Here is a 45,818-nt window from a genome sequence, read left to right as displayed (position 1 = left end):
CTAAACGAGACGCGGCGCCGGGTTCGCGCACCCGGCGCCGCACTCGATCAGTTCTGCGCGAGCATCCCGCGCATCGTGGCGATCTCGGCTTCCTGATCGGCCGCGATCTTTGTCGCGAGCTGCCGTGACGGCGGGTTCACGCCGCTGCTCAGCTCGGTCTGCGCCATGCCGACCGCGCCCTGGTGATGGGCGATCATCATCTCCAACCACTGCTTGTCGAAATCGGCGCCGTTGGCCGCCTGCAGACTGCTCATCTGCTGCTGCGTCATCATGCCGGGCATGTCGTGTCCGGCATGGCCCTCGCTCGCGCTGGGCGCGGGCTTGCCGAAGCTGGTGAGCAGGTCGGTGATCTGCTGCATCTCCGGCGCCTGCGCCTTCTCCACCTGCGCGGCCAGCGTGATCAGCTGCTGATTCTGCGTGTGGCTGGGCACCATCTTCGCCATCTCCACGGCCTGCGCGTGATGCGGGTACATCATCTGCAGGAAGGTGACGTCGGCGTCGTTGAACTCAGGCCTCGCGGCTGCGGTTGTTGTCGTAGTCGAGTGCTCGGTGGTGTGTGCGGGGGTGCTGCTGTCGTCGCTGCAGCCCGCCGCGAACAACACGGTGGCGGTAGCGGCGATGACGATGTGGGTACGGCTGATGAACATGGTGATCCTCCTGAGGATTGTGGGTCGATACGGGTGAGGCAGGTGAACTGCCGCACCTGTCAGATCCGCAGAATCGCCAGTTGGGAAAGGGTCAGGACGGTCCACGGGGGTGGGCGTTCGCGGCGGCCGCGCCAGAGTCTCGGGGCGCGGTGGGTGGATTCGGCGGTGGTGCCGAGGCGGTAGAGCAGGACCAGGGTCAGTGCGATGGACAGGGCTGCGAGCACGAAAACGCAGGGGTGGACGGCGGCGTGTTCCTCGCAACCTGATGCGCCGCAGCCGGTGTCGAGGTCGGGTGTGGCCATGACGGGGTTGTCATGAGGTGCGGGATGGTCTGCGGGCGGTGTCGCGGGTTGCTGGTGCGCTCCCACGGCTTCCGGGTGGGCAGACGACCCCGTGGCGACGGCTTCGTGGGCGTGCGCGGTTCCGAAAACCGCAGAATGCATGGCGACGATTCCGGCCAGCAGCATCAACACCGCCAGCGCCCGGGCGATCCCCGAGGCGCGCGGCGGCTGATGCTGGTCCATCACGTCAGCCAGTGTAGGCAATACCGGGTAGGGGTAATCATCACTGGGTCGCGATGTCGACGACCAGGCGCGGGGGATCGGTCAGCGCGGTCACCGCGAATGGCGGCTGAGCTGCGTCGATGCCGATGAACGACTGGGTGACACCCTCGTAGACCAGCTTCTTGTAGACGCCGGTGATGCCCGGCACGCCGGGGTCGGTGACGGGATCGGGCCCGGCGAACGGCGGCACCACCGAGTCGAACGGATACGCCGACCCGAGGATCCGCACCTCGAGAATCGACCGTCCCGCCACGTCGACGGGCCTACCGCTGCCGTCCTGCACCGCGCTCTCGGTATAGGCCACCTGCCACCCGGGCGTTCCCGTGCCGCCCAGCGCGAACACCACCCGGTCGAAGCCGGCCTGTCGGCCGACCCGAATATCGCTCACCGTCAATGCCGCGCCCGCGGATGCCTGGCCGGACTTCGGACCCGCGTCGGTGGGCACCTCGCCCGTGGCATCGGCGAAGGTACTGGCGGTGCTCGTGGTGGTGGGTGGCGCCGTGACCGGGGCGCTGTCGGTGCCGCAGCCGGACACTGCCACCGCGGCCGCGGCGATCAGCACGAACACGAGGGCGTTGCGCATGCCGCCGATGCTACGCACGTCGACCGCGGCCGTGGGCGAAGGAACGCGGGGTGTGTTCGGCAACGGAAAGTTTGCTGAGAGCGTGTCCGAAGCCGGTGATCCGCGACGATGCGCGCAGGTCGCAGGCACGAATTTCGGTGAACGCGTACCAGATCAGGCGTTAGCGCCGGCCACGCGAATCGACCGACGGGACGACATCCCAGTCGACGGATTGGAGAACAACACAATTCATGAGATCCATCGATTCGGCAGCATTCGCAAGGCCGTCGCAAATCCATGGGACCCGTTCTCCCTCATCGAAATACATCCCATGAGGTCCCCTCGAGAGCCACCGCACGCACCGATCGCGGGCCCGGATGTGACGCGAGGGCAACGATCTAGCACACTTGCCGGGTGGACAGTGTTGAGGACGTATTCGACCGACTACGGCGGTTTCCGGATGTGGAAGCGCCGAACCTCTATGCCGTCGACGCCGCCGACAGGCTGATCCTCGACACCGCCGCGGACGCCCTGGCCGCGGCGGGTAGCGGCGAGGTTGCGGTGATCGGCGATGCCTACGGCGCGCTCACCCTCGGCGTCGCCGCGCAGCACGGACTGTCCGGCATTCGCGTGCACCAGGACCTGATCACCGGCGAATCGGCGCTGGCAGGCAACGCCAAAACCCTCGGACTCACCGACCGCTTCACCACCCACGCGCTCGACGCCGACCTGCTCACCGGCGCGCGCGTGGTGCTGATGCGGTTGCCGCGGATGCTGGCCGGCGTGGCCGAGATCGCCGAGACCATCGCCCGCTACGCCGCCGACGACGTGGTGGTGTTCGCGGGCGGGCGCGACAAATACCTGACCCCCGCCATGAACGAGGTGCTCGCCGAATCCTTCGCGCAGGTACGCGCGGGCCGCGGCAGACAGAAGTCGCGGGTGCTCATGGTCAGCGAGCCGCTGCCCGTGGGCGAATCGCGATTCCCGGTGCGGGAGAACATCATCGAGATCGACGGTGACGTGGTCGCCTACGGTTCGGCCTTCTCAGGACCGCGCTTGGACATCGGCACCCGCTTCCTGCTCGAACACCTCGACCGGATGAAGCCCGACGCGCGCGACGCCGTCGATTTGGGTTGCGGCACCGGCATTCTCGCGGTCGCACTCGCCAAATCCCGCCCGCACATCCGCGTGGTCGGCACCGACCAATCCGCTGCCGCCGTGGCTTCCGCGCGCGCCACCGCCGAAGCGAACGGCGTCGCCGACCGGGTGACCGTGGTGCGCGACGACGCCATGACTTCGGCCGCCGACAACAGTGCCGACCTGGTGCTGTGCAATCCGCCGTTCCATGTCGGGGCGGCCGTGCACACCGGCTCGGCGATCAAGATGTTCGTCGAAACCGGGCGCGTGCTTCGCCCCGGCGGCGAACTGTGGACCGTCTACAACTCGCACCTGAACTACCGCGGCGTGGTCGAACGGATGGTCGGCCGCACCGACGTGATCGCCCGGAACCAGAAGTTCACGGTGACGCGGTCCGTTCGTGGTCTGCGCGACGTACAACGATAGGGCGACCCGAAAGCGGTAGAGTCCGATTTGTCCGAACGGGCGGGTGGTGCGGTCCTCGACCGAACCGCCGGGAACTTTGTCCGATCACGGCGCGTTGAACTCAGCAGTTGGAGCTTCACAGCTACTCGTAACTCCAAGAAAGGCGCACGGTGCGTACCTCATCGAATCCGGTGTTCAAGAACCTTCCTCGCCAGGAGGGTGTCGGCGGTTACGCGAACTTCGGTTCGGGCGTAGCCGGCGCAGGCCAGCTCGGTAACCAGCAATACGGCGAATACGGGCAGCAGTACGGCCAGCAATTCCAGCAGGCCCCTGCCACCCGCGCGATGACCATCGACGACGTGGTCACCAAGACCGGTATCACCCTCGCGGTGCTCACCGTCTCGGCGATCGTGTCCTTCGCGCTGTCCACCGCGAACCCGTCGCTGGCCCCGATCTTCGCCATCGGCGGCGCCATCATCGGCCTGGTGCTGGTCCTGATCGCGACCTTCGGGCGCAAGATGGACAACCCGGCCATCGTGCTGTCCTACGCGGTCTTCGAAGGCCTGTTCCTCGGCGCGCTGTCGCTGATGTTCACCGACGTCACCTTCGGCGGTGTGGGCGGCAGCGCCCTGATCGGCCAAGCGGTCCTGGGCACCTTCGGCGTGTTCTTCGGCATGCTCGTGGTCTACAAGACCGGCGCCATCCGCGTCACCCCCCGCTTCACCCGCATGCTCATCGGCGCCATGGTCGGCGTGCTGGTGCTCATGGTCGGCAACCTGATCGCGAGCTTCTTCACCGACGGCGGCTTCGGCCTGCGCGACGGCGGCCCCCTGGCCATCGTGTTCAGCCTGGTCTGCATCGCCATCGCCGCCTTCAGCTTCCTGCTGGACTTCGACTCCGCCGACCAACTGATCCGCGCCCAGGCCCCCGAAAAGGCCGCATGGGGCGTGGCCCTGGGCCTCACCATCACCCTGGTCTGGCTCTACGTCGAAATCCTCCGCCTGCTGAGCTACTTCCAGCGCGACTGAGTTAGTCGATCACCAACAAAGCGGCTCTCCACCACGGTGGGGAGCCGCTTTCTGTCATCATCAAGAGATGGGCATCCAGCTTTCACGCCAACAAGCCGCAGAGCGAGACCGCCTGCGCAGGTCCGCTGAACGCGACGCCGAAACCCTCGCGACATCGCCCGCCGACGACGACCTGGAAGCACTGGCCCAGTACGCGGCGACCGTGCCGATGGGCGACATTGCGTGAGAGGCTGGCACGCATGCTCAGTGCTCGAACTGATTTCGCGTTAGGCCCTGTAATTCAGTAGCGGTTAGTCTGCCCAGCCCCCGGCGGTTGGGATCCATGTGGCGGAGCGGTCGGCGGCAGGCAAGGAAGTAAGCACGCGGTCGTAGCAGCGTCCAGCCGCGGCGAGCGCCGCCTCCAGGCGGTGGTGGTCATCGCTGAGTGGACTCTTCTTTGCTTCCCGTGCCCAGCTATCGACCCACTCCGGGCCCGGAGCCGCAAGGGCAGTTGGCAACTCAGCGATACCCCGAAATGTCCGTTCCTGTTCGAGGGCATCGACGACGGTGCGAAGGTCGATCGGCAGATAGTGGGCAATGAGCAGCAGGTCGACCAAATCACGGAATCGTCCCGATGGGTGTGAGCGGTGAAGTTCGTACATCGCGCAAATCTTGTCGGCTATTTGATCTGCGATCGGGTAGAGCTGCACTTCGGGGTCCGCTGGGAAGTCCGCAGAATCGACCAGTCGGGGAACCCGCTTGCGCTCGATCTCGCCGACAAGTTCGCGGCGGGGGTGCACAACATCGATTTTGAAGGTGTCGAACACGGTGGGGCCGAGTCGTGCCTCAACGGTGATTCTGATTCCCTTGCCATCTGCCAGGGCGGTTCGCTTCTTCACCTGGAACCGGAACGAATCGACGTTGTTGTCCCGAACGATGTGTTCCAGTTCGGCGGCCGGGTCATCAGTGACACTGGCCGATTGGAGATCGATGTCGGTGCTGTGGCGTGCTCGGGGTAGACGCACCATCATGCTGACACCGCCTTTGAGGATCCATCCCTCAGGATCTGCAGTGAAGACTCGGGCGAGGAACTGCGACATGACGAATCGGCGCTGGACCTCGCTGAACTGTTGCCCATGCTCTGCGGCATGCCGCTTGAGGTGTGCGGTGACACTTGTGCGGGTGGCACCCGGAGTCCGTTGCGACGTCACCGTTCCTGCTCCTGATCGGTGGCTTCGGTCATCGCAGCAAGTTCATCGCCGAGGCGGGTAATCGCCGACTCCAGTCTCTCGAAGGCTTTGATCGTTTCCGGCGTGGTGTCGAGGACCTGGTGCATTCGTTCCAGGGACTCGACCGTCGCGTCGAACGCTGACATGGCATCGGCACGCTGCCATCCTGGGCCTGGCGTTGCTGCCTTTCGCTGTTGCGCGGCAAGCGAATTCGAGGCGATCTCGGCCAGCGCGATAGCGTTCGCGGGGACACCGGCCTGGTCGATCAGTGCGTCACGAAACCCCGCTCCGTCGAATTGCTGATATCCGTATCGAAAGACGTGGGGTGACAGTGCCTCGGCAACCTTTTCGAAGGTCAGCCGGTCGTCGGCAACCGCATCACGAACGATCGATGCCAGGTGTCCGGCGTCGATGGACGCGGCCGCTAGATCGCTGATCGTGCGTGCGGGGGTCGTCACGGGCAGGCCGTCGATGACCTCCCAATCGTCGCGGGTGAGATCGCCGCGGTGAACGACTGCGTCGGGAATCCCGAGGCGAATCCGGCGGATCGCGGTCAGTTCGACGGTGTCGGCCGCCATGTCGCCGAGGTTCTGCATCTGCGCCGCGGTGGCATGCGACAGCACACCGACGGGCACGTCCTGGTCCAGACGTTCCCACGACACAATGCCTGGGTCCAGCGCGAGCCAGGCCGCCCGCTGGGCCTGGTGCTTGTCGTGGGGGAAGCGAGTCACTCGATAGATGCCGTGGTGCAGTCGCTCCAGCTGACCCGAATCGGCCATGCGCTTGAGTTGGTGAGCGGTGACGCCGACGACGCGCGCCTGCCGACTGGTGACCAGACCGCCCTGCTCGGCCGCTAGTTCCACCACCCCCGCAGCGCGACTATCAGCTCTCATGGCATAAAAATATACGTTATAGCCACATTTTGTGCCATGGTTGCAGCTTTAGCGGGCACAAGAAAATCGAGCGGCTCCCCGCAAAGGCAGGGAGCCGCTCGACTGGGTCGGGTGGTTGAGGGTCAGATCGAGCCGGTGCTCAGGAAGCCGAGGAGGTCGTGGCGGGTGATGACGCCGACTGGCTTGCCGTCTTCGACGACCATGAGGGCGTCGGAGTCGGACAGGGCCTTGGTGGCGGTGGAGAGGGGTTCGCCGGAGCCGATGAGGGGGAACGACGGGCTCATGTGTTGGGCCACGGAGTCGGTGAGGTTGGCGCGGCCTTCGAAGACGGCGGACAGCAGGTCGCGTTCGGTGACGCTGCCTGCTACCTCACCGGCCATGACGGGCGGTTCGGCGCCGACGACGGGCATCTGGGAGACGCCGTATTCGCGCAGGATCTCGATGGCGTCGCGCAGGGTTTCCGACGGGTGGGTGTGGACCAGGTCGGGCAGTTCGCCGGACTTGCCGCGCAGCACGTCGCCGACCAGCGGTTCGGGGCCGGCTTCCAGGGGGGTGCGGAGGAAGCCGTAGGAGCTCATCCACTTGTCGTTGAAGATCTTCGACAGGTAGCCACGGCCACCGTCGGGCAGCAGCACGACCACCACGGCGTCGGGATCGCGGCGGGCGACCTCGATCGCGGCGACCACGGCCATGCCGCAGGAGCCGCCGACCAGCAGCCCTTCCTCGCGGGCCAGGCGCCGGGTCATCTCGAAGGAGTCGGCGTCGGAGACGGCGATGATCTCGTCGGGGATCGACGCGTCGTAGGCGGTGGGCCAGAAGTCCTCACCCACGCCCTCGACCAGGTAAGGGCGCCCGGTGCCGCCGGAGTACACCGAGCCTTCGGGATCGGCGCCGATGATCTTGACCTTGCCGCCGGACACTTCCTTGAGGTAGCGGCCGGTGCCGGAGATCGTGCCACCGGTGCCCACACCCGCGACGAAGTGCGTGATCTTGCCGTCGGTGTCGGCCCAGATTTCGGGACCTGTTGTCTCGTAATGGCTTTCGGGGCCGCCCGGGTTGGAGTACTGGTTGGGCTTCCAGGCGCCTTCGATCTCGCGGACCAGGCGATCGGAGACGTTGTAGTAGCTGTCGGGGTGCTCCGGCGCGACGGCGGTCGGGCAGACCACGACCTCGGCGCCGTAGGCACGCAGCACGTTGCGCTTGTCCTCGCTGACCTTGTCCGGGCACACGAACACGCACTTGTACCCGCGCTGCTGCGCGACCAACGCCAGCCCCACACCGGTGTTACCCGAGGTCGGCTCCACGATCGTCCCGCCCGGCTTCAGCAGCCCGTCCTGCTCGGCGGCGTCGATCATCTTGACCGCGATCCGATCCTTCGAGCTGCCGCCGGGGTTCAGGTACTCGACCTTCGCGGCCACCAGGCCGGCGTCGGGGCCGACCACCGAGTTCAGACGAACAAGGGGCGTGTTGCCGATGAGGTCAACGACATGATCCGCGATGCGCATAACCCCATCGTTGCAGAACCCCCGATTTCGCGAGTACATGGGTAACTCAGGGGGTACGGGCGGACCCTCACACCGCCTGAACCGCCGCCCGCGTCCGATGTCCCTCCGACACCTGAGTCCGGCTAGAGACTCGGGGAGGCGGACCGCGCCGTAGAATTTTCGGATGTGAGCGCACCTCGGATCAGCTGGCGTACCGCGGTAGTGACCGGCGCGACCACGGTGCTCGCCGGATCCAGCGCCGGAACGGTCTCCTGGGCGACGTATCGGTTGCTGATGACCCAGGCGGGCGCCGCACGCGCGGTAATCGGCCGCGACACTTCCAAGCCCCCCGAGGCCGACGGCGTGTACGCACCGGGCGCGATCCTCCCCGAGCCATGGCGCAAAACCACCCCCACCAACCTGCACCTGATGGTCTTCGGTGACTCCACCGCCGCAGGCCTGGGCTGCCTCAGCGCCGCGGAAGTCCCCGGCGTGCGCCTGGCACGCGGCCTGGCCGACGCGACCGGCCTCCGAATCCGCTTGAGCACCAAGGCAATATCGGGCGCCACTTCGAAGGGCCTGGCCGGTCAGGTCGACGCGATGTTCATCGCCGGACCCCCACCCGACGCCGCGGTGATCTTGGTCGGCGCCAACGACATCACCAAGAAACACTCCATCCGAGCCTCCGCCCGCCGACTGGCCGCGGCGGTGTCCCGACTGCGCGCCGCCGACGCCCTGGTCGTGGTCGGCACCTGCCCGAACCTGGGCACCGTCGTGGCGATCCAACAACCGTTGCGCACGATCGTGGCGAACTGGAGCGTGCGCCTGGCCAAGGCGCAAACCGTGGCCACGACCATCGCGGGCGGCGTCGCGGTGCCGATGGGTTCACCGCTGGTCGCCTCCGAATTCCGTGCCGCGCCCGAGATTCTGTTCGCGACAGACGGATTCCACCCGTCGGCCGCCGGCTACGAATTGGCCGCTGCGCAGCTGCTTCCGGTCCTGATCGAGCAGGTGCGCCACCGCCCTGCCCTTCCCGTGGCGCACCAGGAGACGTAGATTCGAATCAGACCGGCAAGTAAACAGCCGTTCACATCACAACACCGCGAATAAGGAGTCCTCATGCCCGAGGCCGTCATCGTCTCCACCGCCCGTTCCCCGATCGGCCGTGCCGTGAAGGGCTCACTGGCGGGAATGCGCCCGGACGACCTGACCGCGCAGATGGTTCGCGCCGCGCTGGCCAAGGTGCCCTCGCTGGACCCCACGCAGATCGACGACATCATCCTTGGCACCGGCTCGCCCGCCGGTGAGGGTGGCTTCGGCATGGGCCGCAACGTGGCGATCCAGCTCGGCCTCGACGTCGTGCCCGGCACCACCGTGCAGCGTTACTGTGCGTCGTCGCTGCAGACCACCCGCATGGCCTTCCACGCGATCAAGGCCGGCGAGGGTGACGTGTTCATCTCCGCCGGTGTGGAGACCGTCTCGCGCTACGCCAAGGGTTCGGCCGACAGCTGGCCCGACACCAAGAACCCCGAGTTCGCCGAGGCCGAGGCCCGCACCGCCGAGACCGCCAAGGGCGGCAAGGGCGCATGGCACGACCCGCGCGAAGACGGCCTGCTGCCCGACGCCTACATCGCGATGGGCCAGACCGCGGAGAACGTCGCGTCGCTGACCGGCATCTCCCGCGAGGACCAGGACCGCTGGGGCGTGCGCTCGCAGAACCGTGCCGAAGAGGCCATCAAGGCCGGTTTCTTCGAGCGCGAGATCACCCCGGTGACCCTGCCCGACGGCTCGATCGTCAGCAAGGACGACGGCCCGCGCGCCGGCGTCACCTACGAGGCGGTCAGCGGCCTGAAGCCGGTCTTCCGTCCCGACGGCACCGTCACCGCCGGCAACTGCTGCGCGCTCAACGACGGCGCCGCCGCGCTGGTCATCATGAGCGACACCAAGGCCAAGGAACTGGGCCTGACCCCGCTGGCCCGCATCGTGTCCACCGGCGTCTCCGGCCTGTCGCCGGAGATCATGGGCCTGGGCCCGGTCGAGGCCGTGCAGCGCGCGCTGGCACTGGCGGGCAAGTCGGTCTCCGACATCGACCTGTTCGAGATCAACGAAGCCTTCGCCGTGCAGGTGCTGGGTTCGGCGCGTGAGCTGAAGATCGACGAGGACAAGCTCAACGTCTCCGGTGGCGCGATCGCGCTGGGCCACCCCTTCGGCATGACCGGTGCCCGCATCACCACCACCCTGCTGAACAACCTGCAGACCTACGACAAGCAGTTCGGCGTGGAAACCATGTGCGTCGGCGGCGGCCAGGGCATGGCCCTGATCATCGAACGGCTGAGCTGATCCGCCTCCCCGCGTCTTTTGGCCGGACTTGGGTGCCGTGAGGTATTCGACGCGGCCAGACTTCGCGGGTGGTTGAGTCAGCCCGTCCCCGGTGAGTTACCCATGTGCTCGCCGGGGACTGTTCGTCTGCCTTGCGGCTGAGGGCAGTGATGAATCCGAGCGCCGCTCGAGAAGTTTGAAAATGCCAGCGGGACTTGCGATCTCATCGGCCGTCTCATGGAGAACCAATGCCATCTGAGGTTCGGTGTTCCCCAGGTGCGGTGCGGATTTCGGTGCCGAGGCCCTTTTCCGCCGCGGCGGTTCGGATCGCGTCGACCACTAGAAGAAGTGCGGCTCGGCCCGCGGAGTTGGTGCGGTAGGCCAGCGACACTGTGCGGGTGAAGTGGTCGGTGAGGGTGATGATGTCCACGCCGGGTGGGCGTAAGGCCAGGCCCAGATCCGATACCAGCGTGACGCCGAGGCCGGCCGCGACCATGGCCATCGCGGTCGACTGTTCTTCGACTTCGTGATCGATGCGCGGCCGCAGACCCGCGGATTGGAATGCCAGCCGAGCCGCGTGTCCGAAGTGGGAGCGGGCGGGCGCGATGATCCACGGGTGTTCGGACAGCTCGGCCAGGCTCACGCCGGCGGCGGGCACCGCACCGGCGGGCACGGCCGCGTGGATCCGCTCGACGGCGATGATCGCCCGCTCGAGGCCGCGGTCCCAGGTCATCGAATAGTTCGAGTAGTCGAGCACGAACGACAGGTCCAGCGTGCCGTCACGCACCGCGGCGGCGGTCGACTCCGGTGCGAGTTCGGTGGTGCGCACCAGAATGCCCGGGTGTGAGGCGGCGAGGGTGGTCAGCGCGGAGGGGAGCAGGCCCGCGGCCACCGACGCCCACACCCCGGCGGTGATCGTCGCGGTCACCGACCCGCCCGCTTCCTCCAACGCCTGCGTCGCGCGTTCGACCGCGGCCAATATCTCCTCGGCGTGCTCGGCGAGCACGATCCCCAGGTCGGTGAGTTGCACACGGCGCCCGCGTCTTTCGAACAGTCGGGTGCCGACATCACGTTCGAGTTGCGCCAGCTGTTGGGAAACCGCCGACGCGGTGTAGTGCAGTGCCGCCGCGGCAGCCGTGATCGTGCCGCGGCGGTGTAGTTCGCGCAGCATTCGCAGGCGGGCCAGTGACAGGTCCATAGTCCCGAGGGTAGGCAGCGGGGTGACACTGTGCAGCAACGGTGAACGGTGGCGTGAACGAACAGTAAATAGACGCGCGCGCACCGGTGACGCACGCTGATGTCTACCGGGACGACGAGGTCCACACGCCACGCACGAGGAGGTGGGCACCATGACGATGCTGGACCCGGGCGCAGGCCCGCCGCAGGTGACCGATACGGCAGTAATACCCACGACCCGCCGCAGCGAACCATATATGCGCCTGCACTGGACGGATTCGCACACCGACGCCGTCGGCTACCTCGTCGTCCACACCCTGCGCGGCGGCCTCGCCACCGGCGGCACCCGTATGCGACCCGGTTGCACCCTGAGCGAGGTCGAGGATCTCGCCCGCGGTATGGCCAACAAGACCACCACCTTCGACCTGCCGATCGGCGGCGCCAAGGGCGGTATCGACTTCGACCCCAAAGACCCACGCGCCGTGGAAGTTCTGGAACGCTTCTGCGAAGCGATGCGCCCCTGGCTGGACGCGCACTGGGTGACCGCCGAGGACCTGGGCGTCCCCCAACACCTGATCGACGCGGTCTTCGAAAAGCTCCATCTCGGCCAGAGCTTCCACGCCGCGATCCGCCGATCCGCTGACCCCGCAGCAACTTTGACGCGAGTTCGCAACGGACTCAACGCCGCGGTCGACGGCGGTTTCCTGCTCGGCGACGTCATCGGCGGCTACGGCGTCGCCCACGCCTGCCTCGCCACGGCCGTGCAATGGGGCCAAGCCCCCGCCGAGACCACCGCCGCGATCCAAGGCATCGGCACCATGGGCGGCGCAGCGGCCTACTACCTGCACGAAGCCGGCATGAAGATCACCGCGATCGCCGACGCCGCAGGCACCCTCTACTGCGCCGCCGGCCTCGACATCCCCACCCTGCTGGACCTGCGCGACGGCTACGGCGAAATCGACCGCACCCGCCTGCCCGCGGGCATCGACCAACTCCCACGCAACGCCATCATCGCCGCCGACGTGGACATCCTTGTCCCAGCAGCGATCTCGTACGCGATCACCCCCGACAACTCGTACGACATCACAGCCCGCGTGATCGTAGAAGCCGCCAACGCCGCCACCACCCCCGAAGCCGAAGCCATGCTCGCCGCCCGCGACATCCCGGTCCTGCCCGACTTCGTAGCCAACGCAGGCGCGGTCGCCTGGGCCTGGTGGCTCCTACTCGGCGAGGTAGACCACACCCCCGCCACCTCCTTCGACCGCCTCCGCACCACCATGCACACCAAAGTCGCCCAACTCCTCACCCCCTGGACCGACAACCACACCACCCCCCGAGAAACAGCCCACCACTGGTCCACCACCCCCACCCCACCCCCCACCCCGGTCGTCATCCCCTGAGAATGCACCGCCGCGGGGACGTGGGTGCTGCCGTTGCAAACAGCAGGCAGCACCGACCTCCGCGTCACTGGGTGAGTATCGAGTGCAACTTCACCCATTGATCCGGGTGGACGTAGGCGACGACGGTGTTGTGGTCGATGGCGGCGGCGGTCATTGCCGCGTCGACTCCGTGGTAGCGGGTGTGTAGGGACGCGCGGACTGTGCCGCCTATTCCGGAGAAGGCGGTTCGTACCAGGTGTGTGTAGGAATCATGGTGGTGGACAAGGGGTTCCGGTCGGCGGGTGATTTGTAGGATCGCGGAATCCACCGAGGGGATGGGGCGGAAGCTGGTGCGGGGGATATGGCCGCGGAGGTTCCAGGTGAACCAGGGCCAGGTGGTTGCGGTCAGCAGGCTCCAGCGGCCGTAGTCGCCGGTGCGTTTGCGGGCGTATTCGCGTTGGGTGAGCAGGGCGGCCGAGGTCAGGGTGGGGGCGGTCAGGCACCAGTCGACGATGTCGGCGGTGGCGGAGAACGGGATATTGCCTACGACGGCGAAAGGTTCGCGAGGAGCCTTGGCCTTGGTGAAATCACCACGGACAACACGGATTCCGTCGTCGGAACGTGTCTGCGCCGAGAGCTTGGCCGCCAGTAGCGGATCGATCTCGTACGCGGTGACCTGCGCACTCCGTCGAGCCAGGGCCCGCGTCAGAATGCCTTCGCCCGCACCGGGTTCGAGAATGATCCCCGCCGGATCGGCCGCCGCCACGATCGCGGCGACCGCCGCATGATCGACCAGAAAGTTCTGCGACAGAGCCCTTCTCGCGTGATCACGGGTGGTGCGACCGCCACCGCGACCGGTGACCTTGCGTTGAGTGTGTGAGTAGTTTCGATGTGCGAAATCCTGCGCCACGGCAGTGTGCCCCTTCGGGTCTTCGAGTCGGATGCAAGCTCGAAGGGCCCTGGGCGCGCCGGTGGACGCCGATGAAGTTATCCGCGTCCGCTAGCGGGCCAGAGCCCGGTAGTGGCGGATGCGGATGAAGAAGTGACACGACATGCCATCGACTCTAGGAAGCGCCCCGACGGCGGCACAACCGATTTTCCGGGCCGGTGCGGGCGACAAGTCGGCTTCGGTCGAGCAAATTTCTCGTTATCGGATGGTTTGGCTCACCTTTCCCGGGTATCCCCCGGTAGACATACTCGGTAATCGGGCGGGAAGAGCGAAAGGAAGTGCGCTGTGGAAGCCTCCGTCGTTGCGATTGATTTCCAGCAGGGCTTGACCGACGCGTGGAGTTCGGTCGCGCAGTTCGTCCCGAAAGCGGTGGCGTTCGTCGCCATTCTTCTCGTCGGCTGGATCATCGCGAAAGTAGTCGCCAAGGTCGTCAAGGCGGTGCTGGAACGGGTCGGGTTCGATAAATTGGTCGAACGCGGCGAGCTGCGAAAAATGCTGTCGCGCAGTAAATATGACGCGTCCGGCATTCTGGCCAAGCTCGCCTATTACGCGATCCTGCTGATCGCGCTGCAGGTCGGTTTCGCGGTGTTCGGACCGAACCCGGTCAGCGCACTACTCACCAGCATCGTGGCCTGGCTGCCCAAGGCCGCCGTCGCGATGGTGATCGTGGTGATCGCCGCCGCCATCGCGCGCGCGGTGAGCGAACTGGTCACCAATGTGCTGGGCGGGCTGTCCTACGGGACCATGCTGGGCAAGATCGCGGCGGTGTTCATCTGGGGTATCGGCATCATCGCCGCGCTGAATCAGATCGGCGTCGCGACCTCGGTGACCACCCCGATCCTGATCGCGGTGCTGGCCACCATCGGCGGCATCCTGGTCGTGGGTGTGGGCGGTGGCCTGGTCAGGCCCATGGAACAGCGGTGGAGCAGCTGGTTGGGCAATCTCGAATCGGAGATGCCCGCGATGAAGGGACAGGCGCAGGCCTACCAGCGCGGTCGTGAGGATGTGGCGCGGCAGCAGACCGGCGTGAGCACCGAGCAGACCACCGAATGGGTGACTCCCGCTGGGGGAGCACCCGAGGCCAGGTAAACCAACCGGCGCCGGCGTTCCGTCACGATCACGTGGCGGGGCGCCGATTCCGTGCGCTCGCCGCAGCAGCCGCGTGCTGGCAGACAGCGGCCAATCGCATCGGCAACCACTCGGCGTCGTGCCAGCTTTCCGGTGTGGCCGAACACAATTCGTCGGCCCCGTCGAGCAGCCCGCGAACATAACCGGCGAGCAGAATGGGCAGCGGAATCCGCGCCGAATCCTCGACGCCGAATTCGAGAATGTCACGCACCGCGGCGGCGTGCTGATCCAGCTCGGCCAGCACGGCCGGATACGTGGCCGCGGCGGCGGTCGCGGGAATCCCGTAGTCGATATTCAGTTGTCGAAGATGTCGCAATGCCGATATTTCGAGCAACGCGTGACCGGGCGAAAACACCCTCGGATAGTAGCAATCGGCACCACGATATGAAACTCGACTGTTTCACGATCATGATCATTTCAGCAAACATGCAGCAACATTGAGACTGTCGATCATCCTGGTTGCGAGGTGCGGTCGACGCGTCCGAGAAGTTGCGCGAACCTGCCCGCCGTTGGATTCTGGGCGTGTATAACCATCCGTAGACAACTTTCGGCAAACCAGCTCGGCGAGCGAAAGGATCCGCAGTGCACGCCACCGACTCGGCCGTTCAGCTGCTCGGCATGAACCCGATCATCGCAGCTAGTGCGGGGTATTCGGCCCGCGCGGGCATCGCGGAAATGCTGCACACCCCCTACGCGGCGGTGCTCGGCCGCTTCACCGCCGCCTTGATCTGGGGTTGCGGAGGTGTGGCTACTCTCACCGCCGCGGGCGTCTCCACCGCGATCACCGTGCCGCTGGCGCTGACCGTGCTGACGGTGGTCGTCGCCGCGCTGGCGCTGGCTTTCGCCGGTGGTCTGATCCGGCCCGCGCCGACTACCTGAACGCGTTGGCGTCGGTGAGCGCCTTGCCGATGACCAGCTGGTGCACCTCGGCGGTGCCTTCGTAGGTCAGCACCGACTCGAGATTGTTCGCATGCCGCAGCACCGGGTAATCGAGCGTAATGCCATTGGCGCCCAAGATCGTTCGGCACTCACGCGCGATCTCGAGGGCTTCGCGAGTGCTGTTGAGCTTGCCGGCACTGATCTGCTCACCAGTGATCTCATGGCGATCCTTCAACCGCCCCAGATGCAGCGCCAGCAACTGCCCCTTGCCCAGCTCCAAGGCCATATCCGCCAACTTGGCCTGCGTGAGCTGGTAGCCGGCGAGGGGTTTGTCGAAAACCTCACGCGTGCGGGCATATTCGATCGCCGAGGTCAGGCAATCCCGTGCCGCGCCCAGCGCACCGAAGATGATCCCGAACCGTGCCTCGCTCAAACAGGCCAGCGGCGAACTCAACCCCAGCGACTCCGGCAGCACCGCATCGGCGGGCAACCGCACATCATCGAAATCCAGTGCGGCAGTGATGGATGCGCGCAGCGACAGTTTCCGATGGATCTCGCGCGTGGTGAACCCCGGCGTGCCCGCGGGCACCAGGAACCCACGCACCCGCGGCTTGTCCGAACCCGGCTCGTCGGCATAAGCCCACACCACCGCGATATCGGCCACCGACCCGTTGGTGATCCACATCTTCGACCCGTTGAGCACCCAGTCGTCACCGTCGCGCCGCGCCCGCGTGCGCATCCCCCCGGGATTGGACCCGAAATCCGGTTCGGTCAGCCCGAAGCACCCGATCACCTCACCGGCCGCCATCGCGGGCAGATACTGCTGCTTCTGCTCCTCGGACCCGAAGAAGTGAATAGCCGCCATCGCCAGCGACCCCTGCACCGACACCATGCTGCGCACCCCGGAGTCGATGGCTTCCAATTCCTGACACGCCAGCCCATAAGCGGTAGCCGAAGCCCCCGCGCACCCGTACCCCTCGAGATGCATCCCCAACAACCCGAGCTTCCCCAGCTCCGGCGCGATCTCCCGAGCCGGAAACGTCCCCTGCTCGAACCAGTCACCGATATGCGGCCGCAGCCGACGTTCCCCGAATCGCGCCACCGTGTCCCGGATTTCGCGCTCCTCGGACGACAGCAACGGATCAATGGCGAACAGCTCTTCGACGGTGACCATGGCGTGAGCTTAATCGGCAGGGTTGCGCGGTGTTCGCCGTTCTTCGCACACCGCCGACGCCACTCAGATCGCGGATCCGCCGAAATCGCATTCCCTCGCGCACTCCGCCAGCGATGCCAGCCCGGGATCGTCGTTCACGTGCCCCATGGCGTCCATGGACAACAGGGCATTGAGCAGCATACCGTTGGCGATGAACTCGCGTGCGTGCTGTGGTGTGCAGCCGGTGCGCGTGATCAGTGTGGTGAACAGTGTCGACATGAACTCGCGTGCGGAACGCGAGATCTGGGGATAGGCGGCCCCGGCGCAGAAGCCTTGCGACAGCACCATGAGTACGTCACGGTCGGCGACCAATTCACTGTAGGCCGCACCGAGGTTGTCCCAGACCTGAGCCGATTCCGCTTTTTCTGGATCGTTCAGCTCGACAGCGAACCGTGCCAGTACCGCGGCGGTGGCGCGATCGAACACCTCCTCGAACAGGTCGATCTTCGTGCCGAACTTCTGCACGACATAAGGCTGCGACACCCCGGCCTCGCGCGCGACATCATCGGTGCTCGTCCCGGCCATACCGCCACGTGAGAACGCGCGTGCGGCGGCTTGGAGGATCTGCTCGCGACGGTCCTGAGCGCTCAATCTGGTTGCCACACAACGAATCTACCATCCACCTGATCAGCGACTGGCGTTGACAACCTATCGAACGATAACTACCGTTGCGTAAACGCGTCGGATGCTCGACGAGCAAAGGGGTTCAGGGGAATTTCCACAAATATAGAAATGCCGTGACCGGCGCTTTCGGTGCCGAATCTGTCAGTGGCAGCCTGGCGCGTACATGAATTTCCGCTATTCCCGCCGCGCCCATACAGGGCACGATCGCGGCCCATTTCTCTGTGAAAGAAACACCGTGACAACTACGAAAATTGCCCAACAGGCACAACGATCCGCAAGCGCACCATGGACCCTGATAGTCGTCGCACTCGCGACGTTCATGCTGATGCTGGACCTGACCGTGGTCAATGTCGCTCTTCCGGACATTCGGGCCGACTTCGACGCCAGTTTCACTGCCCTACAGTGGATCCTGGACGGCTACGCGCTGGGCCTGGCCGCCGTTCTGCTGGCGGCAGGCGCGTTGGCTGACCGACTCGGTCGAAAATTGGTCTTCGTCATCGGACTCGTCGTGTTCGTGGTGTCTTCGCTGGCCTGCGGCCTCGCACCGAACGACACCGTCCTGATCGTCGCCCGCCTCGTGCAGGGCCTCGGTGGTGCCATCTTGTTCGCAGTCGGACCTGCTCTGATCGGTCACGAATTTCGCGGCAAGGACCGCGGCATGGCTTTCGGTGTCTTCGGGGCTGTGGCCGGGCTTGCCATCGCGTTCGGCCCGTTGATCGGCGGCGCGCTGACCGAAAGCTTCGGTTGGCGTTGGATTTTCCTGATCAACGTGCCGCTGACCATCGTCACCCTGGCGATCGGCTACTTCACGGTGCGCGAATCCCGCAGCGCCACCGCGGCACCGGTCGACTGGATCGGCATGGTCACCTTCTCCTTCGGCCTGTTCTTCCTCGTCCTCGGCTTCCTGCGTGGCCACGACGACGGCTGGACCAGCGCCGCGATTCTCGGCTACTTCACCGTCGCGGTGGTGCTGCTGGCCGCGTTCACCTGGTCCCAGATCTCGCGCCCCGACCGGGCCATGTTCGACCTGAGCCTGTTTGCCAATCGCACCTTCAACGGACTTTCGGTCGTGACCGCACTGTGCGCGGTTTCGGTGATGCCCGCGCTGTTCCTGCTCATCGCCTATATGCAAAATATGCAGGGATACGGCGCATTTGCGACCGGTGTACGGTTCCTGCCCCTGACGTTGCTTCTGTTCGTTGCCGCGGCGGTCGCCGGCAGACTGGTCGCCACCATCGCACCCGCCGTCATGGTCGGTGCTTCCCAGTTGCTGATCGCTGCCGGGTTGTTCGCGGTCCTGCTCGTGGACGCGGATTCGTCGTGGACCGCACTGATTCCGGCGATGATTCTCATCGGACTCGGCATGGGCGTATTCAACCCGCCACGAGCGGCTTTCTCGATCGCGGTGACCACCCCGGAGAAGGCAGGCATGGCCTCAGGGGTCAACGAAACCTTCCAGCAGGCCGGTCTCGCCATCGGCATCGCCGCGGTCGGCGTGTTCTTCCAGAGTCGAGTCGAGGGCAACTTCGCCGAGTCCGATATCGCGAAGAGCGCACTGGGCGGTCAGGCGTCCCAGATCGCCGACGTCGTCTCGGCCGGCGGGCCGAGCACTGCGGCCGCTCTGGTCCCGGCGCCGATCGCCGAACCAGTCCGTGCTGCCGCTGAAGCGGCCTTCGTCAACGGCATGCACGACGCGATGCTGCTGACCGCAGCGCTGGCGACGCTGTCCGGCCTCATCGCCTTGTTCACTCTGCGTACCCGCGACCTGGACGAAGCAGCTCTCGCGACACCCGGTGTCCCCGGTGGCAACGTCGAACCCGTGTCGGTCGCCTAGTCATGCGCGCATCGTTTCGCGTATTGCAACCCCTGCGCGATAATCCAAATCCGGCCATCTACTCTGGGGCCATGAGTGAGCTGGGATTCTCCACCAGGGCCGTGCATGCCGGATATGAACCCGATCCTCAGACCGGTGCGGTCAACGTGCCCATCTACGCGAGTTCGACCTTCGCTCAGGACGGCGTGGGCGGGATGCGTGGCGGGTATGAGTACGCGCGCACCGGCAACCCGACTCGCACGGCACTGGAAGCCAACCTCGCCGCCCTGGAATCGGGCAGCTTCGGGCGTGCGTTCGCCTCGGGCATGGCGGCCACCGACTGTGCGTTGCGCGCGATGCTGCGCCCCGGCGACCACATCGTGATTCCCGACGACGCGTACGGCGGCACCTTCCGGCTCATCGACAAGGTGTTCAGCCAGTGGGGCATCGAGCACTCGCCCGCCCACATCGCCGACCTGGACGCGGTGCGCGCGGCCATTCGCCCCAACACCAAGCTGGTGTGGATCGAAACCCCGACCAACCCGTTGCTGAGCATCGGCGACATCCCGGCGCTGGCCGATATCGCGCACGCCGCGGACGCGAAGTTGGTCGTGGACAACACTTTTGCCACCCCCTACCTGCAGCAGCCGCTGTCGCTGGGCGCCGACGTGGTGCTGCACTCGACCACCAAGTACCTGGGCGGGCACTCCGATGTGGTCGGTGGCGCGCTGATCACCAACGACGCCGATCTCGACAAGGATTTCGCGTTCCTGCAGAACGGCGCGGGCGCGGTCCCCGGCCCGTTCGACGCGTTCCTGACCATGCGCGGCATCAAGACCCTGGCCGTGCGCATGGAGAAGCACTGCGACAATGCCGAGGTCATCGCGGAATTCCTGTCCAACCACCCGGCCATCTCGCAGGTCATCTACCCGGGCCTGCCCACGCATCCCGGGTACGAGATCGCGCAGAAGCAGATGCGGCGCAGCGGCGGCATGATCTCGGTGCGCCTGGCCGGTGGACGCGAAGCGGCACTGAAGTTCTGCTCGCGCACGGAGATCTTCACATTGGCCGAATCGCTGGGCGGCGTCGAATCGCTGATCGAGCACCCCGGCGCGATGACCCACGCCAGCACCGAGGGCTCGGCGCTGGAAGTGCCCGCCGACCTGGTGCGCCTGTCGGTCGGCATCGAGGACATCAGCGATCTGCTCGCTGACGTCGAGCAGGCACTGAGCTGAGCAGGGCTCGAGCTGAGTAAGGACGCACACATGACGAAGCGGCCGCATCCGGGATCCGGATGCGGCCGCTTGCGTTCGGGTTCAGTTCGTGTGGGTTCGAAGACGAACTCAGCTGTGGTACGGCTCCGCGCTGACCAGCGTGACCTTCATGGTGTTGCCGTTGGGGAGCGTGTACTCGCGGGTCTCGCCCACCTTGGCGTCGATCAGCGCGCCGCCCAGCGGGGAGTTGGGCGAGTAGGCCTCGAGGCCGGTGGCGCCAAGGCCCTCTTCGCGGGTGGCGATCAGGAAGGTCTCGGTATCGCCTTCGTCACCGTCGTAGTAGACCGTGACGACCGAACCCGGAAGTGCCACACCGGATTTGGTGGGGGCGACGCCGACCTTGGCGTTGTTCAGCAGTTCCTGCAGCTGGCGGATACGCGCCTCTTGCTGACCCTGCTCTTCGCGCGCGGCGTGGTAGCCACCGTTCTCCTTGAGGTCGCCTTCTTCGCGACGCTCGTTGATCTCGGCGGCAATGACCGGACGATTGGCAATGAGCGAGTCGAGCTCGCCCTTGAGCCTGTCGTGCGACTCCTGGGTAAGCCAGGTCACATTCTCGGTCATCTCGATCACTCCCTAGTAGTTGTTCCCGGCGAACCGGGATTCCCTGAAACCGGCGCGATGCCCCCTGTGCGAGGACATGCACCAGCCCGACGGCTGGAGCGATCCTGGGGGTGAACCCGTAACCCGCCAACAGCACCGCTGGCCGCCAATGCAGCAAACACGGCTCCGAACCCCGGAACCGTGTATCAGACCATTTTAGCATGTCTCACAAATATGCAGGTCAGGCTAGCCGGGTAGGCGTAAGTAGCCCGGAACGTGGTCGCTGCAGCCATAGATGTCGCCCGCCGAAGCGCGCGCAGATGACCTGACCATAGTGCTCACCTGCACGCTGGTCGAATCCGATCCGGGCACCAGCACTTCGCGTCGTCCGACCTCGGCGCCGTCGCGATCCATGGCCCGCACGAAGCAGACCACGGCCTGCTGTGGGTGGTCGCGCGTGACCTTGATGCGCATCTCGAGGGTGCTGTCGTCGACGACCACGTAACCCAGCTGTTCGGTTTCCACCGCCTTCGGGCCGTATTTCTGGAAACCCAGGTAGGCAACAACGGACCCGGCCACGAGCACGCCGACACCGAGCAAAACCACCAGCCACAGGCGACGCGCAGGAGGTTTTGTGCCGTAGCGATCGGCGTGTCGCGCGGCTGCGGCGGCCGAGGTCGCGGCGGAGTCCGGTGCGGGCTCGGTCATCGGTTCGCGCTCCCGGGGGTGGTCGGAACAAACAGGGGGTCGGATGGAACTATAGGGAACGACATCTGACACCCGGCAGCGAGAGCGACGGTGAACGAGAAGTGAGTGGCCTTCGCCTCATGGCAGTGCACGCCCACCCCGACGACGAATCGAGCAAGGGCGCCGCGACGATGGCGCGCTATGCCGATGAGGGCGCCGAAGTACTGGTGGTGACCCTGACCGGCGGGGAACGCGGCAGCATCCTCAACCCGGCCATGGACACCCCCGGTGTCCTGGACCGCATTCTGGACGTCCGACGCGAGGAGATGGCCGCCGCGGCCGCCGCGCTCGGGGTGAAGCAGCACTGGCTGGGCTTCATCGACTCTGGCCTGCCCGAAGGCGACCCGCTGCCGCCGCTGCCCGAAGGTTGCTTCGCGCTGGTGCCGCTCGAGGAATCCACCGAGGCGCTGGTTCGCGTGATCCGCGAGTTCAAGCCGCAGGTCATGACGACCTACGACGAGAACGGCGGCTACCCGCACCCCGACCACATCCGCTGCCACGAGGTGTCCATGGCCGCCTTCGAAGCCGCGGGCGATCCCGAGGCGTTCCCCGACGCGGGCCCGCCGTGGACGGTGTCGAAGATCTACTACGACCACGGTTTCTCGGTGAAGCGGCTGGCCGCGTTCGCCGCGGAGTACGAGGCCAACGGCGAACCGTTCCCGCTGCAGGAGTGGCTGGACCGGATGCGCGAGTTCGGCCGCGAGGACATGTGGGGCCGGATCACCACCCAGATCGAATGCTCGAAATACTTCCCCCAGCGTGACGACGCCCTGCGCGCGCACGCCACCCAGATCGACCCCAACGGCGCGTTCTTCGCGATCCCGTTGGAAATGCAACAGCGGCTGTGGCCGACCGAGGAGTTCGAATTGGCCAAGACACGCGTGTCCACCGCTATCCCGGAGACGGACCTGTTCGCCGGCATCGAGGACACTGACCGGTGATGTTGATCTACCTCGCGCAGCAACCCACCGGCCCCGAATTCGGCAAGGCCTCCCCGCTCGGCCTGCTGGTCATCCTGATCCTGCTGGCAGGCACGGCCCTGCTGGTCCGCTCGATGAACAAGCACCTCAAGGGCCTGCCCGAATCCTTCGAACCCGAACACCCCGAACCGGACCAGAAGGCCGACGACGGCACCGAACCCGGCGTGATCACTCCAGCACCTCACGATGCTTCCCCCAACGGGGGATAACCACATCGTGCATCCGATCGCTCCAGCGATTACGGCGACGCAGGTAAGGTCCGGAGCGTCCGCAATCGAAAGGTGTTGTCGTGGAGGTCGATCCGTCCAGTCTGCGGGATGCCGCAGTCGAACTGAAGAAAGAGTCCAACAAGGTAGGTGAATGGACCGCGCTCGGGGGCGCGGGGGTCGCCCCTCGGCTGATCGGGCTCGCATCGGCGGCCCTTTTTATCGACGCGGATGCTGCGAGTACCCAGGCGAAGACTGTCCTCAAATCGAGAATTGGACAACTGGGCAATCTGTTGGAAGTATCAGCGGCCGCTTATGTTGACACGGACGCCGATGCGGCTGCTCGATTGTCCAAGTTTGCTGACATGAATTCGGTTGACGGGCCGAAGGCGAGCTATCGATGAGCCCTACTGTTATCCCCACTCGCGATCAGGTCTTGTCATGGGACATCTCGACATTGAAATCGTTCTCGGAGAACGCGGGAAAGATCGGCAATTCGATTCTCCAGTCGTCGAACTACGTCTTCAAGATAATTCATGATGACCTCCAGTGGTCTGGAGCCGCCAGGAATTCGGCCGACGATCGCGCGGAGCATGAGCAGCGTGACATGCGCGAGGTTGCGAGTGCCTATTACAACCTCGAAGATGCGACCTTGAAGTTGTATCAAGCAATTGAATATTCTGTCGAGCAGATCAAGCAAGTAGTTAAACTGCGAGAGGTCGAGCCCGTCGTCATAGGAAATGACCAGGGCTGGACTGTCTACAACATGGAAGACGAGAGTGAAGCGCAGCAGTTGAGCGGCAGTTTGGTTGGATTTGCAACCACTATTGCAGATTCAGATGAGCTGTGGAAGGTAAAAATTCGCGAAGCTATCGATGACATTTTTCGCATGGCTCCGATTTCGAACGGCTCCGTCGTAGGGCCGCAGTCGCTGTCGCCGGAGCGTCAGGCGGCTGTCGACTACGCGAACGAGTGGGCGATGGGCCGGAACCCCGACTACCCTGACTTCGGCGATTCCGACTGCACCAATTTTGTTTCACAGGCACTTCGTGCGGGTGGATTCGATGACGAAGGTGATGGCGGTGCGCCGCGGATGCACCGAGCCGACGATGGGCGCTGGTATTACGACGATGACACGCTGGTTTCGGATCAGTCTCATACGTGGAGTGGCGCTCCGAATATGTATGAATACTTGACTCGCGACGACCCGAAGTCTGGCACGCCGAACGGGAATGACGTTCAAACCGGAACAATCCCATCGACTACTGCAGCTGTGGATCCACTTGCTCTTAGTAATGCGGGCTTGAAGCCGGGCGACATCGTCCAGTATGAGCTGAGCGATGGGGCGAACTCCAGCGCTGGCACTATTAACCACACCGCTATCTATGTTGGGCAGAAGCCCGTTACATTGCCGAATGGGCAGACTGTCATGGCCGATGTGGTCGACTACCACTCGAAAGATAGTAAGCAAGTACCTTGGTCGCTGCAGCAGGGCGGTGAAAGTTCATTTCCCGTGAAATATCATATGATCAAAGTGAACTACCCGGGGGAGCAGTGATTCCGTTGAAGGGGAACAGATCGAGAGTCGTGTTGATCTCGCTCGGGATCGCTGTTCTCGGTTTTGTGCTACTGGTGTTCGTCGTCGATGCATCGATCACTTACGGATCGTGGACCTGGATGCTGACACCACCCCCGATGATCGATGAAGTCATGTACACCCGTGTGGATTCCGCGCCAGAGGGTAGTGCGGAGTACCGACGATTGACCGAGTTGTATGGCGGCCCGGTGTCGGCGGACAGGATGTGGCCCCTGCCGTTCGCTGTGGAGCACTCTGCCAGGGGTTGTGTGAAGAGTCCATGGTTGCTCTACGTCCACGACCACACCGGGACGGTTCATCTCTATCGACTGAACTCTGGTTGTGCTTGACCGCTCCGAAGTCGAGCTAGCGGGCTGCGGCTAGGTCGGCGACGAGTTCGCCGACCAGGTCGCGGGCGGCGGTGGCGTGTTCGGCCACCGATCGTGGCGCGCCGCTGTTGCTGAGTTCGATCATGGTGTTCATCAGGCCGAACAGGGCGATGAGTTGACGCAGCGCCGCACGGCGCTCGGAGGCGGTCATTGCTGCGGTGGTCATCGTCATGTTCACACTGATGGAATCGCCGCAGGTGGTGCGATCGTTTCGCCCGAGATTGAATCGTTGCCTCGGCGAACTACCAGTCGATCAGGTCGAGTTCGTGTAGGCGCTTGAAGACCATCATCGAGCCGGGGGCGACGTGCTCCATGGCCGCGTACTCGCTGACGGTGAAGTAGCGGAATTCGGCGATTTCGCCGGTGGCGTGGGGTTCTCCGGTGAGTTCGGCCCGGAAACAGGTCATGTGCAGGCCGGTGTTCCTGCGGTGTCCGAAGGCCTCCGCTTCGAAGATGCCGAACTCGGCGACTCCCTCCAGGCCCACGCCCAGTTCTTCCTCGATCTCGCGATGCAACGCTTGTAAAGGGGTCTCGCCGGGGTCGATCTTGCCGCCCGCCATATAGAAGACATCCTTGCCTTCGGGGCGCGTCTGAATCAGCCTGCGGTCGCGGACATGGGCGAGGGCGGCGGTGCGGATCATGGGTCCACTGTATGGACCGAACGGCTCCGGTTCATGTCGAACCGCGTTGGTGTCTGGGTCAGCTCACGGTGCCGGCGTGATGACGGTGGTGTCGGGGCCGGTCAGGGCGCGGGAGGTGTCTTTGAGGTCGACACCGGAGCGGCCCAGTGCGCGCGCGCCCGCGACCAGGCCCGCCACCACGCGGGCGGCGTCGGTGTAGGTGAGGCCGTCGGGTGGGTGGATGTTGGAGATGCAGTTGCGTTCGGCGTCGGTGCGGCCGGGACGGGGCAGGTGGGTGAGGTAGATGCCGAGGCTGTCGGCGACCGAGAGGCCGGGGCGTTCGCCGATGATGACCAGCACGGTGCGCACGTTCATGGCTTCGGCGATGTGGTCGCCCAGTGCGACCCTGGCTTGGGTGGCGATGACGGGTGGGGCGAGGGTGTAGGTGTCGCCGAGTTGTGTTGCGAGAGCGGCTAATAGGCCGGGGGCGTGTTCGGTCAGCGCCAGGGGGGATAGGCCGTCGGCGAGGACGAAGCCGATGTCGGCACCGGTGTCGGGGACCGCGGTGAGGTCGTCGGGGAGTCTGCCGAGGTCGGGGCGGCGGAGGTATTCGGCGCGGTCGGCGGCCCGGCTGGCGACGGCGACCGGGGTGCCGAGGCCGAGTGCGGCGATCTGGTCGGTGAAGGTCGCGACGTCCAGGGGTAGGTGTACGGCGTCGCGGGCTGCGGCGTGGGCGGCGCGCAGTGCGAGGACGTCGGTCGTGGGTAGTGCGTCGCCGGTGCGGCCGAGGCCGATTCGGGCTTGCGTGCTACCACGAAGGTCGCGCCAGAAGTCTTCGGCGACACGCGATTCCGTCTCCTGCTCGACGGTGATCGGGAGGTCCGGCAGCGTCACAGGTGGTTCCGCTTCTGTGTGGATGGGCTCGTTGGGGTGGCTCGGGGCGCTCATCGGGTAGCCGTCAGGGCACGTAGCGGTGACGACAGTGGTTCCACTTGTCGCACACGACCATTCGCGTCGAGCATGCCAAGTCCCGACAGCCACGCCTCGAATTCCGGTGCGGGGCGCAGGTTCAGGACCTGGCGGGCATACAGGGCATCGTGAAACGACAGGCTCTGGTAACCCAGCATCACATCGTCAGCACCGGGCACCGTGATGACGAACGCGCATCCGGCCGCGCCCAACAGCGTGAGCAGGGTATCCATGTCGTCCTGATCAGCCTCGGCATGGTTGGTGTAGCAAACATCCACGCCCATCGGCAGCCCGAGCAACTTCCCGCAGAAGTGGTCTTCGAGCCCGGCTCGGATGATCTGTTTTCCGTCATAGAGATATTCGGGCCCGATGAAGCCCACGACCGTATTCACCAGCAGCGGTTGAAGATCCCGCGCCACGGCGTAGGCGCGCGCTTCGAGTGTCTGCTGGTCTACCGGCCGATCACCAACGCCCAGATGGGCATTCGCGCTCAGCGCCGATCCCTGCCCGGTTTCGAGGTACATCACGTTGTCGCCGACGGTCCCGCGTCCGAGCGAGCGCCCGGCTTCGTTCCCTTCGCGCAACAGCGAAATATTCACGCCGAAGCCAGTATTCGCGCCTTCGGTGCCCGCGACCGACTGGAACACCAGATCCACCGGGGCACCCGCTTCGATCAACCCGATGGTCGTGGTGACGTGGGACAGCACGCACGACTGGGTGGGAATGTCGAAGCGCAAGCGCACCTCGTCGAGCAGGTGTAGCAGGTCCGAGGTGGCCTGCGGTGAGTCGGTGGCCGGGTTGATCCCGATCACCGCGTCGCCGCAGCCGAGCAACAGTCCGTCCAGGGTGGCAGCGGCGATGCCGCGCGGGTCATCGGTCGGATGATTGGGTTGCAGCCGGGTGCTCAGCCGACCCGGTAACCCGATGGTGGTGCGGAATGCCGCCGTCACCTCGGTCGCCTTGGCCACCGCGATCAGATCCTGATTGCGCATGATCTTGCTGACCGCGGCCACCATTTCCGGCGTCAGCCCCGGCGACACCGACGCCAGAGTCACAGCAGAATCTTCGGTCGCGGCGACCGCGAGCAGCCAGTCGCGCAAACCTCCGACGGTCAGATGCGAGATCGGCGCGAACGCCACCCGATCATGACTGTCGATGATCAGCCGGGTGACCTCGTCGGTTTCGTAGGGGATGAGCACGTCGTCGAGAAACGTGGTCAGCGGCACCTCGGCCAACGCCCACTGTGCCGCAGCACGTTCGGCATCGGTCTCCGCCGCACAACCGGCCAGCTCGTCGCCGCTGCGCAGCGGAGTGGCTTTCGCCATCAGCTCGATCAGACCGTCGAACGTGTGGGTCGTGACGCCGATTGTGCTGCGGTACAAGGTCATCGGGTCCCCTTCGCAAGGATTTCTCGGCCGGCCGAAACCCGGCAGCGATCGTGCCGCCGCCGGGCCTCGACGACTACTCCAGTTCGGATTCCGCCTTGGCGATCGCCGCGAACTCCTCGTCCGGCGACTTGGCGACCAGGTGTTTGCGACTGTAGAGCCCGAAGTAGGCCATGAAGGCCACGAACACACCCAGCGTCCACAGCGCGGCGGTCGGGTCGACCAGGAAGGTCGCCGCCACCGAGGCCGCCGCGATGACCAGCGCGAACCCGGTGGTGATGATGCCGCCGGGCGTGCGGTACGGGCGCGGCATGTTCGGTTCACGCTTGCGAAGCACGATGTGCGACACCATCATCAGCACGTAGCTCACCGCCGCGCCGAACACGGCCATGTTCAGCAGCATCGCGCCCTTGCCGGTGAGCGAGAGGGCGAAGCCGATGACGCCGGGCACGATCAGCGCCAGCACGGGCGCCTTGCGGGAGTTGGTGATCGACAGGACGGTGGGCAGGTAGCCGGCGCGCGAGAGGGCGAAGGTCTGGCGGGAGTAGGCGTAGATGATGGAGAAGAAGCTGGCGACCAGACCGGCCAGGCCGATGTAGTTGACCACCTTGGCCATCGAGCTGTCACCCAGCGCTTCTACCAGCGGGTTTCCCGAGGAAGACGCGGCCTGGGCGCCGAGCGCGCCGGTCACCAGGAACAGCACGACCGCGCCGGTGACACACAGCACCAGCATCGCCACGATGATGCCCTTGGGCACGTTCTTCTCCGGCTCACTGGCTTCCTCCGCGGCCAGCGGCACGCCTTCCACGGCCAGGAAGAACCAGATCGCGAACGGGATCGCGGCCCAGATGCCCAGGTAACCGAACGGCAGGAACGACGACGACCCGGTGGCCGCGGGGTCGGCCGCGATATTGGTCAGGTTGGCCGCGTCGAACTTGCCCACGGCCGCGAACGCGAAGATCACCAGGCCCACCAGCGCGATCGCGGTGATCACGAACATCGCCTTGAGCGCCTCACCCGCACCGGCCAGATGGATGCCGATGAACAGCGCGTACACCGCCAGATACACCCACCAGCCGTCGGTGATTCCGAACAGGTTCAGCGATTCCACGTAGGCGCCGATGAACGTGGCGATCGCGGCGGGCGCGATCGCGTATTCGATGAGAATGGCTGTGCCGGTGGCGAATCCGCCCCACGGGCCCAGCGCGCGTCGGGCGAAGGTGTAGCCGCCACCTGCCGCGGGCAGTGCCGAGGACATCTCGGCCATGCCCAGCACCATGGCCAGATACATCGCCGCGATCACGACCGTGGCGATCAGCAGGCCACCGAAACCGCCTTCGGCGAGACCGAAGTTCCAGCCGGAGAAGTCGCCGGAGATCACGTAGCTCACGCCGAGGCCGGCCAGCAGCACCCACCCGGCTGTGCCCTTGCGCAGGGTGCGTTTGGCGAGGTAGTCGTCGACTGGTGCGCCCTCGCCGGTGGCGGGGGTGCGTTTGGCGAGGTAGTCGTCGACTGGTGCGCCCTCGCCGGTGGCGGGACTGGCTTCTGTACTCACGTGGTGCTCCTCATCAACAAACAAATGCGCGTTCGGCCGCAACGGTGATGGTCGAAGGTTGAAGAATGGTTGACGACTGTTACGGCCGTGGATCGGCCAGGTCAGCGGTGCGTATCCAGCACCGCTGACCTGCCGAAATGATCTGATTACGCGTGTTTCAGATCACCTAGTGCACGGTGTTGCCGGTGGGCAGCGGCGCCGGGTCCAGCGCCGCGGTTTCCTCGTCGGTGAACAGGCGTGAACGGATCAGGAACCGCACGCCCTCGGGGGCTTCCAGGGAGAATCCGCCGCCGCGGCCGGGCACCACGTCGACGGTGAGATGGGTGTGTTTCCAGTATTCGAACTGGTCCGCACTCATCCAGAACGGCGTCTCGCCGGGTAGGTAGCCCAGCAGCACGTCGGAGCCACCCACCCGGAATTCGCCGCGCGGGTAGCACATCGGCGAGCTGCCGTCGCAGCAGCCGCCGGACTGGTGGAACATGACCGGGCCGTGTTGCCCGGTCAAGTCCCGCAGCAGCGCCGCCGCCTTGTCCGTCAGGGCTACTCGCTCGACCATCAGCGCCGCACCATCAGAAGAAGCCGAGCTTGTTCGGCGAGTAGCTGACCAGAATGTTCTTGGTCTGCTGGTAGTGATCCAGCATCATCTTGTGGTTCTCGCGGCCGATGCCGGACTTCTTGTACCCGCCGAACGCCGCGTGCGCGGGGTAGGCGTGGTAGCAGTTGGTCCACACCCGACCGGCTTTGATGCCGCGGCCGAGGCGGTAGGCGGCGTTCATATCGCGCGTCCACACGCCCGCGCCGAGGCCGTAGAGGGTGTCGTTGGCGATCTCGAGTGCTTCCTCGGGGGAGTCGAAGGTGGTCACCGCGACGACCGGGCCGAAGATCTCCTCCTGGAACACGCGCATGTCGTTGGTGCCCTTGAAGATCGTCGGCTCGATGTAGAAACCGTCGGACAGCCCGTCGACGCTGCGGACCGCGCCGCCGGTGAGCACCTCGGCGCCTTCCTTCTTGCCGATGTCGATGTAGGACAGGATCTTCTCGAACTGGTCGTTGCTGGCCTGCGCGCCGATCATGGTCGCCTCGTCGAGCGGGTTGCCGCTGATGATGGCCTTGGTGCGTTCGACGCAGCGGGCCATGAACTCGTCGTAGATCGACGACGCGATCAGCGCGCGCGACGGACACGTGCACACCTCGCCCTGGTTCAGGGCGAACATGACGAACCCCTCGATCGCCTTGTCCAGGTAGTCGTCGTCGGCGGCCATCACGTCGGCCAGGAAGATGTTGGGGCTCTTGCCACCCAGTTCGAGGGTGACCGGGATGATGTTCTCGCTGGCGTACTGCATGATCAGCCGGCCGGTGGTGGTCTCGCCGGTGAACGCGACCTTGGCCACGCGCGGGCTCGAGGCCAGCGGCTTACCCGCTTCGACACCGAAGCCGTTGACCACGTTGAGAACTCCCGGCGGCAGCAGGTCCGCGACCAACTCCACGACCTTCATGATCGAAGCCGGTGTCTGCTCAGCGGGCTTGAGCACCACCGCGTTTCCCGCGGCCAACGCCGGTGCGAGTTTCCAGGTGGCCATCAGGATCGGGAAGTTCCACGGAATGATCTGTGCGACAACGCCGAGCGGCTCATGGAAGTGGTAGGCGATGGTGTCCTGGTCGACTTCGCTGATGCCGCCCTCCTGTGCGCGCAGCACGCCCGCGAAGTAGCGGAAGTGGTCCACGGCCAGGGGCAGGTCGGCGGCGAGGGTTTCGCGAACCGGCTTGCCGTTGTCCCAGGTCTCGGCGACGGCGAGGGCCTCGAGACTGCCTTCGATCCGGTCGGCGATCTTGTTCAGGATGTTGGCGCGCTCGGTCGGGGAGGTCTCACCCCAGGCCGGTGCGGCGCGGTGGGCGGCATCCAGGGCCAGTTCCACATCGGCGGCGGTCGAGCGGGCGATCTCGCAGAACGGCTGCCCGTCCACCGGGGAGGTGTTCTCGAAATACCGGCCTTCCACCGGCGGCACCCACTTGCCGTCGATGAAGTTGTCGTACCTCGGGGCGTAGCTGACGATGCTGCCTTCGGTGCCCGGCTTGGCGTAGATCATGGGTGGTGGCTCCTCGCTGATTCCGGTGAATCGTGACGCCCATCACTATCCGCCTCGGAGGTTGATAAAGGGTTGAACCCTGACCGATCAGACTGAATCGGTTATGTCCGCAGCGCGCTGTGCAAGCGGGCAGCGGCGACTGCGCGGCGTGCGTCGCGGGTGGGGAGTAGGGCGAGGGCGTGTTCGTGGACGGCGAAGTCGTCGGGGGCGGACTCGCCGTATGCCAGTGCGTGATTCGCGTCCGGGCTGTTCAGGACCGCGTTGCGCATGGCGACTTCGAGGTAGTCACGCCATTCGCTGATGCCCGGTGTATCCGAATCCGGTAGCAGCGGACCGTGATACAGCCGCACGGCGGCGTCGAGATCGCCGGATTCCAACGCGTGCAGTACTTCTACGGCGTCGCAAGCCAGGGGAGTAGTGAATCTGTATATGCGACTGGTGATTTCACCACCCGTTGCGCGCCGCAGGTAGGACATCTCCGACTTGAGCGTGCTCGCCCCGACCGCCCGATCCCCATAGACCGCGTAGTGCAGCCGCTCATGGTTGTACCCGTCCTCATCGAGCGCGAGCAACGTCAGGATCTCGAGCTGCCGCGGCCGCAACCGGATCTGCCGACCGTCCCGCATCAACCGCCCCGTCCCCAGACAGGTCAACCGCATCCCGGCGGGCGCGGGCACCGCCGCGTGCAATTTCGCTTCGATCGCGCTGGTCATCGTGCGCACCGTCGCCATGGCCAGCGGATGCGACCGCTTCCACGTCGTCGACAGGTCGAGCACCCCGAGCAACGTCCCATCGGCAGCCCGAATCGGCGCGCAGTAACACACCCACCCATGCAGCGCCGCGACCAAATGCTCGGCGGAGAACACCGTATGCGGCTGATCGGTCCGCAACGCCAACGACAACGCGTTGGTCCCCATATGCGCCTCGTCCCACCGCCCACCCGGCGCGAAATTCACCTGCTCGGCCCGCCGCTGCATCACCGGCCCGCCATAGGTCCACAGAATCGTCCCCGAAGCATCGGTCACCGCCGCGACATACCCCGCGTCATCGGCGACACTGTGCAACTGCTCTTTCAACTCCGTCACCGGCCCCCGCAACGGCGACTCCGCCCACCTAGGCCCGATATCGGTCTCACTGACCGGCGCATGATCGCGCCCCGGATCCACGGTCTTCAACGACCGCAACCAAGACTGCGCCACCTCACTGCGCACCCCCGAACTCCCGATGCCAGAACCCCCACCCGGCACCCACAGCGCCCATTCCCGCTCCAACGCAGCCCGCTGCGCCGAAAGCGTGAGCTGCACCATCCCAGGACTTCCTATTCGAAGTTTTGCGACAAAGTCTGCCCCTCCATCATGCCCCAGCAGCCCCTGCTGAGCAGCAGTTTCCCCAGTCGCGGATGTTGTCGGTGGCCCTTGGTATCAAGGTGTATGAGCACATTCATGCTGATCCCAGGGGCGGGATGCGATGCGGGGTATTGGGGTCAGGTGGCCGACGAACTGCGCGGACTCGGTCATGACGCGATACCCGTGTCGCTGCCCAGCGAGGACGACTCCGCTGGGCTGGCGGAGTACGCCGACGCGGTGGTCGAGGCGATCGGCGAGCGCCGGGACGTGGTCGTAGTGGCGCATTCGTTCGGCGGATTCACCGCACCGCTGGTGTGCGATCGGGCGCCGGTCCAGCGAATGGTGTTGGTATCGGCGATGATCCCGGCACCCGGCGAGGCACCCGGCGACTGGTGGGCTGCCACCGGACACAGCACCGCCGGCGACGACGACGTGTTCTACAGCGGGCTCACCGACGAGCAGCGGGCAGCCGCGGAGAAGTACGAACGCGGCCAATCCGAAACTCCGATGACTCTGCCATGGCCCCTCGGGGCCTGGCCCGACGTGCCCACCCGGTTCATCCTGCTCCGCGACGACCGATTCTTCCCCGCCGACTTCATGCGCGAACTCGTGCGAACCCGGCTGGGGATCGAACCGGTCGAAGCCGATGGCGGGCACATGGTGATGATGTCCAGACCTGCCGAACTGGCGCGACTACTGCTCTGAGGCGGCTATTTGTCCCCCGGTGTGTACGGGATGCCGTCGGCGGCCGGGGCTACCGCTTTGCCGATGAAGCCGGCGACCACGACCAGGGTGACGATGTACGGGAGCATGCCGAGGAATTCGGTGGGGATCGGGTTGCCGGGCATGGTGTTGAGGAAGCGTTGGATGGCGCTGGAGAAGCCGAACAGCAGGGCGGCGGTGAGGACACCGAAGGGGTGCCAGCGGCCCACGATCATCACCGCGAGGGCGACGAAGCCGAGGCCCGCGGTCATGTTCTTGCTGAAGGACACATTGTTGGCGATGGTGAAGAACGCGCCGCCGAAACCGGACAGGGCGCCCGCGACGGTGACGTTCCAGAACCGCAGACGGTTGACGTTGATGCCCGCGGCGTCGGCGGCGGCGGGGTGTTCGCCGACGGCGCGGGTGCGCAGGCCCCATCGGGTGCGGAACAGCAGGAACGACACCAGGAAAACGCAGGCCAGCGCGACGTAGACGAAGATGTTCTGGTCGAACAGCACCGGTCCCAGGATCGGGATGTCGGCCAGGAAGCCCAGCGAGTCGCCGAGTTTCTGGACGCCTTCGGGTTGGTTGAGCGAGCCGTCCACGCGCATGAGTCGCTCGTAGAGGAAGCCGGTCAATCCGAGGGCGAGCAGGTTGAGGATGATGCCGGTGACGACCTGGTTGACCTGGAATCGAGTCGCGAGCCAGGCCAGCAGCAACGTCGAGCAGACACCGCTGATGGTGGCGCCCAGCATCCCGATGTAGGCGCTGCCGGAGATCGACGCCAGCAGTGCCGCGGTGAACGCGCCGGTGAGGAACTGTCCTTCGATCCCGAGGTTGATCACCCCGGAGCGTTCCGCGACGACACCAGACAGGGCGCCGAAGATGAACGGCAGCGACAGGAAAAGTGTTGTCGCCAGGACGAATTCGATCGGAAAGCCGACGCCGGGCGTGACGGTCCACGACAGTGCGGCGATCACCAACACGGCGACCCCGCCACCGATCGCGATGCCACCGAGACGCGGCAGCAGGCGATCCGGCATGGCCAACAACGCAATGCCGGCCAGCGCGGCCACCACACTCAGCGCGGCGACTACGGGGAAAGTCCCTACGGTCCAACTGGATTCGACCGTTTGATCCAGCCGGTAGGTGGTGGTCCGCCCGGCCTCCATCAGCAGCAGTCCGAGCCCGCCGAGCACGACACCGCTACCGATCAAGCCGTAACCCGCCGAGGTATACCGCCGCTGAACCTTGTCGGGCACCACGACCTGCGTACTCACCAGCCCCTCGCTTCCAAAGTATTGAGTCCACCGCGCGGCGTTCGCAGCCGCAACAGCGTTTTGACCAGGGCGGGCGCCGCGACGAACAGCACGATCACCGCCTGCAGCAACGTCGACATCTCGACCGGAATGGCGGGCTGCATGTGCAGCGTGCCGGACTTCAACGCACCGAAAAGTAGTGCGGCGGCGACGATTCCGCCGGGATGCGCGCGCCCGAGCAGCGCCACGGTGATCCCGTCGAATCCGTATTCGACCGCCGTCCCCGGATTCAGCGTGTACGGGCTCAAACCCAACGCCATCGCCGCACCACCCAGCCCCGCGAGGGCACCGGCCACACCCATGGTCGTGGTGAACGTGCGCCCGATGTCCATGCCGGCGGTCTTCGCGGCTTGGTCGTTGGCACCGACCGCACGGATCCGAAAACCGAAGGTGGACTTGCTCAGTAACCACCAGGTCGCCGCGGCCAAAGTGATGCCGATCAACAACCCGACACTGACCCGCAGTCCCGATCCAGCCCACCCCAGCAGCTGCGGCAGCCGCGCCGACTCATCGACCGGCTTGGACACCAGCTCCCGCGAGGTGACCGAATGGATGAACGTGGTCCCCAACGCCCACACCAGAAAGTACGCGGCGATGTTGTTCAGCATGATCGACGAAATGACTTCGTGCGCACCGGTTCTCGCTTTGAGATAGCCGGGTATCGCACCGAACAACCCACCCGCGAGCGCACCCGCCAGCAACGCCAACGGCAGGTGCAGCACGAACGGCAGCTCCAACGCGAACCCGATGATCAGCGCACCGAGCATCCCGAACACGAACTGTCCTTGCGCACCGATATTGAACAGGCCCGCCCGAAACGCCAGTCCCACAGCCAATCCGGTGAAGATCAGCGGCGTGGCATAGGTCAGCGTCTCCGAGATCGGGCGCAGCACCTGAGCCAGCGTCGCATCGCCCGCGAAGAACAGTTGCAGGCGACCGACATCCAGAATCGAGCCTTCGAACAGGTCCTGATACGCCGTGGCGACCGCCCACCACGATGCACTGAGCGCATCGCCGGGCCGTGCGAACAGGTAACTCCACGTCCCGCGCACGCCGGGATCGGACACGATGATCAACACCGCGCCGATCGCGAACGCCAGCAGCAGCGAGTAGACCGTCACCATCACGCTGTTGGCTTCGGTCAGATAGCGAATGAATGTGGGGCCGAACCCTTTTCGGGTCGGTTTGGTTTCTACTGTGGTGTTCACACATTCTCCGGTGAGGGATCAGGCCGGTGGCCGATCATGAGCTGGCCTACCTCTGATCTCGGGCGATCAGGCGACACTTCGCCCACGATCTGGCCGTTGAAGATGACAGCGACGCGGTCGGACAGCGCGAGAATCTCGTCGAGCTCGGCGGAGATCAGCAGCACCGCCGTGCCCGCGTCGCGTTCGGCGACCAGCCGGGCGTGGATGAACTCGATGGCACCGATATCGACGCCGCGGGTCGGTTGCGCGGCCACCAGAACCTTGCGGGGACGCGAGAATTCGCGCGCGATGACGACCTTCTGCTGGTTGCCACCCGACAGCGCCGACACGTGCTCCGTGGGACCCTGCGTGCGAATGTCGAACTGCGCGATGGCTTTTACCGCCACCTCGCGCACCGCCGCGTCGTCGACCACACCGCGTCGCGACAACGGAGCCTCTCGGTACTGGTTGAGCACGATGTTCTCCGCGACCGTGAAATCGCCGACCACACCGTCGCGCGCCCGATCCTCCGGGATGTAGCCGAGCCCGGACTCGATGCGCCGCGACGGGTGCCAGCGGGTGATGTCGGTGCCGAGCATGTCGATGGTGCCGCCCGCGGGTGCGACCGTGCCGAGGATGGCGCGCGCCAGTTCGGTCTGACCGTTGCCTTCCACCCCGGCCAAACCGACGATCTCCCCGGCGCGCACGGTCAGATTCAGGCCGTCCAGGACCGGCAGGCCCCGGTCGTCGAGGACGGTGAGGTCCTTGATCTCCAGGGCCGTCGCGCCCGGTTCGGCGGGTGACTTGTCGACCGTGAGCGTCACCTCGCGGCCTACCATGGCCGCGGCCAGCTCCGCCTCGCTGTCGCTGGGGGAAGCCTGCGCGACCACCTTGCCGCGGCGGATCACCGTGATCGTGTCGGCCACCGCCTTCACCTCCTTCAGCTTGTGGCTGATGAAGATGATCGACATCCCCGAATCTGCGAGTTTGCGCATGATCGCCAACAATTCGGCGACCTCCGGCGGGGTGAGCACCGCGGTGGGCTCGTCGAGGATCAGCAGTTCGGTATGACCCGACAGCGCCTTGACGATCTCCACCCGCTGCTGCACGCCGACAGGCAGGTTCTCGCAGATCGCATCCGGATCCAGCGCGAGGCCGAACCGGCGCGACACGTCCAGCACCGCCTGTCGGGCCGCGGCACGGTCGAGAATCCCGGCCTTGGCGTGCTCGCGGCCCAACTGGACATTGTCGGCGACGCTGAACGGACCCACCAGCTTGAAGTGCTGATGCACCATGCCGATGCCCGCCGCGATGGCGTCGCCGGGCGATCGAAACCGCACCGGCGCGCCATCGACCAGGATCTGGCCTTCGGTGGGCTCCAGAATCCCGTACAGCATGTTCATCAGCGTGGACTTGCCCGCGCCGTTCTCACCGAGCACGGCATGGATCTGGCCTGGTGTCACTTCCAGATCGATGGCGTCATCCGCGACGAAGTCACCGAACTTCTTTGTCAGGCCCCGTAATTCGAGATGCACTACTTCGGCGCGGCAGGCGAGGCGACCACCACGGTGCCCGCGACGATGTCAGCGGCCAGCTTGGTCAGTTCCTGCTTCAACGCGTCGGGGACCTTGCTGTCGAAATCGTGGAACGGGGCCAGCGCCACGCCCTTGTTGTTCAGCGTGCCCACGTAACGGCCGTCCTTGGCGCCGTCGGCGACCGCGTTGTCGATGGCGACCCGGATCGCCGAGGAGATGTCCTTCATCGACGACGACAGCATGATCTGCTTGTACTCCGGAACCGCCTGGAACCCATCGGAATCCACCCAGATCATGGTCGCGTTGCCCTTGTCCTTGATGGCCGACGCGCCACCAAGACCCACCGGACCCGCGACCGGGTGCACCACGTCGGCACCCTGCGCGAGGAAGTTCTCGGTCAGCGAGCGGCCCGCGCTGGTGTCATCGAAATTGCCGGTGAACGAACCCTTTTGGGCCACGGTGTCCCAGCCGAGCACGGCGGTGGTGGTGTTGTGCACCTTGTTGTACTGGGCCACGCCCGCGGCGAAACCGTCCATGAAGATGGTGACGGCGGGGATCTGCATGCCGCCCCACGTGGCGACCTTGCCGGTCTTGGTGGTGCCAGCGGCCAAATAGCCTGCCAGATAAGAAGACTGGGCCGCGTTGAACTCCATCGAGTACACATTCGGCAGGTCGACATGGGAGTCCACGATCGCGAACCGCTTGTCCGGGTTCTCCTTGGCCACCGCGGTCACCGCGTCGGCCATCAGCCCGCCGACCCCGATCACCAACCCACACTTCTCGTCATCGGCGGACGCGCGCAGGTTGGGCTCGTAGTCGGCACTGCTGTTGGACTGCCGGTAGCTACCCGACACCGCCGCGTTGGCGTCGACCGCGGCCTTCACCCCGCCCCAACCTGATTCGTTGAACGACTTGTCGTCGACGCCGCCCGCGTCGGTCACCATGCAGGCGCGGAACTTCGCATCGGCAGATCCGTAGGTGTTGCCGGAGGCGGCGGAGTCCTTACCGGCGGGCGGTGATCCGCAGGCGGGAAGCAGTGCGAGCGTGATAGCGGCACCAGCGGCGACGGTGGCCCGCAGGGCAGTGGCAGTTCTCATTCGTCACATTTACCCGATTTCGGACGTGGATGCTTGGAAATGAAACATTGATTTACACAACTGGCGCAGGAGAATTACCAGCACAATATGAACAGAATCATCGCGCTCGTTCCTGATCGAGTAGCAGTCTGTGACCGTGGAGCGCGGGGTGGGTTCTGGAGCGGCCGCACCGATCCGGGCCTGGACTCGCTCCGCGCGGGCGCGGATGTGCCGCCTGCGCGTCAGGTCTCGCGTAGATCGGGGGGTGACGGCGGGCGACGGCAATCCCGGTTCCATCGACCGATTCCCACTGGTGTGGACCGCCATACGGAAAGTACGATAGGTACTGTTGTGTCCAACACTCAGGGGGTTGATGTGGCGCTTGATGATTCGCACGTTCCGGTCTCGGGATCAATCCCCCGAATCGACGTAGCCCAGCGCGGCATACCCTTCGGAATCCCGAGTCCCGCAGAGCTTATCGAAGACGAGGCGTTGTGTGTCCTTGTCTACGCTCGGATCAGCGATATCTCAGGAAAGCGCGGCGACGTCGAGAAGTGCTTCAAGGGTGTCGCCAACCAACATGCAACGGCTTGTCGAATTGCCCGCCGGGAAGACTTGGTAGTTGTCAAGCGATATACCGACAATGGATACTCGGCAAGTAAAGGCGACTACCGGCCAGACTTTGAATCCATGCTGATGGACCTACATCGAGGGCATACTTGCGAGGGCTACCCAGTCCATGGCGTTATCGCGGTTGACGACGATCGAATTTGCAAGACCCCGGAACAGTGGCACCGATTTATTTCGGCGTTTCGTTCGTTTCCCGATCGCGTCTTCGCTGATGATATCGGAAAACGAGACCTGTACGCAGATGATGCTGACGATGCCGGATTGCGCAGCGTGGAAATTTCGATAGGCGAGAACCAGAAACGCCGAGCGCGAGTTCGGCGCTGGCATGAAGGGCAAGCTCGCCGGGGTATCGCTCACACCGGCGGTCGGGTGTTCGGGTACCGCGCGGTAGAGGGGCAGCCAGGGAAGATCGAAGTAGTCCCGGAGGAGGCGGATATGATCCGTCAGGCTGTGGAAGCCTGCGTTGCGGGGAACTCCCTGGCGAATATCGTTCGGCTATTCCAGGCTTCCGGTCTGAAGACCGAGAAGGGTGGCCCGTGGCGTTGCCAGACTGTCAAGCAGATCATCTCGAGTCCACGCAACGCCGGACTGCGGATTCTGGGCGAGAAAGGTGACATACTTCGTGACGACAGCGGGCAACCAGTGATCGGGGAGTGGGAAGCAATCATTTCCGCTGGTGATTGGGAAATAGTTGCGGCGCGGTACCCTCGGCGGCGCCGTAAGGCGCGTACCGACCCGTTGTCGATCGCCAAAGATGCAGGTGCCCGAAAGTACCTTTGTTCGGGGCTTCTTCGTTGCGGTAAGAGTGTAAACGGCCGAGTGTGCAACGGGGTAATGGTTGGACGTTCGACGGAGAAGGACCCCCGTAGTAGATCGAAGTATCGTTATTCGTGCAGGGCTACAGGAGATGGGGGATGCGGCGGCGTCAGTATCGCCGGGGAGGTGATCGACAAAGCCGTCTGCGAGGCAGTCCTCGATATGCTCGAATCGCGTCCGGCTGCCCAGCGGGATCCATGGCCTGGTGAGACTGCGCTTGCTGACGCCGTTCATCGCCGCGACGCCTTCGAAGCGCGGTGGAGCAGCGGAGAGGAGTCCGACGAGCGGTTCTTCCGACTGTCGATGCTGCTCGACCAAAATGTTGACACCTTGCGAAAGCTGAAGCAGGAGCACGAGCGTTCACGTGCTTCTTCGCCAGAGGTTCTGGCCCGATGGTCGGCACCGGATAGTGACGGCGGAGACGACGTGGACCGGAAGCGATCGATCATCTTCGCGGAACTGTCCGCCGTCGTGATCTACCCGGTGGGCAGGGGGACGCAGAAGCGTCCGCCCAGCAGTGTTCGCATGATCCCGCGAGACGCGGGGCAGGCAGAGCTCGCCGCGTAGAAGCGACCCGCATCCACGGTGGCCATGCCGTGGATCGAACCCGGGGTACGGTGAACGAATGAATCGGTTAGGCGAGGCCACATCGCCCTACCTGCGCCAGCACGCGGCTAACCCCGTGCACTGGCAGGAGTGGGGAGAGGAGGCGAGTAGCGAAGCGACCAGGCGAGACGTGCCCATTTTACTTTCAGTAGGGTATGCGTCTTGCCACTGGTAGCTGAGCTACTAACCCATCATGGTGTCACGTAATGGCGCACGAGTCCTTCGAGGACCCCGCCACTGCCGAGCAGATGAACGCGAACTTCGTGTGTGTGAAGGTGGATCGGGAGGAGCGGCCCGATCTGGATGCGGTGTATATGAACGCCACCGTGGCCATGACCGGGCAGGGTGGGTGGCCGATGACGTGTTTTCTCACCCCCGACGGTGCGCCGTTCTACTGCGGGACCTACTACCCGAAGCAGCCGCGTGGGGGGATGCCGTCGTTCACGCAGTTGCTCAGTGCGGTGGCCGAGACGTGGCGTGAGCGGCGTGCGGATGTGGACAAGGCTGCTCGGCAGGTGACGGATGCGTTGCAAGCGCAGTCTTCTGGGCTCCCTGAATCCGAATTCGTCGTTGGCCCTGAGCTTCTCGACAAAGCAGTGCTGGCTATCGCCGCCGATGAGGACCCGGTGCACGGAGGTTTCGGTGGGGCGCCGAAGTTTCCGCCGTCGGCGATGTTGGAAGGGCTGCTTCGCAATTGGGAGCGGACCGGGGATCAGGCGGTGTTCGATCTGGTCGAGCGCACCGCCGAGGCGATGGCGCGCGGCGGGATCTATGACCAGTTGCGGGGTGGGTTCTCGCGGTACTCGGTGGATGCCGGGTGGCTCGTGCCGCACTTCGAGAAGATGCTCTATGACAATGCGCTGCTGTTGCGCGCGTATGCCCACCTCGCGCGATGTGCGCCAGCTACACCATTGGAGTCGTTGCCGCACAGGGTGACTCGCGAGACTGTCGAGTTCTTGCTCGGTGATCTCGGGACGGCCGAAGGTGGGTTCGCGTCGGCGCTGGATGCCGACACCCACCTCGAACCGGGCGGCCCCGGCGTCGAGGGTGCCACCTATGTGTGGACGCCCGCCGAGTTGATCGGCGAGCTCGGTCCGCTCGAAGGTATGTGGGCCGCAGACGCTTTCGGTGTCACCACGGCGGGGAACTTCGAGCAGGGTACATCGGTGATGACCCGGCACAGCGATCCTGTCGACGTCGAACAGTCCTCGCGTTTCGATCGGTTGCGCGCCCAGCTGTACGCGATTCGCACGCAGCGCCCACAGCCCGCCCGTGACGACAAGGTGGTCACCGCCTGGAACGGCATGGCGATCACCGCGCTCGCGGAATCCGGTGCGGCACTGGAAGAACCCTCGTGGGTTGCCGCCGCCGTGCGCTGCGCGCGCTACCTGCTCGACGTTCACCTCGTCGACGGAAGACTGCGCCGCGCCTCCCTCGACGGTGTCGCGGGCACCCCGCCCGGCGTGCTCGAGGACTACGCCTGGTTCGCCACCGGCCTACTCGCGCTCTACCAGGCCACCGGCGAACCCGACTGGCTCGCCGCCGCACAACTGTTGCTGGACAACACCATCGAACACTTCGCCGACCCCGACCACCCCGGCAACTGGTTCGACACCGCCGACGATGCCGAAACGCTGGTCGCCCGCCCCCGCGACCCCGTCGACGGCGCCACCCCGTCCGGCGCCTCCACCCTGGCCGAAGCCCTGCTCACCGCCTCGGCCGTGGCCGACACCGAACGCGCCGTCCGTTACCGAGAACTCGCCGACCAAACCCTGGCCCGCGGTGCGATCCTGCTCGCGCGCGCCCCGCGCACAGCCGGTCACTGGCTAGCGGTCGCCGAGGCATCAGTTCGCGGCCCTTACCAAGTAGCGATCGCCGCGACCGAACAGTCCTCGGCCACAATGGAACTGCTCGCCGCGGCACGTGCGTCGGCCCCCGGCGGTTCGATCATTCTGGCCGCGCCACCGAACGCCGCACCACTGCTGACCGACCGCCCACTCATCGACGGACGGCCCGCGGCCTACGTCTGCCGAGGTTCGGTCTGCGACCTGCCGGTCACCAGTCCGACCGCCCTCACCGCAGCACTACGAAGCTAGCGCCGCGTTGTCCCCGATCTCACCTACTCGGGGGGATATCCGTCCATGTCCTGGTCCGGCCAGGAATACCGCGCAATCGTAAATCCTTGTAGCGCTTCCACTTCGACCGCTCAGCGGGAGTAGCCGCCTGCCACACCGAATCGCTGACCAACACCCGCCGCGGCGCATCCTTCGCCACGGCGGTCAGGCGGGCCGCCTCGTTGACCGCATCACCGATCACCGTGAATTCCAGACGAGTATCCGCACCCACATCACCGGCGAACACCTGCCCACGCGCGACCCCGATGCCGACGTCGAGTTCACCGGTGGCGACCACCTCGTCGCGGATCCGACGCGCGGCGCGCAGGGCGGGGGTCGCGTTGTCTTCCAGCGCGGACGGCGCACCGAAGATGCACAGCGCCGCGTCGCCCGCGAACTTGTTCACCAGTCCGCCGTTGTCCTCGGTGGCCGCCACGACCGTGGCGAGCAGCCGGTTGAGCTTGTGCACGAACTCTTCCGGTTCCATTTCCGCCGACAACTGCACCGACCCGGTGACGTCGACGAACAGCGCCGACACGATCCGCAGGTCACCGGTCAGATCGGTGGTGCCCGACAGTGCCCGTTCGGCCACCGTCGACCCCACGTGTCGACCGAACACGTCCTCGGTGTGCAGTTGGTCGCGCAGGGTGGCGGCCAGTTCGTTGACCGAATGTTCCAGCCGCCCGATCTCACTCGCGCTGCCCACCGGCACCCGCACATCGAGTTCGCCGCGGGTGATCCGGTCCAGCGCCCGGTACATCGTGCGCATCGGAGTGGCCACCGAGCGTGCGAGCAGAGCGGTGGCCAGCGCGCCGACGCCCAGGGCGACCCATGAGAACAGCCAGGCCGCGCGCACCCGATCCGATGCCGGGGTGGTGGTGTCGCTGAGGACCACGATGATGATCAGTCCCGGCAGCGCGCTCGACACCGCCCAGGTGACCAGCACACGCACCAGCACGGTCGAACTGGGATGCACGGTGGGGCCCAGCACCGCGGCGATGATCGGCACGGCGGGTCGGATCAGCCGGTCCAGGATCAGGTAGATCGCGCCGGCCGCCTCCAGCCCGCCGAGGGTGAAGCCGGCCAGCAACACGGGGACGTTGTGGTACTCGGTGAACCGGTTGACCAGCCATACCGTCAACACCACACCGGGTGCCCACAGCGCCATCGCGCGCAGGGTGACCGCGGCGGGCAGGCGGACCAGCACCCGCGCTTCGGTCGGGGTGGGTTTGCGGTTGTCGTCGAGCCAGCGCATATAGCGGCGCCGGTCGTACAGCGCGATCCCGATGCCGACCGCGAAGGCGACCACCGGATAGATCAGGATCAGCGCCGCCGCGTCACTCCAGTCGTCGCCGACCCGGCTGAACACCCCGCCCGCCCAGCAGACCAGGAAGATCGCGGTGACCCCGACCATGTTGGCGGAGATCACCACCAGCGCCAGCCCCCAGTACGACCGCAGCGCCCACCGGACCAGCCGGTTCACCGCGCACGCTCGAACCCGGCGCCCGAGGGTGCCCTGGTATCACGAGCTGCGCTGACGGGTGACACAACTACCGAGCATAGAAGGCGTGCCGGTGCGCACCGCGCGCACGCGCCGGTCAGCCGAGCACGACCAGCCAGATCGCGATGTAGTGACACAGCGCGGCGACCACGGTCATGGCGTGGAAGAACTCGTGATGGCCGAAGTCGGGCCACGGGTTGGGCCATTTGGTCGCGTACAGCACCGCGCCCACGCTGTAGATCACCCCGCCGACGGCGAGCAGCACCAGCGGCGCGACGCCCACGTTGTGCAGCAGTTCCCCGACCACCGGCACGATCGCCCAGCCCAGCAGCAGGTACAGCGGCACCCCCACCCACGCGGGCGCGGTCGGCCACAACAACTTCAACGCCACCCCCGCAATGGCGCCCGCCCACACCACGATCAGCAGCGTCTGCCCGGTCTTGCCCGGCAACCCCAGCAGCGCGAACGGCGTGTAACTGCCCGCGATGAACAGGAAGATCATCGAATGATCGGCCCGCTTCATCCGAATCCGAGTCCGCACACTGGACCAGGTCACCCGGTGATACACCGCGCTCACCCCGAACAGCGCACACACCGAAATCCCGTACAGCAACGTCGACAACCCCGCGGTCAGCGAGGTGAGAAACCCGAACACCACGAGCACAGTCACCGCAACAGCGGCAACCCCCACCGCCCAGGTGTGAATCCACCCCCGAAACCGCGGCTTCCCCACCCCACCGACCTCAGTCAGAACCGCCTCCACGAAACCTCCCAAGACAGAAACCTACGGTACCGTAGGTTATCGACTTCAGGTTACGGCAAGCCGGGGAGACGGGGCAGCGGCGGCCCAGGCGTAGTGTGCGGGCTGTGGAGTTTCTTGGTCGGGTGCGTGGATTGCCGTACCGCATCTACGAAGCCAGGCTGTCGCAGCAGCTGGTAGACAAGCAGCACCCTCGTCATGTCGCGGTCATGTGCGACGGCAATCGTCGCTGGGCGCGCGAGAACGGGTTCACCGATGTCAGTCACGGCCATCGCGTCGGTGCGTTGAAGATCGCCGAGCTGGTGGGTTGGTGTTCGGATCAGGGCATCGAGATGGTGACCGTGTACCTGCTGTCCACCGAGAATCTGCGCCGCGATCCCGAAGAGCTCGAGACCCTGTTCGAAGTCATCACCGACGTGGTCGAGGAGTTGTCCGCCCCGGAGCAGAACTGGAGTGTGCGGATCGTCGGGTCGCTCGAGGGGTTCCCCGAG

At 65.5% G+C, this 45,818-nt stretch carries 44 protein-coding genes and 1 pseudogene (1 of these 45 running past the window's edge); 18 read left to right on the top strand and 27 right to left on the bottom strand.

Going from position 1 to position 45,818, the window contains the following annotated elements; genetic code table 11:
• Nucleotides 1-47: 47 nt before the first annotated feature.
• From ACFWU5_RS19655 to ACFWU5_RS19645, 3 genes are read right to left on the bottom strand one after another with little or no spacing between them, the layout of a single operon-like run.
• Nucleotides 48-647 carry a DUF305 domain-containing protein gene (locus ACFWU5_RS19655; protein WP_379239902.1) on the bottom strand — a complete coding sequence of 200 codons (600 nt, stop codon included), beginning with the start codon at nt 645-647 and terminating at the stop codon, nt 48-50.
• Nucleotides 648-706: 59 nt separating this feature from the next.
• The gene (locus ACFWU5_RS19650) at nt 707-1,174 is read right to left on the bottom strand and encodes a hypothetical protein (protein ID WP_379239903.1); all 468 of its coding nucleotides are present in this window, start codon (nt 1,172-1,174) and stop codon (nt 707-709) included.
• Nucleotides 1,175-1,211: 37 nt separating this feature from the next.
• Nucleotides 1,212-1,793, bottom strand: coding sequence for a hypothetical protein (locus ACFWU5_RS19645; RefSeq protein ID WP_379239904.1), 582 nt, complete (start codon nt 1,791-1,793; stop codon nt 1,212-1,214).
• Between the two features lie 393 nt (nt 1,794-2,186).
• Here ACFWU5_RS19645 and ACFWU5_RS19640 point away from each other — a divergent pair, with 393 nt between their 5' ends.
• The 3 genes from ACFWU5_RS19640 to ACFWU5_RS19630 all read left to right on the top strand — a co-directional run bounded on the left by ACFWU5_RS19640 (nt 2,187) and on the right by ACFWU5_RS19630 (nt 4,568).
• Nucleotides 2,187-3,335, top strand: a complete 1,149-nt coding sequence (locus tag ACFWU5_RS19640) for a class I SAM-dependent methyltransferase (RefSeq protein WP_379239905.1) — start codon at nt 2,187-2,189, stop codon at nt 3,333-3,335.
• 149 nt (nt 3,336-3,484) lie between these two features.
• Nucleotides 3,485-4,342, top strand: a complete 858-nt coding sequence (locus ACFWU5_RS19635) for a Bax inhibitor-1/YccA family protein (RefSeq protein WP_379239906.1) — start codon at nt 3,485-3,487, stop codon at nt 4,340-4,342.
• 67 nt (nt 4,343-4,409) lie between these two features.
• A complete protein-coding gene (locus ACFWU5_RS19630; protein WP_379239907.1) occupies nt 4,410-4,568 on the top strand; it encodes a hypothetical protein in 159 nt (52 codons plus the stop codon).
• 64 nt (nt 4,569-4,632) lie between these two features.
• On the opposite strand, the gene ACFWU5_RS19625 is transcribed toward ACFWU5_RS19630, so the two are convergent.
• The 3 genes from ACFWU5_RS19625 to ACFWU5_RS19615 all read right to left on the bottom strand — a co-directional run bounded on the left by ACFWU5_RS19625 (nt 4,633) and on the right by ACFWU5_RS19615 (nt 7,948).
• The gene (locus ACFWU5_RS19625; RefSeq protein ID WP_379239908.1) at nt 4,633-5,532 is read right to left on the bottom strand and encodes a nucleotidyl transferase AbiEii/AbiGii toxin family protein; all 900 of its coding nucleotides are present in this window, start codon (nt 5,530-5,532) and stop codon (nt 4,633-4,635) included.
• Nucleotides 5,529-6,443 carry a type IV toxin-antitoxin system AbiEi family antitoxin domain-containing protein gene (locus ACFWU5_RS19620; RefSeq protein ID WP_379239909.1) on the bottom strand — a complete coding sequence of 305 codons (915 nt, stop codon included), beginning with the start codon at nt 6,441-6,443 and terminating at the stop codon, nt 5,529-5,531. Before ACFWU5_RS19620 ends, ACFWU5_RS19625 begins: the two co-directional genes overlap by 4 nt.
• A 122-nt stretch (nt 6,444-6,565) precedes the next feature.
• Nucleotides 6,566-7,948, bottom strand: a complete 1,383-nt coding sequence (locus ACFWU5_RS19615) for a cystathionine beta-synthase (protein ID WP_379239910.1) — start codon at nt 7,946-7,948, stop codon at nt 6,566-6,568.
• Nucleotides 7,949-8,113: 165 nt separating this feature from the next.
• Between ACFWU5_RS19615 and ACFWU5_RS19610 the strand changes: the two genes are divergently transcribed.
• Both ACFWU5_RS19610 and ACFWU5_RS19605 read left to right on the top strand, forming a co-directional pair.
• Complete coding sequence (locus tag ACFWU5_RS19610) at nt 8,114-8,983, top strand: SGNH/GDSL hydrolase family protein (RefSeq protein WP_379239911.1); 870 nt, start codon at nt 8,114-8,116, stop codon at nt 8,981-8,983.
• A 63-nt stretch (nt 8,984-9,046) separates the two neighbouring features.
• Nucleotides 9,047-10,267 carry an acetyl-CoA C-acetyltransferase gene (locus tag ACFWU5_RS19605; RefSeq protein ID WP_379239912.1) on the top strand — a complete coding sequence of 407 codons (1,221 nt, stop codon included), beginning with the start codon at nt 9,047-9,049 and terminating at the stop codon, nt 10,265-10,267.
• A gap of 214 nt (nt 10,268-10,481) precedes the next feature.
• Here ACFWU5_RS19605 and ACFWU5_RS19600 read toward each other — a convergent pair whose 3' ends face one another.
• Nucleotides 10,482-11,444, bottom strand: coding sequence for a LysR substrate-binding domain-containing protein (locus ACFWU5_RS19600; protein WP_379239913.1), 963 nt, complete (start codon nt 11,442-11,444; stop codon nt 10,482-10,484).
• Nucleotides 11,445-11,601: 157 nt separating this feature from the next.
• On the opposite strand from ACFWU5_RS19600, the gene ACFWU5_RS19595 reads away from it, so the two are divergent.
• Complete coding sequence (locus ACFWU5_RS19595) at nt 11,602-12,822, top strand: Glu/Leu/Phe/Val dehydrogenase dimerization domain-containing protein (RefSeq protein ID WP_379240932.1); 1,221 nt, start codon at nt 11,602-11,604, stop codon at nt 12,820-12,822.
• Nucleotides 12,823-12,886: 64 nt separating this feature from the next.
• Here ACFWU5_RS19595 and erm read toward each other — a convergent pair whose 3' ends face one another.
• A complete protein-coding gene (gene erm, locus ACFWU5_RS19590) occupies nt 12,887-13,711 on the bottom strand; it encodes an ErmE/ErmH/ErmO/ErmR family 23S rRNA (adenine(2058)-N(6))-methyltransferase (protein WP_379239914.1) in 825 nt (274 codons plus the stop codon).
• 324 nt (nt 13,712-14,035) lie between these two features.
• Here erm and ACFWU5_RS19585 point away from each other — a divergent pair, with 324 nt between their 5' ends.
• The gene (locus tag ACFWU5_RS19585; protein ID WP_379239915.1) at nt 14,036-14,839 is read left to right on the top strand and encodes a hypothetical protein; all 804 of its coding nucleotides are present in this window, start codon (nt 14,036-14,038) and stop codon (nt 14,837-14,839) included.
• Nucleotides 14,840-14,867: 28 nt separating this feature from the next.
• Here ACFWU5_RS19585 and ACFWU5_RS19580 read toward each other — a convergent pair whose 3' ends face one another.
• Nucleotides 14,868-15,233 (bottom strand): DUF6401 family natural product biosynthesis protein, encoded by a 366-nt coding sequence (locus tag ACFWU5_RS19580; RefSeq protein WP_379239916.1) that lies wholly within the window; start codon nt 15,231-15,233, stop codon nt 14,868-14,870.
• 227 nt (nt 15,234-15,460) lie between these two features.
• Between ACFWU5_RS19580 and ACFWU5_RS19575 the strand changes: the two genes are divergently transcribed.
• Nucleotides 15,461-15,757 carry a hypothetical protein gene (locus ACFWU5_RS19575; RefSeq protein WP_379239917.1) on the top strand — a complete coding sequence of 99 codons (297 nt, stop codon included), beginning with the start codon at nt 15,461-15,463 and terminating at the stop codon, nt 15,755-15,757.
• On the opposite strand, the gene ACFWU5_RS19570 is transcribed toward ACFWU5_RS19575, so the two are convergent.
• Together ACFWU5_RS19570 and ACFWU5_RS19565 are read right to left on the bottom strand one after the other, a co-directional pair.
• Nucleotides 15,750-16,931: an acyl-CoA dehydrogenase family protein gene (locus tag ACFWU5_RS19570; protein ID WP_379239918.1), complete on the bottom strand. Its 1,182-nt coding sequence runs from the start codon at nt 16,929-16,931 to the stop codon at nt 15,750-15,752. The genes ACFWU5_RS19575 and ACFWU5_RS19570 overlap by 8 nt on opposite strands.
• A gap of 63 nt (nt 16,932-16,994) precedes the next feature.
• Complete coding sequence (locus ACFWU5_RS19565; protein ID WP_379239919.1) at nt 16,995-17,573, bottom strand: TetR/AcrR family transcriptional regulator; 579 nt, start codon at nt 17,571-17,573, stop codon at nt 16,995-16,997.
• A gap of 256 nt (nt 17,574-17,829) precedes the next feature.
• On the opposite strand from ACFWU5_RS19565, the gene ACFWU5_RS19560 reads away from it, so the two are divergent.
• Together ACFWU5_RS19560 and ACFWU5_RS19555 are read left to right on the top strand one after the other, a co-directional pair.
• On the top strand, nt 17,830-19,428 hold the full coding sequence (locus ACFWU5_RS19560; RefSeq protein ID WP_379239920.1) for an MFS transporter: 1,599 nt from the start codon (nt 17,830-17,832) through the stop codon (nt 19,426-19,428).
• A 71-nt stretch (nt 19,429-19,499) separates the two neighbouring features.
• A complete protein-coding gene (locus tag ACFWU5_RS19555) occupies nt 19,500-20,642 on the top strand; it encodes a cystathionine gamma-synthase (RefSeq protein WP_379239921.1) in 1,143 nt (380 codons plus the stop codon).
• A gap of 108 nt (nt 20,643-20,750) precedes the next feature.
• Here the strand turns inward: ACFWU5_RS19555 and greA are convergent, their stop codons facing one another.
• Together greA and ACFWU5_RS19545 are read right to left on the bottom strand one after the other, a co-directional pair.
• Nucleotides 20,751-21,242: a transcription elongation factor GreA gene (greA, locus tag ACFWU5_RS19550; RefSeq protein WP_056813695.1), complete on the bottom strand. Its 492-nt coding sequence runs from the start codon at nt 21,240-21,242 to the stop codon at nt 20,751-20,753.
• 225 nt (nt 21,243-21,467) lie between these two features.
• Nucleotides 21,468-21,929 (bottom strand): DUF4307 domain-containing protein, encoded by a 462-nt coding sequence (locus ACFWU5_RS19545; RefSeq protein ID WP_379239922.1) that lies wholly within the window; start codon nt 21,927-21,929, stop codon nt 21,468-21,470.
• A 119-nt stretch (nt 21,930-22,048) separates the two neighbouring features.
• Here ACFWU5_RS19545 and mca point away from each other — a divergent pair, with 119 nt between their 5' ends.
• The 4 genes from mca to ACFWU5_RS19525 all read left to right on the top strand — a co-directional run bounded on the left by mca (nt 22,049) and on the right by ACFWU5_RS19525 (nt 24,712).
• Nucleotides 22,049-22,909 (top strand): mycothiol conjugate amidase Mca, encoded by an 861-nt coding sequence (gene mca / locus ACFWU5_RS19540; protein WP_379239923.1) that lies wholly within the window; start codon nt 22,049-22,051, stop codon nt 22,907-22,909.
• Entirely contained in the window at nt 22,909-23,157 is a 249-nt protein-coding gene (locus ACFWU5_RS19535; RefSeq protein ID WP_379240933.1) for a hypothetical protein, read from the top strand. The genes mca and ACFWU5_RS19535 overlap by 1 nt, the downstream gene beginning before the upstream one ends.
• An 80-nt stretch (nt 23,158-23,237) precedes the next feature.
• Nucleotides 23,238-23,558, top strand: a complete 321-nt coding sequence (locus tag ACFWU5_RS19530) for a hypothetical protein (protein ID WP_379239924.1) — start codon at nt 23,238-23,240, stop codon at nt 23,556-23,558.
• Nucleotides 23,555-24,712: an amidase domain-containing protein gene (locus ACFWU5_RS19525; RefSeq protein WP_379239925.1), complete on the top strand. Its 1,158-nt coding sequence runs from the start codon at nt 23,555-23,557 to the stop codon at nt 24,710-24,712. The genes ACFWU5_RS19530 and ACFWU5_RS19525 overlap by 4 nt, the downstream gene beginning before the upstream one ends.
• A 384-nt stretch (nt 24,713-25,096) precedes the next feature.
• Here the strand turns inward: ACFWU5_RS19525 and ACFWU5_RS19520 are convergent, their stop codons facing one another.
• The 8 genes from ACFWU5_RS19520 to ACFWU5_RS19485 form a co-directional block, all read right to left on the bottom strand.
• A complete protein-coding gene (locus ACFWU5_RS19520; RefSeq protein WP_379239927.1) occupies nt 25,097-25,285 on the bottom strand; it encodes a hypothetical protein in 189 nt (62 codons plus the stop codon).
• A 76-nt stretch (nt 25,286-25,361) separates the two neighbouring features.
• Nucleotides 25,362-25,760, bottom strand: coding sequence for an NUDIX domain-containing protein (locus tag ACFWU5_RS19515; protein ID WP_379239928.1), 399 nt, complete (start codon nt 25,758-25,760; stop codon nt 25,362-25,364).
• Between the two features lie 63 nt (nt 25,761-25,823).
• Nucleotides 25,824-26,627, bottom strand: coding sequence for an ethanolamine ammonia-lyase subunit EutC (gene eutC / locus ACFWU5_RS19510; protein ID WP_379240934.1), 804 nt, complete (start codon nt 26,625-26,627; stop codon nt 25,824-25,826).
• A gap of 56 nt (nt 26,628-26,683) precedes the next feature.
• Entirely contained in the window at nt 26,684-28,096 is a 1,413-nt protein-coding gene (locus ACFWU5_RS19505) for an ethanolamine ammonia-lyase subunit EutB (RefSeq protein WP_379239929.1), read from the bottom strand.
• A gap of 73 nt (nt 28,097-28,169) precedes the next feature.
• The gene (eat, locus tag ACFWU5_RS19500; RefSeq protein WP_379239930.1) at nt 28,170-29,648 is read right to left on the bottom strand and encodes an ethanolamine permease; all 1,479 of its coding nucleotides are present in this window, start codon (nt 29,646-29,648) and stop codon (nt 28,170-28,172) included.
• A gap of 166 nt (nt 29,649-29,814) precedes the next feature.
• Nucleotides 29,815-30,204 (bottom strand): DUF779 domain-containing protein, encoded by a 390-nt coding sequence (locus tag ACFWU5_RS19495; protein ID WP_379239931.1) that lies wholly within the window; start codon nt 30,202-30,204, stop codon nt 29,815-29,817.
• 13 nt (nt 30,205-30,217) lie between these two features.
• Nucleotides 30,218-31,735 (bottom strand): aldehyde dehydrogenase, encoded by a 1,518-nt coding sequence (gene adh, locus ACFWU5_RS19490; protein ID WP_379239932.1) that lies wholly within the window; start codon nt 31,733-31,735, stop codon nt 30,218-30,220.
• A gap of 101 nt (nt 31,736-31,836) precedes the next feature.
• Entirely contained in the window at nt 31,837-33,042 is a 1,206-nt protein-coding gene (locus ACFWU5_RS19485) for a transcriptional regulator (RefSeq protein ID WP_379239933.1), read from the bottom strand.
• Nucleotides 33,043-33,177: 135 nt separating this feature from the next.
• Here ACFWU5_RS19485 and ACFWU5_RS19480 point away from each other — a divergent pair, with 135 nt between their 5' ends.
• Entirely contained in the window at nt 33,178-33,786 is a 609-nt protein-coding gene (locus tag ACFWU5_RS19480) for an alpha/beta fold hydrolase (protein ID WP_379268166.1), read from the top strand.
• Between the two features lie 5 nt (nt 33,787-33,791).
• On the opposite strand, the gene ACFWU5_RS19475 is transcribed toward ACFWU5_RS19480, so the two are convergent.
• The 4 genes from ACFWU5_RS19475 to ACFWU5_RS19460 are packed head-to-tail and all read right to left on the bottom strand — an operon-like array spanning nt 33,792 to nt 38,921.
• Complete coding sequence (locus tag ACFWU5_RS19475; protein WP_379239935.1) at nt 33,792-35,063, bottom strand: ABC transporter permease; 1,272 nt, start codon at nt 35,061-35,063, stop codon at nt 33,792-33,794.
• Entirely contained in the window at nt 35,060-36,310 is a 1,251-nt protein-coding gene (locus ACFWU5_RS19470; RefSeq protein WP_379239936.1) for an ABC transporter permease, read from the bottom strand. The genes ACFWU5_RS19475 and ACFWU5_RS19470 overlap by 4 nt, the downstream gene beginning before the upstream one ends.
• On the bottom strand, nt 36,307-37,824 hold the full coding sequence (locus ACFWU5_RS19465; RefSeq protein ID WP_379239937.1) for an ABC transporter ATP-binding protein: 1,518 nt from the start codon (nt 37,822-37,824) through the stop codon (nt 36,307-36,309). Before ACFWU5_RS19465 ends, ACFWU5_RS19470 begins: the two co-directional genes overlap by 4 nt.
• Complete coding sequence (locus ACFWU5_RS19460; RefSeq protein WP_379239938.1) at nt 37,824-38,921, bottom strand: BMP family protein; 1,098 nt, start codon at nt 38,919-38,921, stop codon at nt 37,824-37,826. Before ACFWU5_RS19460 ends, ACFWU5_RS19465 begins: the two co-directional genes overlap by 1 nt.
• Nucleotides 38,922-39,251: 330 nt before the next feature.
• On the opposite strand from ACFWU5_RS19460, the gene ACFWU5_RS19455 reads away from it, so the two are divergent.
• Together ACFWU5_RS19455 and ACFWU5_RS19450 are read left to right on the top strand one after the other, a co-directional pair.
• Nucleotides 39,252-40,913: a recombinase family protein gene (locus tag ACFWU5_RS19455; protein WP_379239939.1), complete on the top strand. Its 1,662-nt coding sequence runs from the start codon at nt 39,252-39,254 to the stop codon at nt 40,911-40,913.
• Nucleotides 40,914-40,971: 58 nt separating this feature from the next.
• Nucleotides 40,972-43,048, top strand: a pseudogene (locus tag ACFWU5_RS19450) (thioredoxin domain-containing protein).
• A gap of 19 nt (nt 43,049-43,067) precedes the next feature.
• Here ACFWU5_RS19450 and ACFWU5_RS19445 read toward each other — a convergent pair.
• Both ACFWU5_RS19445 and ACFWU5_RS19440 read right to left on the bottom strand, forming a co-directional pair.
• Nucleotides 43,068-44,549, bottom strand: a complete 1,482-nt coding sequence (locus tag ACFWU5_RS19445; RefSeq protein ID WP_379239940.1) for an adenylate/guanylate cyclase domain-containing protein — start codon at nt 44,547-44,549, stop codon at nt 43,068-43,070.
• Nucleotides 44,550-44,664: 115 nt separating this feature from the next.
• Nucleotides 44,665-45,300 carry a hemolysin III family protein gene (locus tag ACFWU5_RS19440; protein ID WP_379239941.1) on the bottom strand — a complete coding sequence of 212 codons (636 nt, stop codon included), beginning with the start codon at nt 45,298-45,300 and terminating at the stop codon, nt 44,665-44,667.
• A gap of 125 nt (nt 45,301-45,425) precedes the next feature.
• Here ACFWU5_RS19440 and ACFWU5_RS19435 point away from each other — a divergent pair, with 125 nt between their 5' ends.
• Nucleotides 45,426-45,818 carry the 5' end (the start) of an isoprenyl transferase gene (locus ACFWU5_RS19435; RefSeq protein ID WP_379239943.1) on the top strand. 396 nt of this gene lie beyond the right edge of the window, so only the first 393 of its 789 coding nucleotides appear in the window; the start codon lies at nt 45,426-45,428; the stop codon falls past the right edge of the window.

It is taken from the genome of Nocardia sp. NPDC058640 (genome assembly GCF_042716995.1).
Taxonomy (GTDB): domain Bacteria; phylum Actinomycetota; class Actinomycetes; order Mycobacteriales; family Mycobacteriaceae; genus Nocardia.
The sequence above is the reverse complement of the archived record's forward strand: the minus strand, read 5'-3'. Positions and strand labels throughout refer to the sequence as shown.

Coding starts and splice junctions, on each gene's coding strand:
- ACFWU5_RS19515 (WP_379239928.1), bottom strand. CDS start 25,760: ATGATCCGCACCGCCGCCCTCGCCCATGTCCGCGACCGCAGGCTGATT.
- ACFWU5_RS19615 (WP_379239910.1), bottom strand. CDS start 7,948: ATGCGCATCGCGGATCATGTCGTTGACCTCATCGGCAACACGCCCCTT.
- mca (WP_379239923.1), top strand. CDS start 22,049: ATGGCAGTGCACGCCCACCCCGACGACGAATCGAGCAAGGGCGCCGCG.
- ACFWU5_RS19620 (WP_379239909.1), bottom strand. CDS start 6,443: ATGAGAGCTGATAGTCGCGCTGCGGGGGTGGTGGAACTAGCGGCCGAG.
- ACFWU5_RS19555 (WP_379239921.1), top strand. CDS start 19,500: ATGAGTGAGCTGGGATTCTCCACCAGGGCCGTGCATGCCGGATATGAA.
- ACFWU5_RS19520 (WP_379239927.1), bottom strand. CDS start 25,285: ATGACCACCGCAGCAATGACCGCCTCCGAGCGCCGTGCGGCGCTGCGT.
- ACFWU5_RS19595 (WP_379240932.1), top strand. CDS start 11,602: ATGCTGGACCCGGGCGCAGGCCCGCCGCAGGTGACCGATACGGCAGTA.
- adh (WP_379239932.1), bottom strand. CDS start 31,735: ATGATCTACGCCAAGCCGGGCACCGAAGGCAGCATCGTCAGCTACGCC.
- ACFWU5_RS19600 (WP_379239913.1), bottom strand. CDS start 11,444: ATGGACCTGTCACTGGCCCGCCTGCGAATGCTGCGCGAACTACACCGC.
- ACFWU5_RS19460 (WP_379239938.1), bottom strand. CDS start 38,921: ATGAGAACTGCCACTGCCCTGCGGGCCACCGTCGCCGCTGGTGCCGCT.
- ACFWU5_RS19525 (WP_379239925.1), top strand. CDS start 23,555: ATGAGCCCTACTGTTATCCCCACTCGCGATCAGGTCTTGTCATGGGAC.
- ACFWU5_RS19505 (WP_379239929.1), bottom strand. CDS start 28,096: ATGACCTTGTACCGCAGCACAATCGGCGTCACGACCCACACGTTCGAC.
- ACFWU5_RS19570 (WP_379239918.1), bottom strand. CDS start 16,931: ATGGTCACCGTCGAAGAGCTGTTCGCCATTGATCCGTTGCTGTCGTCC.
- greA (WP_056813695.1), bottom strand. CDS start 21,242: ATGACCGAGAATGTGACCTGGCTTACCCAGGAGTCGCACGACAGGCTC.
- ACFWU5_RS19480 (WP_379268166.1), top strand. CDS start 33,178: ATGCTGATCCCAGGGGCGGGATGCGATGCGGGGTATTGGGGTCAGGTG.
- ACFWU5_RS19645 (WP_379239904.1), bottom strand. CDS start 1,793: ATGCGCAACGCCCTCGTGTTCGTGCTGATCGCCGCGGCCGCGGTGGCA.
- ACFWU5_RS19605 (WP_379239912.1), top strand. CDS start 9,047: ATGCCCGAGGCCGTCATCGTCTCCACCGCCCGTTCCCCGATCGGCCGT.
- ACFWU5_RS19535 (WP_379240933.1), top strand. CDS start 22,909: ATGTTGATCTACCTCGCGCAGCAACCCACCGGCCCCGAATTCGGCAAG.
- ACFWU5_RS19545 (WP_379239922.1), bottom strand. CDS start 21,929: ATGACCGAGCCCGCACCGGACTCCGCCGCGACCTCGGCCGCCGCAGCC.
- ACFWU5_RS19495 (WP_379239931.1), bottom strand. CDS start 30,204: ATGGTCGAGCGAGTAGCCCTGACGGACAAGGCGGCGGCGCTGCTGCGG.
- ACFWU5_RS19630 (WP_379239907.1), top strand. CDS start 4,410: ATGGGCATCCAGCTTTCACGCCAACAAGCCGCAGAGCGAGACCGCCTG.
- ACFWU5_RS19655 (WP_379239902.1), bottom strand. CDS start 647: ATGTTCATCAGCCGTACCCACATCGTCATCGCCGCTACCGCCACCGTG.
- ACFWU5_RS19485 (WP_379239933.1), bottom strand. CDS start 33,042: ATGGTGCAGCTCACGCTTTCGGCGCAGCGGGCTGCGTTGGAGCGGGAA.